This is a genomic window from Sporosarcina thermotolerans, from assembly GCF_042658975.1.
GTDB classification, from domain to species: domain Bacteria; phylum Bacillota; class Bacilli; order Bacillales_A; family Planococcaceae; genus Sporosarcina; species Sporosarcina thermotolerans.
In genome coordinates this window covers 230687-288357 of sequence record NZ_JBHSRM010000002.1, presented here as the reverse complement: position 1 = coordinate 288357, position 57671 = coordinate 230687, and the positions used below count along the sequence as shown (strand labels likewise).

58 protein-coding genes, 1 tRNA gene and 1 pseudogene (1 of these 60 cut by a window edge) are annotated in these 57671 nt (G+C 42.9%); 39 read left to right on the top strand and 21 right to left on the bottom strand.

The window, feature by feature from the left end; all coding sequences use genetic code 11:
* Positions 1 to 51 precede the first annotated feature (51 nt).
* Positions 52 to 933 (bottom strand): SDR family oxidoreductase, encoded by an 882-nt coding sequence (locus tag ACFPZG_RS02395; RefSeq protein ID WP_283733142.1) that lies wholly within the window; start codon positions 931 to 933, stop codon positions 52 to 54.
* Between the two features lie 125 nt (positions 934 to 1058).
* Here ACFPZG_RS02395 and pcp point away from each other — a divergent pair, with 125 nt between their 5' ends.
* A complete protein-coding gene (gene pcp, locus ACFPZG_RS02390; protein ID WP_317941351.1) occupies positions 1059 to 1661 on the top strand; it encodes a pyroglutamyl-peptidase I in 603 nt (200 codons plus the stop codon).
* Between the two features lie 440 nt (positions 1662 to 2101).
* Here pcp and ACFPZG_RS02385 read toward each other — a convergent pair whose 3' ends face one another.
* A complete protein-coding gene (locus ACFPZG_RS02385; protein WP_317941350.1) occupies positions 2102 to 3415 on the bottom strand; it encodes a short-chain fatty acid transporter in 1314 nt (437 codons plus the stop codon).
* 141 nt (positions 3416 to 3556) lie between these two features.
* Here ACFPZG_RS02385 and ACFPZG_RS02380 point away from each other — a divergent pair, with 141 nt between their 5' ends.
* The 3 genes from ACFPZG_RS02380 (at position 3557) to ACFPZG_RS02370 (ending at position 7180) form a co-directional block, all read left to right on the top strand.
* Positions 3557 to 5707 carry a beta-propeller domain-containing protein gene (locus ACFPZG_RS02380; protein ID WP_283733141.1) on the top strand — a complete coding sequence of 717 codons (2151 nt, stop codon included), beginning with the start codon at positions 3557 to 3559 and terminating at the stop codon, positions 5705 to 5707.
* Between the two features lie 219 nt (positions 5708 to 5926).
* The gene (locus ACFPZG_RS02375) at positions 5927 to 6715 is read left to right on the top strand and encodes a threonine/serine exporter family protein (protein ID WP_381426397.1); all 789 of its coding nucleotides are present in this window, start codon (positions 5927 to 5929) and stop codon (positions 6713 to 6715) included.
* Between the two features lie 15 nt (positions 6716 to 6730).
* Positions 6731 to 7180 carry a threonine/serine exporter family protein gene (locus tag ACFPZG_RS02370; protein ID WP_283733140.1) on the top strand — a complete coding sequence of 150 codons (450 nt, stop codon included), beginning with the start codon at positions 6731 to 6733 and terminating at the stop codon, positions 7178 to 7180.
* Positions 7181 to 7230: 50 nt separating this feature from the next.
* On the opposite strand, the gene ACFPZG_RS02365 is transcribed toward ACFPZG_RS02370, so the two are convergent.
* Complete coding sequence (locus ACFPZG_RS02365; RefSeq protein ID WP_283733139.1) at positions 7231 to 8880, bottom strand: sensor domain-containing protein; 1650 nt, start codon at positions 8878 to 8880, stop codon at positions 7231 to 7233.
* A gap of 271 nt (positions 8881 to 9151) precedes the next feature.
* On the opposite strand from ACFPZG_RS02365, the gene ACFPZG_RS02360 reads away from it, so the two are divergent.
* Complete coding sequence (locus ACFPZG_RS02360; protein ID WP_317941349.1) at positions 9152 to 10894, top strand: ABC transporter ATP-binding protein; 1743 nt, start codon at positions 9152 to 9154, stop codon at positions 10892 to 10894.
* Positions 10875 to 12704, top strand: coding sequence for an ABC transporter ATP-binding protein (locus tag ACFPZG_RS02355; RefSeq protein WP_317941348.1), 1830 nt, complete (start codon positions 10875 to 10877; stop codon positions 12702 to 12704). Before ACFPZG_RS02360 ends, ACFPZG_RS02355 begins: the two co-directional genes overlap by 20 nt.
* Positions 12705 to 12919: 215 nt before the next feature.
* On the opposite strand, the gene ACFPZG_RS02350 is transcribed toward ACFPZG_RS02355, so the two are convergent.
* Together ACFPZG_RS02350 and ACFPZG_RS02345 are read right to left on the bottom strand one after the other, a co-directional pair.
* Complete coding sequence (locus tag ACFPZG_RS02350) at positions 12920 to 13402, bottom strand: YusW family protein (protein WP_283733138.1); 483 nt, start codon at positions 13400 to 13402, stop codon at positions 12920 to 12922.
* A gap of 564 nt (positions 13403 to 13966) precedes the next feature.
* On the bottom strand, positions 13967 to 14986 hold the full coding sequence (locus ACFPZG_RS02345; RefSeq protein ID WP_455431220.1) for a DUF2804 domain-containing protein: 1020 nt from the start codon (positions 14984 to 14986) through the stop codon (positions 13967 to 13969).
* 127 nt (positions 14987 to 15113) lie between these two features.
* Between ACFPZG_RS02345 and ACFPZG_RS02340 the strand changes: the two genes are divergently transcribed.
* Both ACFPZG_RS02340 and ACFPZG_RS02335 read left to right on the top strand, forming a co-directional pair.
* Positions 15114 to 15185: transfer RNA gene (locus tag ACFPZG_RS02340), tRNA-Ala, on the top strand.
* 194 nt (positions 15186 to 15379) lie between these two features.
* Positions 15380 to 16369, top strand: coding sequence for a tyrosine-type recombinase/integrase (locus ACFPZG_RS02335; protein ID WP_317941365.1), 990 nt, complete (start codon positions 15380 to 15382; stop codon positions 16367 to 16369).
* A 111-nt stretch (positions 16370 to 16480) separates the two neighbouring features.
* Here ACFPZG_RS02335 and ACFPZG_RS02330 read toward each other — a convergent pair whose 3' ends face one another.
* Both ACFPZG_RS02330 and ACFPZG_RS02325 read right to left on the bottom strand, forming a co-directional pair.
* On the bottom strand, positions 16481 to 16780 hold the full coding sequence (locus ACFPZG_RS02330) for a hypothetical protein (protein WP_283733137.1): 300 nt from the start codon (positions 16778 to 16780) through the stop codon (positions 16481 to 16483).
* Between the two features lie 94 nt (positions 16781 to 16874).
* Positions 16875 to 17084 carry a hypothetical protein gene (locus tag ACFPZG_RS02325; protein ID WP_283733136.1) on the bottom strand — a complete coding sequence of 70 codons (210 nt, stop codon included), beginning with the start codon at positions 17082 to 17084 and terminating at the stop codon, positions 16875 to 16877.
* A 187-nt stretch (positions 17085 to 17271) separates the two neighbouring features.
* Between ACFPZG_RS02325 and ACFPZG_RS02320 the strand changes: the two genes are divergently transcribed.
* The 4 genes from ACFPZG_RS02320 to ACFPZG_RS02305 all read left to right on the top strand — a co-directional run bounded on the left by ACFPZG_RS02320 (position 17272) and on the right by ACFPZG_RS02305 (position 18519).
* Positions 17272 to 17517, top strand: coding sequence for a hypothetical protein (locus tag ACFPZG_RS02320; RefSeq protein WP_317941347.1), 246 nt, complete (start codon positions 17272 to 17274; stop codon positions 17515 to 17517).
* Positions 17507 to 17719, top strand: coding sequence for a hypothetical protein (locus ACFPZG_RS02315; protein WP_283733134.1), 213 nt, complete (start codon positions 17507 to 17509; stop codon positions 17717 to 17719). The genes ACFPZG_RS02320 and ACFPZG_RS02315 overlap by 11 nt, the downstream gene beginning before the upstream one ends.
* A 62-nt stretch (positions 17720 to 17781) precedes the next feature.
* Entirely contained in the window at positions 17782 to 18129 is a 348-nt protein-coding gene (locus tag ACFPZG_RS02310; protein ID WP_283733133.1) for a DUF1878 domain-containing protein, read from the top strand.
* A 66-nt stretch (positions 18130 to 18195) separates the two neighbouring features.
* Positions 18196 to 18519, top strand: coding sequence for a hypothetical protein (locus ACFPZG_RS02305; RefSeq protein WP_283733132.1), 324 nt, complete (start codon positions 18196 to 18198; stop codon positions 18517 to 18519).
* A 35-nt stretch (positions 18520 to 18554) separates the two neighbouring features.
* On the opposite strand, the gene ACFPZG_RS02300 is transcribed toward ACFPZG_RS02305, so the two are convergent.
* The gene (locus tag ACFPZG_RS02300; protein WP_283733131.1) at positions 18555 to 19106 is read right to left on the bottom strand and encodes a DUF6241 domain-containing protein; all 552 of its coding nucleotides are present in this window, start codon (positions 19104 to 19106) and stop codon (positions 18555 to 18557) included.
* A 405-nt stretch (positions 19107 to 19511) separates the two neighbouring features.
* Here ACFPZG_RS02300 and ACFPZG_RS02295 point away from each other — a divergent pair, with 405 nt between their 5' ends.
* Both ACFPZG_RS02295 and ACFPZG_RS02290 read left to right on the top strand, forming a co-directional pair.
* The gene (locus ACFPZG_RS02295) at positions 19512 to 20294 is read left to right on the top strand and encodes an alpha/beta fold hydrolase (RefSeq protein ID WP_317941364.1); all 783 of its coding nucleotides are present in this window, start codon (positions 19512 to 19514) and stop codon (positions 20292 to 20294) included.
* A 177-nt stretch (positions 20295 to 20471) separates the two neighbouring features.
* A complete protein-coding gene (locus tag ACFPZG_RS02290) occupies positions 20472 to 20960 on the top strand; it encodes an amidase domain-containing protein (protein ID WP_283733130.1) in 489 nt (162 codons plus the stop codon).
* 109 nt (positions 20961 to 21069) lie between these two features.
* On the opposite strand, the gene ACFPZG_RS02285 is transcribed toward ACFPZG_RS02290, so the two are convergent.
* Positions 21070 to 21915, bottom strand: coding sequence for a DegV family protein (locus ACFPZG_RS02285; protein ID WP_317941346.1), 846 nt, complete (start codon positions 21913 to 21915; stop codon positions 21070 to 21072).
* Positions 21916 to 22093: 178 nt separating this feature from the next.
* On the opposite strand from ACFPZG_RS02285, the gene ACFPZG_RS02280 reads away from it, so the two are divergent.
* Positions 22094 to 22693: a nitroreductase family protein gene (locus ACFPZG_RS02280; protein ID WP_283733129.1), complete on the top strand. Its 600-nt coding sequence runs from the start codon at positions 22094 to 22096 to the stop codon at positions 22691 to 22693.
* A 39-nt stretch (positions 22694 to 22732) separates the two neighbouring features.
* Here ACFPZG_RS02280 and ACFPZG_RS02275 read toward each other — a convergent pair whose 3' ends face one another.
* Positions 22733 to 24130 carry a dipeptidase gene (locus ACFPZG_RS02275; protein ID WP_317941345.1) on the bottom strand — a complete coding sequence of 466 codons (1398 nt, stop codon included), beginning with the start codon at positions 24128 to 24130 and terminating at the stop codon, positions 22733 to 22735.
* A gap of 165 nt (positions 24131 to 24295) precedes the next feature.
* On the opposite strand from ACFPZG_RS02275, the gene ACFPZG_RS02270 reads away from it, so the two are divergent.
* The 7 genes from ACFPZG_RS02270 to ACFPZG_RS02240 all read left to right on the top strand — a co-directional run bounded on the left by ACFPZG_RS02270 (position 24296) and on the right by ACFPZG_RS02240 (position 33495).
* The gene (locus tag ACFPZG_RS02270) at positions 24296 to 25543 is read left to right on the top strand and encodes a hemolysin family protein (protein WP_317941344.1); all 1248 of its coding nucleotides are present in this window, start codon (positions 24296 to 24298) and stop codon (positions 25541 to 25543) included.
* 225 nt (positions 25544 to 25768) lie between these two features.
* Positions 25769 to 26167 (top strand): IS200/IS605 family transposase, encoded by a 399-nt coding sequence (gene tnpA / locus ACFPZG_RS02265; protein WP_283733128.1) that lies wholly within the window; start codon positions 25769 to 25771, stop codon positions 26165 to 26167.
* A 10-nt stretch (positions 26168 to 26177) separates the two neighbouring features.
* Positions 26178 to 27329, top strand: a complete 1152-nt coding sequence (tnpB, locus tag ACFPZG_RS02260; protein WP_283732479.1) for an IS200/IS605 family element RNA-guided endonuclease TnpB — start codon at positions 26178 to 26180, stop codon at positions 27327 to 27329.
* Between the two features lie 128 nt (positions 27330 to 27457).
* Positions 27458 to 29794: a helix-turn-helix domain-containing protein gene (locus ACFPZG_RS02255; protein ID WP_283733127.1), complete on the top strand. Its 2337-nt coding sequence runs from the start codon at positions 27458 to 27460 to the stop codon at positions 29792 to 29794.
* A gap of 277 nt (positions 29795 to 30071) precedes the next feature.
* Positions 30072 to 31508, top strand: coding sequence for an MFS transporter (locus ACFPZG_RS02250; RefSeq protein WP_283733126.1), 1437 nt, complete (start codon positions 30072 to 30074; stop codon positions 31506 to 31508).
* Between the two features lie 85 nt (positions 31509 to 31593).
* Positions 31594 to 32781: an amidohydrolase gene (locus tag ACFPZG_RS02245; RefSeq protein ID WP_283733125.1), complete on the top strand. Its 1188-nt coding sequence runs from the start codon at positions 31594 to 31596 to the stop codon at positions 32779 to 32781.
* 168 nt (positions 32782 to 32949) lie between these two features.
* Entirely contained in the window at positions 32950 to 33495 is a 546-nt protein-coding gene (locus tag ACFPZG_RS02240) for an RNA polymerase sigma factor (RefSeq protein WP_283733124.1), read from the top strand.
* Positions 33496 to 33542: 47 nt separating this feature from the next.
* Here the strand turns inward: ACFPZG_RS02240 and ACFPZG_RS02235 are convergent, their stop codons facing one another.
* The 3 genes from ACFPZG_RS02235 to ACFPZG_RS02225 all read right to left on the bottom strand — a co-directional run bounded on the left by ACFPZG_RS02235 (position 33543) and on the right by ACFPZG_RS02225 (position 35195).
* Entirely contained in the window at positions 33543 to 33845 is a 303-nt protein-coding gene (locus tag ACFPZG_RS02235) for a hypothetical protein (protein WP_317940415.1), read from the bottom strand.
* An 81-nt stretch (positions 33846 to 33926) separates the two neighbouring features.
* A complete protein-coding gene (locus tag ACFPZG_RS02230) occupies positions 33927 to 34115 on the bottom strand; it encodes an SE1832 family protein (protein WP_283733122.1) in 189 nt (62 codons plus the stop codon).
* Between the two features lie 24 nt (positions 34116 to 34139).
* Positions 34140 to 35195, bottom strand: coding sequence for a PseG/SpsG family protein (locus ACFPZG_RS02225; RefSeq protein ID WP_317940414.1), 1056 nt, complete (start codon positions 35193 to 35195; stop codon positions 34140 to 34142).
* A gap of 135 nt (positions 35196 to 35330) precedes the next feature.
* On the opposite strand from ACFPZG_RS02225, the gene ACFPZG_RS02220 reads away from it, so the two are divergent.
* The 8 genes from ACFPZG_RS02220 to ACFPZG_RS02185 all read left to right on the top strand — a co-directional run bounded on the left by ACFPZG_RS02220 (position 35331) and on the right by ACFPZG_RS02185 (position 44634).
* Complete coding sequence (locus ACFPZG_RS02220; RefSeq protein WP_317940413.1) at positions 35331 to 37265, top strand: cation:proton antiporter; 1935 nt, start codon at positions 35331 to 35333, stop codon at positions 37263 to 37265.
* A gap of 73 nt (positions 37266 to 37338) precedes the next feature.
* Positions 37339 to 37902, top strand: coding sequence for an NADPH-dependent FMN reductase (locus ACFPZG_RS02215; RefSeq protein WP_283733119.1), 564 nt, complete (start codon positions 37339 to 37341; stop codon positions 37900 to 37902).
* A 241-nt stretch (positions 37903 to 38143) separates the two neighbouring features.
* On the top strand, positions 38144 to 40309 hold the full coding sequence (locus ACFPZG_RS02210) for a DNA topoisomerase III (protein ID WP_317940412.1): 2166 nt from the start codon (positions 38144 to 38146) through the stop codon (positions 40307 to 40309).
* Between the two features lie 188 nt (positions 40310 to 40497).
* Entirely contained in the window at positions 40498 to 40980 is a 483-nt protein-coding gene (gene ybaK / locus ACFPZG_RS02205; RefSeq protein ID WP_283733118.1) for a Cys-tRNA(Pro) deacylase, read from the top strand.
* Positions 40981 to 41032: 52 nt separating this feature from the next.
* Entirely contained in the window at positions 41033 to 41770 is a 738-nt protein-coding gene (locus ACFPZG_RS02200; RefSeq protein WP_317940411.1) for a YczE/YyaS/YitT family protein, read from the top strand.
* A gap of 101 nt (positions 41771 to 41871) precedes the next feature.
* The gene (locus ACFPZG_RS02195) at positions 41872 to 42954 is read left to right on the top strand and encodes a hypothetical protein (RefSeq protein ID WP_283733116.1); all 1083 of its coding nucleotides are present in this window, start codon (positions 41872 to 41874) and stop codon (positions 42952 to 42954) included.
* Between the two features lie 71 nt (positions 42955 to 43025).
* Complete coding sequence (locus ACFPZG_RS02190) at positions 43026 to 44216, top strand: glycine C-acetyltransferase (RefSeq protein ID WP_283733115.1); 1191 nt, start codon at positions 43026 to 43028, stop codon at positions 44214 to 44216.
* A gap of 133 nt (positions 44217 to 44349) precedes the next feature.
* Complete coding sequence (locus ACFPZG_RS02185) at positions 44350 to 44634, top strand: DUF6958 family protein (protein ID WP_283733114.1); 285 nt, start codon at positions 44350 to 44352, stop codon at positions 44632 to 44634.
* 62 nt (positions 44635 to 44696) lie between these two features.
* Here ACFPZG_RS02185 and ACFPZG_RS02180 read toward each other — a convergent pair whose 3' ends face one another.
* Positions 44697 to 45353, bottom strand: coding sequence for a hypothetical protein (locus tag ACFPZG_RS02180; protein ID WP_283733113.1), 657 nt, complete (start codon positions 45351 to 45353; stop codon positions 44697 to 44699).
* A gap of 192 nt (positions 45354 to 45545) precedes the next feature.
* On the opposite strand from ACFPZG_RS02180, the gene ACFPZG_RS02175 reads away from it, so the two are divergent.
* Positions 45546 to 46490, top strand: coding sequence for an L-threonine 3-dehydrogenase (locus ACFPZG_RS02175; protein ID WP_283733112.1), 945 nt, complete (start codon positions 45546 to 45548; stop codon positions 46488 to 46490).
* 268 nt (positions 46491 to 46758) lie between these two features.
* Here the strand turns inward: ACFPZG_RS02175 and ACFPZG_RS02170 are convergent, their stop codons facing one another.
* The 4 genes from ACFPZG_RS02170 to thiD form a co-directional block, all read right to left on the bottom strand.
* On the bottom strand, positions 46759 to 48111 hold the full coding sequence (locus ACFPZG_RS02170; RefSeq protein ID WP_283733111.1) for a YjiH family protein: 1353 nt from the start codon (positions 48109 to 48111) through the stop codon (positions 46759 to 46761).
* A 167-nt stretch (positions 48112 to 48278) separates the two neighbouring features.
* A complete protein-coding gene (gene bshB2, locus ACFPZG_RS02165; RefSeq protein WP_381426396.1) occupies positions 48279 to 48959 on the bottom strand; it encodes a bacillithiol biosynthesis deacetylase BshB2 in 681 nt (226 codons plus the stop codon).
* A 34-nt stretch (positions 48960 to 48993) separates the two neighbouring features.
* A complete protein-coding gene (locus ACFPZG_RS02160; RefSeq protein WP_317940409.1) occupies positions 48994 to 49344 on the bottom strand; it encodes a YojF family protein in 351 nt (116 codons plus the stop codon).
* Between the two features lie 306 nt (positions 49345 to 49650).
* Positions 49651 to 50484 (bottom strand): bifunctional hydroxymethylpyrimidine kinase/phosphomethylpyrimidine kinase, encoded by an 834-nt coding sequence (gene thiD / locus ACFPZG_RS02155; protein ID WP_317940408.1) that lies wholly within the window; start codon positions 50482 to 50484, stop codon positions 49651 to 49653.
* A gap of 208 nt (positions 50485 to 50692) precedes the next feature.
* Here thiD and ACFPZG_RS02150 point away from each other — a divergent pair, with 208 nt between their 5' ends.
* The 6 genes from ACFPZG_RS02150 to ACFPZG_RS02125 all read left to right on the top strand — a co-directional run bounded on the left by ACFPZG_RS02150 (position 50693) and on the right by ACFPZG_RS02125 (position 54365).
* On the top strand, positions 50693 to 51469 hold the full coding sequence (locus tag ACFPZG_RS02150; RefSeq protein ID WP_283733110.1) for a DUF4230 domain-containing protein: 777 nt from the start codon (positions 50693 to 50695) through the stop codon (positions 51467 to 51469).
* A 5-nt stretch (positions 51470 to 51474) separates the two neighbouring features.
* On the top strand, positions 51475 to 52161 hold the full coding sequence (locus tag ACFPZG_RS02145) for a uracil-DNA glycosylase (protein ID WP_283733109.1): 687 nt from the start codon (positions 51475 to 51477) through the stop codon (positions 52159 to 52161).
* Positions 52162 to 52205: 44 nt separating this feature from the next.
* A complete protein-coding gene (locus ACFPZG_RS02140) occupies positions 52206 to 52382 on the top strand; it encodes a uracil-DNA glycosylase (RefSeq protein WP_283733108.1) in 177 nt (58 codons plus the stop codon).
* Positions 52379 to 52648: a YwdI family protein gene (locus ACFPZG_RS02135; RefSeq protein ID WP_283733107.1), complete on the top strand. Its 270-nt coding sequence runs from the start codon at positions 52379 to 52381 to the stop codon at positions 52646 to 52648. The genes ACFPZG_RS02140 and ACFPZG_RS02135 overlap by 4 nt, the downstream gene beginning before the upstream one ends.
* A gap of 68 nt (positions 52649 to 52716) precedes the next feature.
* Positions 52717 to 53097, top strand: a complete 381-nt coding sequence (locus ACFPZG_RS02130) for a DUF423 domain-containing protein (protein ID WP_317940407.1) — start codon at positions 52717 to 52719, stop codon at positions 53095 to 53097.
* Between the two features lie 206 nt (positions 53098 to 53303).
* Complete coding sequence (locus tag ACFPZG_RS02125; RefSeq protein WP_283733106.1) at positions 53304 to 54365, top strand: beta-carotene 15,15'-monooxygenase; 1062 nt, start codon at positions 53304 to 53306, stop codon at positions 54363 to 54365.
* Between the two features lie 25 nt (positions 54366 to 54390).
* Here the strand turns inward: ACFPZG_RS02125 and ACFPZG_RS02120 are convergent, their stop codons facing one another.
* The gene (locus ACFPZG_RS02120; protein WP_283733105.1) at positions 54391 to 54774 is read right to left on the bottom strand and encodes a spore coat protein GerQ; all 384 of its coding nucleotides are present in this window, start codon (positions 54772 to 54774) and stop codon (positions 54391 to 54393) included.
* Positions 54775 to 54803: 29 nt separating this feature from the next.
* A pseudogene (locus tag ACFPZG_RS02115) lies at positions 54804 to 55113 on the bottom strand (cell wall hydrolase).
* 153 nt (positions 55114 to 55266) lie between these two features.
* Here ACFPZG_RS02115 and ACFPZG_RS02110 point away from each other — a divergent pair.
* Positions 55267 to 56121 carry an aminopeptidase gene (locus ACFPZG_RS02110; RefSeq protein WP_283733104.1) on the top strand — a complete coding sequence of 285 codons (855 nt, stop codon included), beginning with the start codon at positions 55267 to 55269 and terminating at the stop codon, positions 56119 to 56121.
* A gap of 330 nt (positions 56122 to 56451) precedes the next feature.
* Here the strand turns inward: ACFPZG_RS02110 and hemQ are convergent, their stop codons facing one another.
* Complete coding sequence (gene hemQ / locus ACFPZG_RS02105) at positions 56452 to 57201, bottom strand: hydrogen peroxide-dependent heme synthase (protein ID WP_283733103.1); 750 nt, start codon at positions 57199 to 57201, stop codon at positions 56452 to 56454.
* Positions 57202 to 57386: 185 nt separating this feature from the next.
* Here hemQ and ACFPZG_RS02100 point away from each other — a divergent pair, with 185 nt between their 5' ends.
* Positions 57387 to 57671, top strand: partial view of a lipoate--protein ligase family protein gene (locus ACFPZG_RS02100; RefSeq protein WP_283733102.1) — the 5' portion only. The gene runs 549 nt beyond the window's last position; the window shows 285 of its 834 coding nt (coding positions 1-285); the start codon lies at positions 57387 to 57389; the stop codon falls past the right edge of the window.

Here is a 57671-nt window from a genome sequence, read left to right as displayed (position 1 = left end):
CCTCGTGCTCAAGAAATACAACTCGCGCCCAAACACCCGGACCCCTACAAATTAAGACCCCACATAATCTCCACCGTCAACATGAATCGTCTGCCCGGTCATGTAACTTGAATCGTTCGAAGCCAAAAATACATAAGCAGGCGCATTTTCCGCGGGTTGGCCACGGCGTTTTACCGGTGTATCCGCCCCGTGCTGCTCCACCTTTTTCGCGTCAAATGTCGCGGGAATAAGTGGTGTCCAAATTGGGCCAGGCGCGACCGCATTTACACGAATGCCTTTATCGGCCAAATTCAAGGCGAGTGACCTGGTGAATGTAGTAATAGCGCCTTTCGTTGCTGAATAATCGATTAATCCTGGGGAACCGTTATAGGCCGTAACGGAAGAAGTATTGATAATGCAATCGCCTTCCTTCATATTCGCCAACGCAGCCTTTGACAAAAAGAACAAACCGAAGAAGTTCGTTTCAAATGTCTCACGAAGCTGATCGCCCAAAATTTGGGAGATGTCATCCTGAGGAAACTGCTTTCCTGCATTGTTCACAAGGATGTTCAAACTGCCGAACTCCCGCACTACTTCGTCGATCAGCTGCTCGCAATTCTCCTCTTCACTTATATCTATACGGATTTTCTTCGCTTTCCCACCATATTTCTCGATAAGTTCAACAGTTTTATTCGCATCAACATCTTCAGCCTCATCTAAATAGGCAATCGCCACATTCGCGCCTTCTTTTGCGAAGGCGACTGCAACGGCGCGTCCAATTCCGCTATCGCCACCTGTAATCAAGGCGTTTTTCCCGTTTAATTTTCCAGACCCCTTATAATTTTCATCATCATATAATGGTGGTGGATCCATTTCTGCTTCAATCCCCGGCTGATGGTCTTGGGTTTGAGGCGTCACTTGCTCATCTTTTTTCTCGTATTTATCTTTCGTCATTTCATACTCCTCCTTGGAAAAGTCAATGTATTGGAGTATTCCCTGACAGGTGCAATATAAACTTTCAGACAACTACCTAAAATAGTTCGGATTCCGTTATAATGTTGTAAAGGGGGATGTTGAAAATGAAGAAATTATTGCTAACTGGTTTTGAACCATTCTTGAACTTTCCGATTAACCCAACCCAAAAGATTGCTGATGAATTGCATGGCATGGAAATTGGGGGATACAAAATTCATAGCGAAATCCTGCCGGTCGATTTCAGTGTTTCCGGCGACCTCGTTATTTCGCATATTGAAAAACTACAACCGGATGCGGTTTTATCGCTTGGCCTATCGGGAGGTAGATTTAAAGTAACACCTGAGCGGATCGCCATCAATGTCAATGACGGTGCGAAGGATAATAGTGGACATGCACCCGTTGATGAACCGATTGTTGAAGGAGGGGCAGATGGGTATTTCACGAATCTACCTATCCGAAAAATGGTCGAGGCTATGAAAGGGAAAGGGTTGCCTGCGGAAATCTCGAATACAGCAGGGGCTTATTTATGCAACCATGTCATGTATCGGGAATTGCATTATGTGAATGAACAGCGTCCGGATATGCTTGCGGGTTTCATTCATATCCCTGCTTCCCATGAACTCGCGGTTGAACATGGCAGAGTGCCAAGCTGGTCACATGAAAATTTAAAAAAAGCAATTGTAACTTGTATCGAAGTGATAGGTTGAAAATGCCGGGAGAAGCGAATCTCCCGGCATAAATAATTTTCGTGGAGTAAAGGAGAACTCTTGTCCCGTTAACGGGAACTCCCGTAGAATAAAGGAGAACTCTTGCTGCATAAACGAGAACTTCCGTGGAGTAAAGGAGAACTCTTGTCCCGTTAACGGGAACTCCCATGGAGTAAAGGAGAACTTAATGTTACGTTGACCTGACAAAGGTTCAATCTTCCGCATCCAAGGTCCATTCTTCCTCGTCCAAGGTCCGTTCTTTCTCTCAAAGGTCCATTCTTCCGCGTCCAAGGTCCGCTCTTTCTCTCAAAGGTCCATTCTTCCGCGTCCAAGGTCCATTCTTTCTCCCAAAGGTCCATTCTTCGCGGCACACTGCATTCACCATAAAACAAAAAAACATCCGAAGCCGTCAAAGACACTTCGGATGTTTTCCTATTCCATTAAAAGAAGAATAGACCGATACTGATCACAATACCGCTCAATAGTAATACGAACACACAGTAACCCATGATATCCTTCGCGCGCAATCCCGCAATCGCGAGTGCAGGCAATGCCCAGAATGGTTGGATCATATTCGTCCAAGCGTCACCCCATGCAATCGCCATCGCGGTTTTCGAGTAGCTGACGCCAAGAGTTTGGGCTGCCTCAAGCATGATTGGTGCTTGAACTGCCCACTGGCCGCCGCCTGACGGTACGAAGAAGTTAACAAGACCAGCGGCATAGAATGTGAAGAGCGGGAATGTCGCCGCTGTTGAAACACTTACGAACCATTGGGACATTACACTCGCCAGTCCTGAATCTACCATCATGCCCATGATACCAGCATAAAACGGAAACTGGATGATAATTCCGCCAGCCGTCTTCACTGCATTCGCAACTGCAGCAAGAAAACGTTTCGGTGTCCCGTGGAAAATGATGCCAAGAATAAAGAAAATCAAGTTGACGATATTCAAATTCAAGTCGAATCCTTTGGTGACAAAGTGGTTTACGAGATAGACGACACCTAAGGCACCAACAAGCATCGAAAGGGTTACACTGTTTTCGAGGCGTGCAGCAGGCGTTTTATCCTGAACCTCTTCCACTTCGATTTCATCATCCAATAGTTTTGGATCGACGGTAACCGTATCCTCCGGCTTTGGCATCATGAAACGGTTTAACAACGGTAAAGTAAGAAAAATGACTGCAATAATAAATAAATTATACGTTGAAAAAATCGTTTCCGTAGTAGGGACGACACCCATCATGTTAGCGAAAGGATGATTCTCTGTTGCAATAGACAATGGGATCGATCCACCGAGTCCGCCATGCCAAATGATGAAACCAGAGTAAGCGCTTGCGATTAACAGCCTGTAATCGACAGTTTTCACTTTCTTTGCGATTTCCTTAGCGAATAACGCTCCGATGACGAGACCGAACCCCCAGTTGATCCAACAAGCGATGAGTGAAATGACAGTTACAAGCAGAATCGCTTGTCCTGGCGATTTCGCCAATCCTGCCATTGAACTTAATATTTTCTTGAAAAACGGACTGCTTGCCAATACATGCCCCGCAACTAATACGATCACCATCTGCATCGTAAATGCAAGAAGCCCCCAGAATCCATTACCCCAGTGGACGGTCATATCGAGCGGACTTGAATCAGTCAGGCCCATGCCAAGTAAAAAGACGACGAGCGTTAGAATGGCCACGAATATGTAAGGATCCGGTAAATACCTTTCCATGATCGTGTTCGACCATCTTGTTAGCGTTTTCATTTCTCTAAATCCCCCTTTGTTTTTAATACACACCAATACTATCATATTCAAGTTGATTAATAGAAATGTTATTTCTAAAGTGAAACTAAATTACGATTAAACAGTCTACTTTGTAAAGAGGTATTTAGGAGGGCGTAGAACGTGAGAAAACCGCTTGTTTGGATTAGCACAGCTTCGATTATCATCGTGTTAGTTATATGTTTCGCTTTTATGATTAAGAAGGTAACTGTTTCCGCTGCAGGTACGGCACTATCCGATAATGGGTGGAATGCCTATTTCTCAGAACCACTTGTTAAGGATTCTATAACGGCGGGATATATTTATGTGACCGATCAGCATGGCAAGAAAGTACAGGCTGAGATGGAGCTTTCGAAAGACGGGCAAATTGTTCGAGTTAGTGGGTTAAAACCAGGGCAGTACACATTGCATTTAGATGACAAGGCGGTAAACGGTAAGTTTTTCAAATCACTTAAGTTAGATAAACTTGAATTCACTGTTTACGATTCCATCGATTCGATCAGCTCTGCGAAAGATTTGAAAGCGTATTTCGAGACAATCAGGGATATGCAAATGCAAACTCGGGAAGGTTCCTTAAGGGAAAGGTTTGCGTTGAGTGATTCCCCTGCGGATTCCACGAAAGCAGAAAGTGGAAGCGCTGACTATTCATCAACCAACATTCAAGTGGAGGGTGTCGATGAATCGGATTTTGTCAAAACAAACGGAGACTATTTATATACCATCTTAGGTGGGACGTCTGTGCAAATCGTTGATATCAGGGATTCAAGCAAAATGAAAGTCGCTTCCGTTCTTAAAATAGAGGAAAATCACTATGACTCACAGTTATTCCTGCATGGGGACTTGTTAATTGTTCTTGGGGATAAATTCGAGCCCTATTCGGAGAAAAGAGTGGCAGCCGATATGATCATGCCTGCAAACAGTATGAGCACAGTGAAAATATATTCGATAAAGGATCCGGAAAACCCGGAGTTCATTCGTGAAGTCGGAATTGAAGGATATTTGAACAGCGCACGGAAAACCGGAGATATGCTCTACTTAGTGACCAATATGCATCCGTATTTCTGGGCAATGGATACAATTGAGGGAGAGACATTACGACCGGTCATTCTTGACTCAAATGAGGAAAAAGAAAAGAGTTATTTGGACTTCAAAGACATCTCAATTTTACCCGGTGCAATGGAGGCTTCGTACACGGTCATAACGGCAATTGATCTGTCCACACCGGAGACAGGGAAGCTCGAAACGAAGGGGTTTCTTGGTAGCAGCAACCAATTGTATATGACGAAGGATCATTTGTATTTGACTGCGATGAAATATGAGATGGAGAAGAGTCCCCGCGGTATTGAAATGATGATCTGGAATCCAGGTAAAGCAAGTACAGAGTTCTTTAAGTTTAAATTAGATGGAACAAAAATCGATTTCTATAGCTCCGCGGAATTGAAAGGAACCATTCTGAACCAATTCTCGATGGATGAATACAATGGCAATTTCCGGGTCGTCATGACGGAAGGGAATATGTGGGATGAAAAGAATCCATCGAAAAATCACTTGTTCATTCTGAATGACGGCATGCAACAGGTCGGCTCAGTGGAAGGCCTTGCAGAAGGCGAACGGATTTACTCGGCTCGATTCATGGGGGATAAAGCCTATATGGTCACTTTCAGAGAGACAGATCCGTTGTTTGTCCTTGATGTAGCGGATCCGGCAAAGCCGAAAGTGTTAGGAGAACTGAAAATTCCGGGCTTCTCAAACTATTTACACCCGTTAGATGAAAATCATTTAATTGGATTTGGATATGAAACGGTTTCGAAGAAAAATCCCGGCGGAGGCGAGCCGTTAATCATCACAAAAGGTATGAAAATATCGGTTTTCGATGTCACTGATTTCCATAATCCAAAAGAAAAATACACAGAAATTATCGGAGGACAGGGAACCTATTCTCCGATCCAATACGATCACAAAGCGCTGTTCCAGCATAGGAATCGTAATCTGTTCGGCTTTCCTGCAAGTATTTACGAAGAAACGGATAAGGAATTCGAATTGGACTATAAAGGATCCGGCGCATTGGTATATGAAATCACTTCAGATAAGGGAATTGTGTTGAAAGGTGATTTGGTAAAAGAGAAAGCCGCTGGGCAGCAGTATGAAGAGTGGGAAAACCAAGTTCAACGGTTAATTTACAGTGGAGAAAAGCTGTATACAATAGCTTCACGTGAAATCAACAGCTATGATTTGAATAGCTTTATGGAAATTGATTCATTGAAGTTGAAATGAAGTGAAACGGGGCAGCGGGATGCCCCGTTTTTTTGATGTTCACTGTTAGGGGAGGTTTATACGTGAGTTTCGGGATTTATGCTTGAATTGCCGGGTTTATACGTGAGTTCTGGGATTTATGTATGAATTGCCAAGTTTATGCGTAAGTTCTGGGATTTATGCGTGATTCAACGGATATGCATCGGAAAGTACGATTGTCGGAGAATCGCGTTGTCTTTTATTGATGTATCCACTAAAATTGATAAAAAGGGTATCGGGGGTGGGGACTTGTCGAATAAAGAGGTCGCAATTGATTGTTGTCTGCTTGCAGGACGTCTGATGATGGAGGCCGGGGCGGAGACATACCGTGTTGAAGATACAATGGAGCGCATGGCTCGGACGCAAGGTCTTGATGAAGTTGAAAGTTTTGTGACGCCTACCGGCATTATTTTGTCACCTGGAAGTCCCCATCATACAAGGCTCATCAGCATTAAAAACCGCTCCACTGACCTCGAAAAGGTGGCACTTGTCAATGATGTTTCAAGAAAATTATCCGCTAAGCAGTACACAGTAGATGAAGCATATAAACGTTTGCGTGAAATCGAACGGACGAACGTAATGTTTCCATTATGGCTTCAAATTCTTGCAGCAGGTATTGCGAGTGCAAGTTTCCTCATTCTTTATGAAGGAATATGGATGGATGTACCTGCCGCTTTCCTTGCCGGGGGAGCCGGGTATGTATCCGTGACAATCATCCAGGAACTTACAAAAGTAAAGTTCTTCGCCGAGTTCATTGCCGCCTTAAGTGTGGCGCTTGTCGCATTCATAGCTATACAGGCGAATATGGGAGAGCAGATTGATAAGATAATCATCGGCGGGGTTATGCCGCTTGTTCCAGGACTGTTGATCACAAATGCGGTTCGCGATTTGATGGCGGGACACTTTATGTCAGGCGTGGCGAAAGGGGCGGAGGCATTTCTAACCGCCTTTGCAATCGGGGCAGGTGTCGCACTTGTATTGTCTTTTTAGGAAGGGTGGATGTAAATGGGTTGGTTAGTACAGGCCATCCTCAGTTTCCTTGCGGCTGCAGGATTTGGCATCATTTTTAACGCCCCGCGAAAAATGCTCGCATACTGTGGATTTGTAGGTATGGCAGGATGGATGGTCTATAGCGTATTCAATGTATTGTGGGGCGACCTTATTAAAGCTTCATTTTTAGGGGCATTCGTTGTTGCGCTCGTTGCTCATATATTTGCAAAACGATTCCGGACTCCGATGATCATCTTCAGCGTAGCTGGTATCATCCCGCTTGTTCCAGGAGGCACGGCATACAATGCGATGCGCCACTTCGTCGAAAACGACCACCTGACAGCAATCTCCTTCGCAACACGCGCCCTAATGGTATCAGGCGCAATCGCAATGGGACTCGTTTTTGCAGAAGTAATCATTCAACTATTTTTTAGATCCCGAATGAAGAAAAAGGGAGTTCAGTAATTAATAAATATAAAAAAGACGGAGCACTCGTCCTAGGAGTACTCCGTCTTTTAAAATACTTCGTCTCTCTTCATCGGTGCCCCGATATAATATCCTTGAACAGCATCCACACCCATTTCCTTCAATAGATCGAACTGTTCCTTCGTTTCGACCCCTTCTGCGATGACATAGAAGCCCATCGATTTACCGAAAAGGATCATCCCTTCGACAAGTTGCTTTGTCTTCGACATGGTCAACAACGAATTCACAAAAACCTTATCGATCTTCACTTTTGAAATCGGCAAATGCTGCATATACCTAAATGATGCATATCCAGTCCCAAAGTCATCCAAGATGAATTGAATGCCCGTATCCTTTAAAACTTTCATCTGGTGGATAATGGATTGTTCCTGCTCAGCTTGGAATGCAAACTTTTCCGTTATCTCCAACTGGATCTTTTCAGGCGGGCATTTTGTTTCTTTCAGAATGCCCATCAATTTCTCTTTCATTTGGGATGAACCGCCGAACTCCCTGACAGAAGTGTTTACTGAGATACTGATATCTTGATCATTCTTCATTAACTCCATCGCGAGATTTGCGGCTTCCTCAATAACAAAAGCCCCGATTGCATGTATCAATCCATTTTCCTCTGCAATCGGAATAAGCTCATCTGGATTTATAGACCCTAATTCCTCATCTTCCCATCTTACAAGAGCTTCATAGACCTGCACTTTATCCGTCGCAATGTCCAATTGTGGCTGGTAGAAAACCTGTAAATTATTATGATCCAAAGCTGTTAGCATTTTTTTATCAATGATGAAACGACGATTTAAACCTTTATGGGAATCGGCAGATAAAGAAGAAATTTTGCTACTCCCTTGGTCAGCGTGATTACTTATAGCGGCCAAAGATGCTTTAATCAGCTGCGTATAGGACTGCTGGTCTTCAGGATAGCGAACAATGCTACCGCTTACTGAAAGAGGTAAGGAATGATTGTCTAGATAAATCGGCTGCTCCTTTAAAAACTCGAGGAATCCTTGGACAAACCAATCTCCGAAGCCTGTCAACACGACAAATTGACTGACTCCCATTCGTGCAATCGGATCCCCTTGGAAATACCTTTTTAGCCGGTTAGTGAATTCCCGTATCAAAACGGACTCTGATTCATTCGATTGTAAATCTTTCAATGTGTAGTAATGATCTATTGTTATATAGACGAATGAAAAATGTCTGTTTTCATTGATATACTCATTTGCCACGGCCTCTAATTTATGTCGGCTCATCAATCCTGTTTCAAAATCAATAAAAGCAATTTGCTGCAATTTTTCTTGCAGCTCCACATCCTCAGTAATATCAAGCTCAAGAAACGTTGCGGATTCAAGTATCCCAGCGTCATTCATCATTGGGATAGCAACCATTTTTACATAGTAGGGCTCTCCATTTCTTGAAAGCTTTTCAACTTTTCCAAACCATGATTTTCCACATGAGATCTTGTCCCAAATCACGTCAGCCCGTGCCTGGCCTTCTTTGTCCTCGGAAAACATTTGCCAGAAGGACTTACCTAAAATACGTTTTGGCGTCCAGTCGCTTGCTACTAGGAAGTTGTTATTTGTATATGTAATCAAGCCTTCACTGTCAGTACGGGTCACCATTAGGAATTGTATCAGACTGTCCATGATTTGCGGCAATTCATTAAGAGTAGTAGTGTTTGCCGAACTCATCTTTTTGTCCCCTTTCTAAGTGCATATATCATCCATTATATAGGATGAGAGATTAATATGTATTGTAATTTGATTCAAATGCAAATAAAGTATTTTATTGCCAAAAAAGACATTGTGAGGGTGGTGGAATTTCACTGTTTTCGTTCGATAATGTCCACTTTGGTTTTCTGAATTACACAATATGCACTCTATACAGAAATCTCAGTCTGTGGCATAATGGTGACAAGAGAAAAATAATTCGTATTACGAAGTAGTTTTTGGGGGTTAGGAAATGAAGACAGTTTTTTCATACGCAAAGCCGTATAAGTGGCCTATGCTCATCGCCTTGCTCCTCATGTTTTTGGAGCTTACGGTGGAGCTAATCCAGCCGTTATTGATCGCCAAGATCATTGACGATGGAATTTTGGCGGAAGACGTTAGCGTCGTTTGGACGTGGGGAAGTGCCATGATGGGATTGGCTTTTGTCGCATTCTTTTCAGGTGTGATCAATTCCTATTTTGCGGCACATGCAGCACAAAGTTTCGCTTTTGACCTGCGCCAGGCATTATTCCGCCAAGTGCAGTCATTTTCCATGGCAACGTTTTTAAGATTCCCAACATCGGGATTGATAACTAGATTAACGAGCGACGTATCGATGGCGCAAAACGTCCTATTCATGGGCTTGCGTGTCATGTTGCGAGCGCCATTATTAGTTATTGGTAGTTTGGTGATGGCGTTTGTTGTCAATGTGAAATTGGCAATGTATCTTGTCATTGGTGCGCCATTTCTTTTCATTTTCCTATTCATCATGGCGCGAAAAGGGGTCGGCTATTTTTCTGGCGTTCAACGTAGGCTTGACCGAGTCAACCGCGTTATCCAGGAGAATTTACAGGCAGTCCGTTTGATAAAAGCTTATTTACGCGGAATGTATGAAGCAAGTCGATTCATGAAAGTCGCAAATGCATTAAAGATGGATACTGTTAAAGCGATGCGAATGATGGAGCTCATTTTACCGGTTCTCTTGTTTGTAATGAACGTCAGTTTGATGGCCGTCCTATGGTTCGGTTCCACTGAAATCCGTACTGGGGAAGCACAAGTCGGTGAACTTGTTGCCGTCGTCAACTACGCAATGCGGATGACAGGGGCATTCTCAATGTTCGCATGGATCCTTGTTGCGTTCTCACGGGCTAAAGCATCATCCGAACGGTTGGAGGAAGTACTGCTTGCGAACGATGATTTGGAACAGCATGATACGGAAAGCTCCAGTTTCACTCAATATAAAGGGGAGTTGCGTTTCGAAAACGTTTCGTTTAATTATCAAGGAAAGTCTGAACCGATATTGGATAATGTCTCCTTCCATGTCGAGGCTGGTGAGAAACTTGCCATTATGGGGGCGACCGGATCAGGTAAATCCACCCTTCTAAATCTGATCCCGCGAATTTTCGAAGCGACCGATGGGAAGATTTTTGTCGGAGGAGTTGAAGTGAATGATTGGCCGTTGAAGGACCTGCGCGATACGATCGGGCTTGTTCCGCAGCAATCAATTCTGTTCACAGGTTCAATCCTTGAGAACCTTTCATGGGGAGATTCTGATGCTGCGCCGGATGAGCTTGAGGAAGCTGCGAAAAAGGCACAAATTCACGAATCAATTGATTTATTCCCTCAAAAGTACAGAACGCGTGTTGGACAAAAAGGGGTCAATCTATCAGGTGGACAAAAGCAACGACTTTCCATTGCACGTGCACTTGTTCGGAAGCCTTCAATCCTGATTCTTGACGACAGCACGAGTGCGCTCGATGTTAAAACGGAAAATGCTTTATGGGAGGCATTGGAAGAAGAAGCCGCAACAATGCTTGTTGTTACTCAAAAAGTTCAGACAGCAAGAGGTGCGGATCGGATTCTCCTACTCGATGAGGGGAAAGTTGTTGGATACGGCACCCATAAAGAATTGATGGGGCAATCCGAATTGTATCGGAAAATTGCTGAATCCCAGTCGGAAGAGGAGGTGATCATCAATGGTGCGGATAATTCGTAAACCTTTCGGCTATGAACCGATTATAAAGAAGGAAGATATAAAAGGTCCTAACAGGAAAAAGGTAGAACGGGCGGGTGATTGGAAGTCAGTTTTACTAAGAATTTGGAAGCTTGTTGATGAACAACGGGGTCTGCTCATTACGGTGCTTACTCTAGTTCTATTTAGCTCAGGTCTTGCACTAATGGGGCCATTCCTGATTGGTACAATTATAGATAAATACATCATCCCCATGGAGTTTGACGGTCTGGCAGGCGTCATCGGGCTGTTGATTGCAATTTATGCAGGACTATCATTGACACTTTATTTTCAAAGTTTTTGGATGGTTGGTATTGCGCAGCAAACGGTACTTAGATTGCGCACGAATTTATTCTCCCATCTTCAAAAGCTGCCGGTAACGTTTTTCGATAGACGGCAGCATGGAGAATTGATGAGTCGTCTGACGAATGATATTGAAAACGTCAGCCAGACGTTGAACTCTTCATTCATCCAAGTGTTCTCGAGTATTTTGACATTGACGGGAACATTGGCTGTAATGCTTTACTTAAGCCCGTTTTTAACGCTGTTGACGATGGTAATTGTTCCGATCATGTTCATCGCCATTCGGTGGATCACTCGCCGAACAGGCTTGCTCTTTAAAGAACAGCAGCAAGCGGTTGGTGAGTTGAACGGAATGATTGAAGAGACGATTTCCGGACAGCGGATTGTCAAAGCATTTTCCCAAGAAGAACGGGTAATGGAAGAATTCGCTCAAAAAAGCGACCGCCTTCGTCGGACAGGATTTTGGGCAATGACATATTCAGGGTTCATCCCTAAAGTGATGAACTTTCTGAATAACGCCGCCTTCGCAATTGTTGCAGGTGTCGGCGGTCTATTGGCGCTTAATAGTGATGGTCTCGTCACAATTGGTACAATTGTTATCTTTTCTGAGTATGCGCGTCAATTTACAAGACCACTTAATGATCTATCCAACCAGTTCAACACGGTGCTTTCGGCAATCGCCGGGGCAGAGCGGGTATTCGGGATAATGGATGAGCCAATTGAGAAAGATGACGCAAAGGAACATGCAGATAAAGTATTGAAAGGGGACGTCGAGTTCCGGAACGTATCCTTCGGTTATGCTGTCGAAACGGACGGCTATACGATCGACGATGTTTCCTTCCAAGTAAAGCCAGGTGAAACTGCAGCATTCGTAGGCGCAACCGGGGCAGGGAAGACAACGATTATGCAACTGCTTGCCCGATTCTACGAAACGAATAAAGGGGATATCTTAATCGACGGTATTCCAATCAAAGACTTGCCACGTCAAACACTGCGCAGTCAAATGGCATTTGTCTTACAAGATCCATTCTTATTTGAAGCAACCGTCATGGAAAACATCCGCTACGGAAGGCTCGATGCCACGGATGAGGAAGTAATAGAAGCTGCGAAACAGGCTAATGCACATAGTTTCATTTCCAGACTTGAAGATGGTTATAATACAGTTTTGACTGCCGACGGGGGAGAAATTTCACAAGGTCAAAAACAATTGCTCTCCATCGCAAGAGCACTTGTCGCAGACCCGGTATTGCTGCTTTTAGATGAAGCAACAAGCAGCATCGACACCGTCACGGAACTGCAAATCCAGGAGGCGCTCGAGCGATTGATGGAAGGACGAACAAGCTTCGTCATCGCCCACAGACTGAACACAGTCCGAAAAGCTGACACCGTCTACGTCATGGGCCAAGGAAAACTTATCGAATCCGGAAACCAAGACGAATTGATCGAAAAACAAGGCGTTTACTATACGATGTTGATGGACTCGAAGATATAAGAAAAAGGCTGCGTCTCTACGCAGCCTTTTTTTCGTCTGGCTTCGGGCGCTAACTGCTCGGGTCATAAGATAAAGCTGATTCGTGGCAAAAGGCGCCACTACGCATCTTTGTCTTATGCCTGGGGCCGGCTGGATGCCGGTCATGCAGTCGTTGCCGCACGACGCGGCGTTCTTAGACTGCGAACCTCTGTTGGGCGAGCGCCCTCCGCTTTTGGTTATTTCCTATCGTCAATATCCAACTTCGTTCCATCACTGAAATCGACTTCCAAATCGAACTTCGTATACGTATCCAACCCAAACCACTTCATAATCTTATCAATCGCATCCTTCTTCGAAGTATCTTTCGTCAGCATAATATTCATGAAAAGACCATCAAGCGTATTGAATGCTTCTGTGCCTTCCAATTTCAAGTCGGCCAACTTATTCTCGTATGAGGCACTATGTGATTTGGCAACTGCATACTGCGCATCTACAACGTCCTGCCCATCAACCTCTATCTCCAAATCGAACTTATTAAACCCATATCCTGAACCAGAGTTCAACGTTCCGCCTTCAACGTCTTCTTTGACGACAAGTGTATTATTCTTTTGTAGAGGCTCGTCCGGCCCCTTGCCCACATCCTTATTCGAATTTCCGCAAGCTCCCAAAATAAGCACAGCGAATAAAAAGAACATCGCAGCCCTCAAAGTGTTCCTCATGATAGCAAACCTCCAGTTATAGTATCTCTTCATTAATTTCCTTCCAAACGTGAAATTAAACACTGGGGTAGGGGAGTGCGTCGAAAGATGGTGGTTCTTCGTCCAAAGAAGGCTTTGCCGTGTTCAAAGACGGCGATGCTGCGACCGAAGTGCAGGGCAGGGGGTGCATATCCAAAGTAAGTCGGAGTTGCTGTCAAAAGGTAATGTGTTAAATCATCAGAGTCGGTGATAAACCTCCCAGAGTCGGTGATAACAGGCTGAGAGTCGGTGATAAAGTCGCCCGAGTCGGTGATAAACCCCGCCGAGTCGGTGATAACCAATAGTGGGGATTTTTCATGCATCGTTTGCAAGAGAAATTGTACTCTGAATGTGATAAATCATGCGAGTCGGTGATAAACTCCGCCTGAGCGGTGATAAAGGTGCTCTAACCGGTGATAAACACCATCTAAGCGGTGATAAACCACAATCGAACGGTGATAACTCCGGTCTAAGCGGTGATAACCACATTTCCTCTACAAAAAAACAACCAGCGCCCGGCCGGTTGTTGTATCCCCCATATTAAAATCACCATTTAGCGCGATGCTCCTCCGCGCAGCCGAGCATTTGTCGGATGCGGAGAAATGTACCGTCGTGCAGCTTGACTCGGCCGTTGAAATAGCCGACGAGCTGATGGACATTTCTTTGTATTAGCTGAGCATTCGTCTTGGCTGTTCGTTCGAAGAAAGGAGAAAAAGTCATATCGACTTGATCGGAAAACTTAGTGCGAATATGCCAAGGATGCATATAATTTTCCGGACTATACGTGAAAATGACATCCTCATGAACCTTAGTCATAACGCCATCCACAAATATTGCATTCTCCGTCATACCTGTTCCGTCTGTCCATTTGCCTCCAAAGTTCAGTCCGATCCGACGACCGCCTGAGCGTTGGGACGCCATTGCCCAATTCCACTCCGCATCACGCGGCCAAACCCCGCGTCCGTAATCAAGGACGGCAAAACTATAATCCGGATTGAAATTGTAGCGTTTATCACCAATCTTTACAAAACCGGTTGTAGGTAATGAATAATGCTTCGCCGTAAAATGAAACAAATCCCTTTTCCATGGGATGACAACGTTGAGGGAGTCGTCATGCTCCGGGTGTAAGATATGCAAGTCGGCATGGAGCACTTCATTATCAAAATCTGGGATTGTAACGGAAAGATGGGTCTCTCCTTGCATATGCACAAGCTGAACAGAAATTCGGTCATTCACGAATTTTACACTTTCAAGCACTTCCTCCGGCATCTTCACTTTTCGGCCAACCGGAAGCACAATCTGTTTCTCATAGAAGCGCTGCGTTTCGTAGTCAAGAATATAAACAAAGCAAACTGCCGCGTAATCAAGATGGCTGATTGCTGCAGAAAATAGAAGGTCCTCGCCGAACACACACCAATAATTCCATTTCTTTTTCCGCATGAAATGACCCTTTAAATTGCTTATAATGAGCGGATGGCGGGCAAAGCCGATCGCCTCGGGATTCAGCATCCCCTTGCGATCGCAAAGATTCACCTGGTCCGTTATCTCCCGTTCGGCATGCTGCAAGAAGATCCCCCCAAACTATTGTCTTTTTTGCTTACCATGTTATAATTTATATTGTATCAGATTTACGGGGCATTAGCTCAGCTGGGAGAGTGTCACGCTGGCAGTTATTGACTCGTAAAAATAATACGGGGTCGTAGCTCAATGGGAGAGCGTCGCGCTGGCAGTGCGAAGGCTGTGGGTTCAATCCCCATCGACTCCATACCTTGGTTAATCAAATATCGAAAGTGTTCAACTCAATTTTTGAGTGGAACGCAACGAAACTTCCACATCTGTTAAATTACAGAACGATGGGAGTTTTTTATTTTGAAGTATTTCGATGAAAGACCAACAACTGCAAAACGACAACCACACAGGAGGACAGCAGAAAAAGCAGTAAAAAAGGAATCAGTCTAAATTGTATTTGAAAAGTTCCTTGAAGCTAAACAGAAACAGAATTTAAGAGCATCTACTTTAAACGAGCATGTGGGATTGTTCAAAAGCATTACCAAATTCCATGAAAGCAGAAGTGACAGGACATTATATCTTTCAGACATTACAACTCAATTTATTGCTGATTATGTATATTGGATGAAAAATGAAGCTGTTCGATATGAAGGACATAAATATTTTCCAGAACATGCTCAAACGGTTGGATTATCAGATGCTACAATTGAGGGTCGCTTGAAATACCTCAAAACATTTGTGAATTGGTGCTTGAAGGAAGAAATGTTGAAAGACAATCCATTTAACAAATTTGAAGGGTTCAGAAAAGATGAAGTTGAAATTGAGATTTTAACTCGTGAAGAATTGAATAATCTGCTGAAAGTGGTTAAAGGACATTCCAATAAATCATTCAAGAATTTTCGTGATTATGTTCTTTTACATCTGTTAGTGGATTCCATGTTGCGTATAACCGAATGCTTGTTGATTAGCCCGCATGATATTGACCATACGAACCGAACTATTATAATTCGCTCCACCAATGCTAAGAGTCGTAAAGCTCGCATTGTACCGTTGTCTAACAAAACGTATCGTCTGTTGTTGCAACTTCAAGAAGAAAATGCGCTGTTTGAAGGGGAAGTGGACGATTTGCTCTTTCTTTCTCTGTCAGGTCGAATGTTAAATAACAACAATGTTTTGAGAGACTTTAAGAAATACGCTCTTGAAGCAGGAATCACGAAACGCTTTTACATTCATTTACTGAGACACTCGGCAGCTACGCATTATCTTTCATCATCTGGAGATGTTGAATCGTTGCGCTTGATATTGGGACACTCCGACTTGAGGATTGTATTAAATTATGTCCATATGGCAGACAATACCGTAATTGAAAAACATGCTAATGCAGGTTTCTTTGGAAGTGACAACTTAATAAGTCGGAAGCGAGATAACAAAAGGAATTAACATTGCAATAGACGACCACTACCATTCGGTGGTGGTTTCTTTGTTTATATTCATGAAAACAAAAAAACGCCCAGCGATAGCGCCAGACGGTTTTAATGATGAGTATAATAATTATTTACCACCAAAGAATTTTGAAAATAAAGATTGCTTCTTTGGTGATAATTCAATATTTTTTAAAATTTCGGAAGGTCTAAGCCATGTGGTTCTTGCTAAATCACCATCTCGTGTAATGTATGGTTGCATTGTGGCAGTTTTTAACATGAGTACTTTGGGTTGCAGTTCGCCTTCGTATGTTTGAAACCCTGTTACTCGGTAGCATACGGAATAATCAACTTCTTGTGTATAGTATTCAATCCGATTTACAATATCTCCGATTTTAATGATTCCATTATCTAATTGTATTTGTGCCATTATAATCACCCCCCAATTTATATATTCGCTATGTGAGACTTATTTCCTTGTTTATCAAAATAAAACACACCAGGACATGCCCAGTGCGTTTTTGTTAATGTTTGAACCCAATACCAATTTCTTCAGCAGTTTCAAGAATCTCTGTTATAAACCTCGTTTCAATAGCAGTTTCTATCTCTTCATAAGTGATAATTTCTTTAGCAATCAATAAATCGACCAAAACCTCAAGAGTGGTTCGTACTGAATCTTCACTTAAGCTTTGTTGTTTGTTCTTAAGAATTGCGATTTTTTCTTCTGTTGTCATAATTAATTCCCCATTTCATTTTTGTTTTTGTTATCTGGAGCTATTGTAGTGAGGATTTTTAAATTGGAAAGGTGAATTCTAAAGTAATACTATTCCCGTTATTCAATTAATATTTAACGAGGTTCCCAGCAACTATTTGGCCGGATATGATTAGAATTATCAGACAAGTACAGGAGATGATTGAGCTATGCGGTGCGTATGGGATATGAAAGGAAGTAGACCGTTGTTGGTAACCACTCAAGCTGTTATTGATGAAATTTCTCGAGAGACGTTTGCTGTAGGTGAATACATATTTGATGAAAACTATGTTGAGATTACACTCAGTAGTTATGAAATTCTATTAAATGCCCTGAGAATTTATTATGGGTCTAACATGATGGATGAAAAAAGTTTGAATGAAATTAATAAGGAGTTACGGAAGTATGAATTGTGAATCAAAAGTAAAAGTCATCTATAAAAAGTCGCTTTTTGTTGAGCTCGTGAAGCTCGGTCACAACTTCCTGTATTCCACTAAAAACAAAAATAACCCGAATTACCAATGTTTTATGTTTGAAGCGACAAAAGAGCTTGATAGAGATTTAGCAACAATTACTGGTCATGAATATGACGGGACTCAAAGAACTGAGTCAAAATAATTGTAGCTATTTGAAGGAAAATATAGGAAGATGTCGAATTGAATATATGGGAGGTGAGAAGAATGACCATTGATGAGAGATTGGATTTTATCGAATACAGACAACAATTGCTATTTGAAAATACTCCATATTCCAGATTGCTTTTTGAATACAGAATCACTGAAGAACAACATGAAGCAATCATGGATATTTTTGATGAATACCGCACCAAAATAGGTGCAGGAGAAAATGTTCATCATGGCTCTTTTGAACAAAGAATTTATGATGCAGTTCCGCAACACGATGGAAATTATCATTTTGTAGAAGCACTGGCACAAGAAAACCACAGACGTGAGAGTTGGGAAGAAGTCTTTGCCACCCTTTATGGTAATATGCAAAAATATCAAAACTACATGAGCCAACAAGACTGATTTGCTTTAAGAAAACATCTTTTTTTGCTATATTACAGTCGAATTAATAGTAAAGGGGGAAATTTCATGGCATTGAATTGTGAAGTATGCGAGCGTGATTTGCCGAACTACTCGGCAAACATTATGGTTGGGGAGTGGGAATATCCCAATCCAGTTACAAACGTCTTTATAATTTGTAAAACATGCACGAGAAACTTGGACAGGCTTGCAGGAGTCGGAAAACTATTTCATAACATGTGGGAATTGTATTGGTTAAGAGACAATTTTTCCGAGTTTCATCAGCAAGTTTTAAGAGAAGAAGCAGAAGGCTCCCGAGTGTGGGGAAGAGCTGCCAAAGATAAACTGAATGAAATCGGCAAGACTTTGGGTAGCACGTTACCACCTCTGTAAAAACAAATGACACAAAATAAAAAGTAGCGCCAATTTCACTCTGGCTCTACTTTTTTTATTTCAACATTAAAATGTTTTTGGATAAACTCCAGTTCCTCCTCATAACTTAAAACTCCGTAAGCTCGTCCAATTGTGCCGGACTGCATTTCCCATATAATATTGTGTTCCTTATCAGCATTCGAGAAATCATTTTCAGCCCAACGATTGAGAATGTCTAAATAAATTGAAGCGTTATCGTATTTGCTTTCGTTTGTTTCAACAACTTCAATTAGACGTTGAACACGTTCCTGAGTTAAAGGGAGGAAGCCCCACTTTCCGTCGGCTTTCACTTTTTGATGGCTCATGGCGTGAATGATTTCTTGTACAGCAAGCTCGTGCATTGAAAGTGGCAACTCCACTTCAACAGGTATTTTTCTCTCTTCAGAAACTTCAATTACTGGCTTTACAATCCCATCGTCCTCAAGATTAGGAACTCCAGGTTTTTCCTCAATTATTAAGATTTCTTTATTCCATTGAATGAACATGAAATAGGCAACGACAGCCAGTAGAACAATAACTAACGGAATAAATATTTTCTTATTTTTCACTCAATTCACCCCTTTAATTAAATATACAGCACCAAATATTGGTTCTCATAAAGAAAAACCGCTCCGCAGGGGAACAGTTAATTAAATACACATAGAATTTTCCCATTCTGTCATTCTGAACTCATCTAATGTTCGTGGCAAATCAAACTGGCAGTGTGAAGGTCACCGGTTTGAACCCGTAATGCTCCATAACCAAGGAACCTTGTCAAACTAACGTTTGGCAAGGTTCTTTTTTTGTTTTGATTCGCCTTTTTGTTAATTTCCAGCGACGAATATGGCGGTGGTGTAGAAGAATCTGCTGTTTTTAGCAGTAGGGTTCTTTTTCATGGAACAGAAGACTATCACGTTTGTCTTCAAAGCTGAATATCTTATAGGCGAAGCCATTATAACAACGGAGGAATCGTTATCGGATATTTGGTTACTGTAGAGTCGGGTGTGAATTTGTATGTTGAAGATCTTAATCCGAAGGGCAACAAAACCATTGTATTTATACATGGATGGCCGTTGAGCCATAAACAGTTCGAATATCAGTTTAATGTTCTTCCGTCTTTGGGGTATCGTTGTATCGGCATAGACTGGAGAGGGTTTGGCAATTCGGATAAGCCATTCGACGGTTATACATTAGACAGATTGGCCGATGATATCTGTGCGGTTATCGGTATACTTCAATTGGAAAACTTTGCGCTTGTAGGTCACTCGACGGGTGGAGCTATTGCGATTCGATATATGACAAGGTATAACGGTTACGGAGTCACCCATCTTGTACTTGTTGATGCTGCTGCACCTTTAGGTTTTTCGGAGGAAACTGCGAATCGATATCTTATGCAAACGTTAAATGATCGCCCGAAGTTGATGCAGGAAGTAATCGATGGCTTTTTCTTTCAGTATATAACCAAAGAATTCTCTGATTGGTTCTTTCAAATGGGGATGCAAGCCGCGGGATGGTCGACGGCTGCAATCATTGTTTTATTGAGAGACGAGAATTTGTACGAGGACCTACAAAAAATAGTTGCCCCCACGTTAATTATTCACGGCATCCACGATAAAGTTATTCCATTTTCACAAGCTAAGGAGCAAAATGAATTAATCCCAAATTCGCAGTTAGTACCGTTTAACTACAGTGGTCATGGTGCTTTTTGGGAAGAGCGTGATAAGTTTAATCGGATATTGACACAAATCATTAATTAATACCGGTCACCAGTTCAAACTCGGTATACTCCATATTTAGAGCCTTGCCAAATAATTTATGGCAAGGCTTCTTTTTATTTTCAGTGAAAAAGGACTTCAGAATAAAACATTAGATGCCACAACTATTGTGCATTCCTCTTACACCTTCTTCATACCATGGCAGGGGGAGGTTATTGTATGTACAATCGTGAAGCAGCGGTCCGGTATGCGGATCAATGGTGGAATGGCAGGAATCCGGCATATCCTTCATTCGATGTTGATTGCACGAATTATATTTCGCAATGCCTACGGGCAGGCGGTGCACCGATGCATGGGTATCCAAGCCGTGAGCGGGGCTGGTGGCTGCAAGGTGGGACTTGGAGTTTCAGCTGGTCGGTTTCGCATTCATTACATTGGTATGTGGCAACGTCGAAGAAAGGGTTAACCGCGAAGAAGGTCAGTTCACCTTATGAGTTGGATTTGGGGGATCTCATTTTCTATGATTTCCAGGGGGACGGGAGATACGATCACTCAACTATTGTCACCGCGAAGGACATCAACGGTGCGCCACTTGTCAATGCTCACACGTATGACGCCTATCATCGGACGTGGGACTACAAGGATTCTTACGCCTGGCGGGAAAATGCGAAGTATGCATTCTTTAAAGTTAACGATAATTTTTCCTGAACAGATAAAAGATTGTGAATTTAATGACTGGAAGCAAGAAAATAAAAAAGCTTGAGGTGAAAAATTTTATCTCAAGCTTTTTTCTGTGCTACTGTATTGTTACTTGAGTTCAGTCATACCACAACACAGCAAGCGTTCCTTCGCCCGCATGGACCGCCAGTGTTGAGCTAATATCCCCGATCTCGACTTCAATACCGGGAGCTTCATCCCTAATCATTTTCTTCAGCTGCTCGGCTTGCCCTAACACATTGCCTTGCATCAAGTAAATTTTGCCCTTTTTAGTTGGGTGCCTCTCAAGCACTTTGTCGACCAAATACTGAAGCGCTTTCTTTTCAGAACGTACTTTTTCAATCGCTTCTAATTTGCCATCAGTTGTAATTTGAATAACTGGTTTCACTTTTAATAGGCTGCCAAGGAAAAATTGGACTCCATTCATACGCCCGCCTTTGTATAGTTGCTCCAATTGACCGATGAGAATGAAATTATTTAATGATCCTGCAATCTTATCAAGACTTTCCTTGATTTCATTAACAGAAGCACCGGAATCCTGCAACTTCATTCCTTTTTGGATTAACCCCGTAATGCCGTAAGAAACAGATAGGGAATCAATGAACGTTATTGGAAAATCAGCAATTTCTGCGCCTGCCATCGAAGAGGCAAGTGTTCCGCTTAATTCGGACGAAACGTGCACGGCTATTGCTTGTTCATAGTTTTCGGCAATCTGTTTAAACTTCTCAGCAAATTCCCCTGCTGAAGGTTGCGATGTTTTTGGAAACTCAGTCGCGTTCTTAATGTTTTCATATAATTGGCTGGGTGTAAGGTCAATCCCATCCACAAATTGCTTTTCCCCGAAATGTATATTTAAGGGTATCGAATAAAAATCGGGGTGTTGCTTCAATTCTTCTGTGATGTATGCCGTGCTGTCAGTAATCCATGCAATCGGTTTTTTTGTCATAGTCCGCCATCCTTTTTCAAAACTTTCATTCCTTTTATTATTATACTACGGAAAGTAATCTTGCGGAATACCTAATGAAGAAATGTCGGAATATCTCCAGTGAAGAGGGCCATCCTTCCTGTTGCAAGGAATTTGTGTATAATAGTTGGAAGTATGATCAAAAGGAGAATTTAAAATTATGAATGAACAAGCATTATCGGTTAGGGATGCAATCGTCAACCGTCGCTCGATCAAGAACTTCAACGGGCAGCCGGTCGATCTTGAAAATATAAATGAGATTTTAGATGATGCAAGATGGGCGCCGAACCATGGGTTGCGCAATCCGTGGCGTTTCATCGTAGCTGCCAATAAAGAGTATGTGAAATTCCAAGATGTTTTAAAGGAATACGGAGTTCCAAAATGGAAAGAGCTTTCCGAGGAGGACTTGGAAAAGCAAATGAAGAATTTCCGTGCCCCTGGAGCAGTCGTCTTCGTTGTTGTGAAGGAAGACGTACGTCAAAAGGAAAGGCTCGAGGACTATGCAGCAGCAAGTATGCTCATTCAAAATGCGATGCTCTTAGCGTGGGATAAAGGTATCGGATCTTGCTGGAAGACACCTCCATTCCTCGATAATCCGAAATTCCGTGAAGAACTTGGCGTCAAACAAGGCGAACGGATCATTAGCATGCTCCAATTCGGCTACTATGACGACTACCCAAAAAACCGCACCCGCACACCACTCGAGGACATCGTGACATACTACGGCAGAGAAGAAGCAAAAGAGGCTGGGGAAGAATAAAAAAAAGGGCAATCCCGGTATATCGGGATTACCCTTTTTTTACTTCCTCAATTCATCCTTCGTAAACTCAGCAAGCTCGTAATAATAATCACCAATTACACGTAATCCCTTATCAAAGTTCTCCAAATGGAAATGCTCATTAGGGGCATGGAAATTTTCGCTTGATAAGCCGAAGCCCATAAGAACGACTGGTAAATTCAAGATTTCATCGAATGCCGCCACGATTGGAATCGAACCACCCATACGTGTGAAAGCAGTCGGTACTTCATATACCTTTTCGTATGACTTGCCCGCAGCTTGGATAGCCGGGTGATCGAAAGGCGTGATGAACGGTTTTCCTTTATCGAACTCGGTAACAGTCACTGTTACTCCCGCCGGTTTATGCTTTTCGATATGCGCTCTCAATTTTTTCACGATATCTTCAGGATCTTGGTCAGGGACAAGTCGGCATGTAATCTTCGAGCCAGCTTCAGATGGCAATACAGTTTTAATGCCTTCGCCTGAGAACCCGCCAAATACACCATTTACTTCAAGAGTAGGGCGTGTCCAAGTCTGTTCCAAATAGGAGAAGCCTTTTTCACCGAAAAGCTCATTCACTCCGATTTCATCTTTCAAAGCTTCTTCATTGAAGTCAAGCGCACGGTAAGCTTCACGCTCTTCATCTGCTAAAGGACGTACATCATTGTAAAAACCTTCAACAGAAATAGTACCTTCCTGATCATGGAATGATGCAAGAATTTCCGAAATGGCATGGATCGGGTTTTGTACACCGCCACCGTAAATACCTGAATGCAAATCGCCTTTTGCACCTTTAACGTCAATCTGAACGCCAGCTAAACCACGTAATCCATAGCAAATTGCTGGTTTTCCGGGTCCGTACATTCCTGTATCAGAAATAACAATGATGTCTGCTGCAAGCTTCTCTTTCTTCTCCTCGATATATTTCTCAAGGTTCGGACTACCGATTTCTTCTTCGCCTTCAATAATGAATTTAACATTCACTGGCAAGCTTCCATTTTCATTCATAAGCGCTTCAACCGCTTTGATATGCATGAAAACTTGTCCTTTGTCGTCACTTGCCCCACGTGCATATAATTTATTATCACGAACTTCGGGGTCGAATGGACCGGTTTCCCATAAGTTCAACGGATCGACAGGCTGAACGTCATAATGGCCGTAGAAAAGAATAGTAGGTTTCCCTTCCGCATGAAGCCAATCTCCGTAAACGACTGGATGTCCTTCGGTTTCATCGATTGAAAGGTTTTCCAACCCCGCTTTTTGGAATGAATCCTTCAGCCACTCGGCCGCTTTTTGCATATCTCCCTTATGCTCAGACAATGCGCTAATGCTCGGGATACGGAGAAAATCCTTCAATTCATTCAAATGTTCGTCTCTTTTTGCCGTGAAATAGGCGTCCAATGATTTTAGATGGTTCAAGTGAATCCCTCTTTTCAAATTAATTCGTGAATAAAAATAGTATATCATGTCGGCGGGAATCAAGTTATTTAAAAGGACGGATATATTATGAGTATGGTATGATATTGAAAAGTTACTAAATTGAACGAATTGTAGAAGTACAGATAACACCGGGAGGAATCACTTTTGTTTATCGCACTTGGCTTCTTTTTATTCGTGTCGTTCTTCCTATCGGGGAGTGAGACGGCATTAACCGCGGTCAGTCGGATGAAGGTCCAACTTCGCGCTGAACAAGGCGACCGTAAGTCAATCAAATTAAGGGATCTTATTTCGAAGCCAGACCGCATGATTACGGCAATTCTTATCGGAAACAATGTGGCGAATATTATGATGCCGACGCTTGTGACGATGATCGCAATCGATAAAGGTTGGAAGGTTGGACTTTCGACGGGGATTTTAACGGTCGTCATCATTATTTTCGGTGAAGTACTGCCGAAAACGATTTCGGCGACATTTGCCGATCGAATTGCATACGTAGTAGCACCAACTATCTCTTTTATTGTCAAACTACTTACCCCATTAACAGCATTTCTTGCTTTATTCACAAACTTCTTTATCCGCATCATTTCAAAAGGCGCGGTGACCGAAGCGACGTTGACGAAGGAAGAGCTGCGTTCAATGGTGGACATCGCATCGACAGAAGGAACATTTTTGCAAGAGGAGTCACTTCGGTTGAAGGGTGTACTTGACTTCCCTGAAAAGGACGTTTCCGACGTTATGGTGTCACACAGGACAGATGTCATTGGACTTCCGATCGAATCGACTTATGAAGAAGTACGGGATACAATTCTCGAATACTTTTACACGCGTTATCCAGTGTACGAGGAAAGCATTGACCGGGTGGTAGGCATTTTTTATTCGAAAATGCTGATTGAATGGTCGATGCAGCCTGAAAAGAAACTATCCGAACTCATGGATGATCAACCTCTTTTCGTCGTGACAACATCAAGTGTCGAAAAAGTGTTTAAGCTTATGCTTGCAAAGAAGAAACATATGGCCGTCATTTTGGATGAATATGGCGGGACTCTTGGAATTGTCACGCATGAAGATATTATTGAAGAGATGATAGGTCAAGACATCGAGGATGAAACGGACTTCGATGAGGAAGTACTTGTCTATGAAAAAGATGATCATTTGTTAATCTGCCATGGACGGCTTGAAATTGTCGACGCTATCGAACTCTTGGATGTAGACTTGCCGAGCGACCTCGAAACAATTGGCGGGTTTGTCATGCAGGAGTTAGGCCATGTACCTGAACCGGGAGAGCGGTTTACATATGAAAATCTCTTTTTCGAAATCGAAGAAATGGATCGAAGCCGCATTGTGAAGATGAAGATAACGAAACGATTTGATAAGGAAGCTGAAGAAGAATAACTACACCGCTCCGCACTTTCACCCTTTTAGCTTGTTATAGCTTAGGGTGTTTTTTTTATCAATTTCCGACAGAAGACTCCCACTTCAAGGAATGTGAAGGGCAAAGCCCAATGAGTAAGTGGGAGATGAATGTCGGTTAGGCATAAGCCTGAAGATTAATTTGTTTGAATACTTAGTATTTTAATAGTGTAATTAGTGTTAAGCAATAGAAAGGCTGACACTACAATGAAATTAGATAGCAACAGCCATTCAGTGTTCTTACTGTATTATCATCTTGTTTTGGTCGTTAAATACAGAAAAAAAGTTTTCAATGATGAAATGTCTGACTACGCAAAGGACATGTTTGTAAAATTTGGTGAGAAATATAATATATCATTAGTTGAATGGAATCACGATTCCGACCATATTCATATTCTATTCAAGGCCCATCCAAACACAGAAATGTCCAAGTTCATCAATGCTTATAAGAGTGCAAGTTCTCGAATGATCAAAAAGGAATTTCCACACGTTAGAGAAAAACTGTGGAAGGAAATGTTTTGGACAAGAAGTTTTTGCTTGCTAACCGCTGGTGGTTCTCCTATCGAAGTAGTAAAACGGTATATTGAAAATCAAGGTTTGAAGTGAGGTGAGGTCAATGCTGGTCAATAAAGCGTATAAATTCCGTATCTATCCAAACAAAGAACAGGAAATACTGATTGCTAAAACCATCGGTTGCTCACGCTTTGTATTCAATCATTTCTTGGCGCGTTGGAATGACACCTACAAAGAAACAGGCAAAGGATTGACATACAATTCCTGTTCTGCCGCATTAACACGGCTGAAAAAGGAACTGACGTGGTTAAAGGAAGTTGACAGCATTGCCCTCCAATCTTCACTTAGGAATCTCGCAGATTCATATGGACGCTTTTTTAAACGGCAAAATAAAGCACCCCGATTCAAATCGAAAAAGAATAAAGTACAATCCTATACAACAAAACATACGAATGGAAATATTGCGGTTGAAGGAAATAAAATCAAACTTCCTAAACTTGGGTTTGTCCGTTTTGCCAAAAGTCGCGAAGTTGAAGGCCGCATTCTTAATGCAACGGTCAGACGAAATCCATCTGGGAAATATTTTGTATCCATTCTGGCTGAAGTGGAAATACAGCAGTTAGCAAAGACCGGCTCTTCCATCGGCATCGATGTCGGTCTGAAGGAATTTGCAATCCTGTCAGATGGGACGCTATACAAAAACCCCAAGTTTTTTCGAACGATGGAGAAAAGGCTCGCTGATGCACAGCGCATCCTCTCCAGAAGGCAACGATTAGCTTTAAAGAGAAACTGTAAACTTGATGAAGCAAAAAACTATCAAAAGCAAAAACGGAAAGTCGCCCTCCTGCATGAAAAAATCACAAACACACGAGTGGACTACTTGCATAAAATTTCTACCGAGATTGTCAAAAACCACGATGTCATCGGTGTTGAGGATCTGCAAGTATCAAACATGTTAAAGAACCGTAAATTGGCAAAAGCGATTAGTGAAGCATCCTGGTCCCAATTTAGAACAATGCTTGAATACAAAGCGAAATGGTATGGCAAGCAAGTTGTTGCTGTTTCTAAGACATTCGCAAGTTCCCAACTTTGTTCATCTTGTGGATACCAAAATAAAGACGTTAAGCATCTCGCACTGCGCGAATGGTGCTGCCCCTCTTGTGGTGCGCATCACGATAGGGATATTAACGCGAGTAAAAATATTAAAAACGAAGCCGGAAGGCTTCTAACCGTAGGTACTGCGGGGATAGCCTAATCAATAACTGATGGTTACGTCAGTGTTCTTAGGAATCTCCCACTTCAAACAAACTGCAAGTTTGTTAAGTGGCGAGAGGTTCAACTATATAATAGGTTTGTATTTACTTTGAATTAGGGGTGATTCGTTTGAACAATCCATTGTCAGATTTTCAAATATCATTTCAACATATTGATGCTACGGTGCCGCGGATCAATAAAGGGATTCAAATTATCTTTGTCCTTAGCGGCAAGATAAAAATAGAGACATCCGATCGTTTTTATCATATGGAAGAAAACGATTTACTTGTCATTAATCGCAATCAGCTTTACCAAGTTCAAGGTGATGAAGAGAATAGAATAATGGTATTGTCCATATCTGACGGTTTCATGGAGCACCATTATGAAAACTATCGCAATCATCGCTTTGAATGTTATTCAAGAGAAGTTGATCTTGGAAGAGAAGAAAAGATTCTTGCCATACGAAAGCTGTTGGCAAATGTGATGATTAGTTACTATAGACAAGATGAAAGCTATCAAATTGAGCTTACAAGCTATATCTGTCAATTGCTCCTTATATTAATCCGAAGTTTTAAAGCGGAAGGTAGTATCATTCAGAAAATAGATACGGGTGATCGGCGCCTATTGCAAATCATTGACTATATGGAAAGAAATTATGATCAGATGATTACATTGGAGGAAATTGCGTCGAAATACTTTCTGTCTACAAGTTATCTATCCCGCTATTTTAAACAGAATATGGGGATTGGGTTTAGTCGTTATTTAATGAATATCAGGCTTAAGCATGGCATGAAGGAACTGCTTTACACGGATGACTCCATCTCGCAAATTGCCATGAACAATGGTTTTCCAAACACAAAAGCATTTTCAACCCTTTTTAAAGAAGTACATGGAGTGACTCCGCATGTCTATCGAGACACCCATAATGTTCAAAAGGAGGATTCAGTTCAAACCTATAGCAAGGAAGACGTTTCACATCTGATTCAGTCATCAGAGATTATAGAGAGGTTGAGTAACATGAATGTAGATGATCAGAAATCTTACAACCTGACTGAACTTCGGTATGAAAAGTTGCCAATTGCCTTATCCGATCTTGCGAAGGTGAACTTACATTATCCTGATCATATTCTGATCGTTGGAGAAATATCTGAGCTGTTAAAAGAAGATGTTCGCTCGCAAATCATAGAAGTAAAAAAGGATTTGCAGTTACGGTTTATAGGAGTCCGTCACCCCTCTAGTAGCACGGGGATCCCGCCGGAAGTAGAGACGGACGAAGAGATTCCAACAACCTCCCCATATTTTAATATTGATAATGCTTTAGAATTTATGAGGAATCATGATTTATCTTTGTTTATTCGGATTGATTATATAGATATATCAAGAGATGGAGAACAATATTTTACCAAACTTGTTCAATTCATAAGACATTGCTTACAACGATATGGGGAGTCGTTTGTAAAACAATGGCATGTACTGTTTTATGAGCCTTATCCTACAGTAGTGGATGCAATTGAATTAAAGAGAACATATATAAAATTACATGAAATATTAAAAACGATGATTCCTTCCATTCAAGTAGGCGTGTATATGCCTTTTTCTTTCATTAAAGAAAAAACGAGCACCCATCATGAATGGCAGTTGGAACATGGCGAGTTAATCGACTTCATCGGTTATAACGCCAATCAGAATGAAGTAATTGATTTTGAAGAGACGGCAGAAAAGGAATTTGAGTTGGCAAAGGATTACATCAAGGAAAAAACCAATAAACTGAAGCTCTATTTAAAAAGGAATCATCTTGAAAAACCGCTTCATCTCGTTGCGTGGAACACATTATCAGGTAATACGCGGTATACGAATGGGACATTCTTTAGAGGAGCATTGGTTTTACAAAATATATTGGACATATCCAGAGACGTGACTACAATTGCTCTTTGGATTAATACGATAACACATGAGCAAAGTGGAAGGGATCTACGATATCGGATGGATGGCGTTGAATTATTCCACTATCTTAAGGGGAAACGTCCTGCTTATTTTGCTCTGATGTTTTTAAAACGTCTACAAGGCGAGATTGTTGCACAGGATCAGAACTACGTAATGACAAAAAATGACCGGGGATATCAATTAATCATCATGAATACAACCATTATCAATCCTTATTTATCCACGGAAGAGGCATTCCTTCAAAGGCTGCATAAGGAAGTACACGTAACAGTCTCTGGAATCCCCAAAGGAGATTATCAGATCCGTAAGCAAGTGTTTGATAAAAATAATGGTGCGCTCTATACGAAGTGGCGTAATCTGAACAGTAAGTATGGCATGGATGCGGAAATCATTGATTATATTATCCATTCCAGTCGTCCTTCTTTGGAGATTTTCGATGAATCAATTGAAGATGAATGGTCGTTTTATTCTAACTTGACAAGCAATGCGATTCACTTTTTTGATATTCGAAAAGCCTATTGATTCATCGAAATGAAGCCTTCCATCAGTGGAGGGCTTTTTTCAATTGTATATATCGGACCTGACAATGACAAAAATCTACCCCATATTTTTTCCGCTGTAAATGATAGGTTAATACTTTTGCTCTTTCACCTCGTGATCTGAACAATTATTGACTCTCTTCTTACAGCCTAACTTCTTATAATCGAAGTATAGAAACGAAACAATAACCTAAGGCCTTATTTAATCCAATATATCGTTTCTTTACAAAACGAATTAAAAAAATTTAGGAGGGGTAACAATGGAGACAAGTTACAAAGGTACAGATAAGTTAATCACTGGGATTGTATTCGGGGTTATCACATTTTGGCTTTTTGCACAGGCGATGGTCAACGTGGTACCGGCGATTCAATCTGATTTAGGAGTTTCGCATGGAACGTTAAATATTGCAATCAGTTTAACAGCATTATTCTCTGGGATGTTTATCGTAGCAGCTGGTGGACTCGCAGATAAAATTGGACGCAAAAAGATTACGTATATCGGGTTAGTGTTAAGTATTATTGGTTCTTTATGTCTTGTATTTGTACAAGGAGCTGTCCTACTCATTATCGGACGGATCATCCAAGGTATTTCTGCAGCATGTATTATGCCAGCAACGATCGCGTTAATGAAAGCATACTTTGATGGAAAAGATAGACAACGTGCACTTAGTTACTGGTCAATCGGATCATGGGGCGGTTCAGGTGTCTGTTCGTTTGCGGGCGGTGCCATTGCAACATATATGGGATGGAAATGGATTTTTATCTTCTCAATTATTTTTGCTCTTCTTGCTATGTGGCTTATTAAAGATACACCTGAAAGCAAGGCAGCAGGCAGCGGTAAATTTACATTCGATTACAGTGGTTTGGCTATCTTTATCGTAACGATGATAGCATTGAACGTTTTTATTACATTCGGTGCAGACTTAGGCTGGACAAGCGCAATTACTATCCTTCTTGCAGTCGTTACCATTGTCGGAGCAATTATCTTCTATAAAGTAGAGAAAAGAAAAGCGGTTGCGCTTATCGATTTCTCGTTGTTTAAAAATAAACCATATGCAGGCGCAACGTATTCAAACTTCTTATTAAATGCGATTGCCGGAACACTCGTTGTTGCTAATACGTATGTCCAAGTAGGTCGAGGATTCACGGCATTTCAAGCAGGAATGCTTTCGATCGGATATTTAATCGTTGTTCTCGCGATGATTCGTGTTGGTGAAAAAATCCTTCAAAAAGTTGGAGCGAAGTTACCAATGGTAGCAGGGGCAATAATCAGTACTATCGGTGTAGCGGTCATGGGTCTAACTTTCTTGCCTGATTTTGCGTATACAGTCGTCGTATTTATTGGGTTTGTCTTATTCGGTCTTGGACTTGGTATCTATGCAACGCCATCTACAGATACATCTGTTTCAAATGCCCCATCTGAGAAAGTAGGGGAAGCAGCAGGCGTTTACAAAATGGCAAGCTCCCTTGGTAGTGCAATCGGTGTTGCGATTTCGGCAACTGTTTATAGCTCAGTTGCAGCTGCTGGAAGTATTGAGACAGCAGCATCGGCAGGGATTATCGTAAATGTCATCTTCGGTGTACTCGCCATTCTTTCAATTGTGATTATGGTACCTAAAAATGCAGGTAAAACAACAGAAGTTACAGATGTTCCATTGCAACAACCAGTCCCAACACTAAATAAAGCTACAAATTAATAGAAATAGATCTGAAGCTTAGTAATAATTTGGTGCGGGATGGAGGACATTTTCATTCTGCACCATCAAAAAAGGAGACGGCATTATGAAAAGTGAATTAATGAGCATGCTTGAATCACGCAAAGAAGAAATCATAAACATACGCCGGTATTTACATGAACATCCTGAAATCTCATTTCAAGAGAAGAAAACAGCTCAGTTTATTGCGGACTTTTATAAGGGAAAAGATGTCGAGATTCATACGAATGTTGGAAATGGACATGGCATAATCGTAACAATTAAAGGTGGAAAGCCTGGAAAAACAATTGGTTTGCGCGCAGATTTCGATGCGCTTCCAATTGTTGAAGAGACAGATGTACGGTTCAAATCGAAGAATGAAGGCGTCATGCATGCATGTGGACATGATGGACATACAGCTTATTTATTAGTTTTAGCTGATTGCCTAATCCAATTAAAAGACTCTATTCCAGGTACTATTAAAATCATTCATCAACATGCTGAAGAAGTGCCGCCGGGCGGAGCAAAAAGCATCGTGGAATCTGGTTTGCTTGATGATTTAGATGCTGTATATGGTATACATTTGTTGCCTATGGGACCTGCGGGTACAGTAGGTTATCATGCAGGATATTCCTTCAATGGACGAGCATATATGAAATTAAAAGTTCAAGGAAGAGGTGGACATGGTTCCTCCCCACATCTTGCAAATGACGCCATTGTTGCTGCTGCCCATTTTGTGACAGCTGCTCAAACCATTATTAGCCGCAGATTAAGCCCATTCGATATTGGCGTAATTACAATCGGATCTTTTGATGGAAAAGGTACATTCAACGTGATCAAGGACAGTGTAGAACTGGAAGGCGATATTCGCTATATGACAGTAGAAACAAAAGAAACAATTGAGAGAGAAGTTAGACGGATTGTTAGAGGGATTGAAGAAGAATTTGACGTAAAATGTGAGCTTACGTATACGCCGGATTATCCGCCGTTATACAACGATCCTGAGCTTACAGCGAAGGTAGCGGAAAGTTTACGGAGCATGGATGATGAAGACATTAAAGAAGTAAAGGAATTCCCTGCGATGTCACCATCTGAGGACTTTGCTTATTATGCAGAAAAATTCCCGGCATGCTTTTTCTACATTGCATGTACACCAAAAGGGGTAGAGAATCCCTACTTTAACCATCATCCGAAATTTGATATTGATGAGGATGCGCTCCTCGTAGCCGCGAAAGCTGTTGGACAAGTTGTTTGCAGTTACTATGAAGTAGATTAAAGGTAACGTTATAATCCATGCCACATATTTTCAGTGTGGTATGGATTTTTATTTTACTACCCTATAGAACATTACAACTTTGTAAGTTGAGTGAAAGACAAACCGATAGTTTGTAATGGGAGATTCATTGATAATGAAGTCAACAGTTACAAAACGGAGGAATTATCTATGAAAATCGACTTGACTGAGCTATACGAGGAATATGGCCGTTATATATATCATTTATGTTTGAAATTAACACGTAATAAAGAGGAAGCAGAAGACCTTATGCAAGACGTGTGGGTCAAAGTTGTCCGCTATAGCGGGAAAATGGACAGTGTCGACCGTATGAAAGCGTGGTTGACTACAATCTGTATGAACACTTTCCGCGATCGTTACAGAAAAGACGTTAGAAGAAGTAAACATGTGATGAATCAACCTGAAACATTGGACGTTCCAATCTTGGATTTGGTTCCCAGTGATAACCCGACACCGGTTGAAATGATCGAACAAAATGATATCCAACTGATGGTCCAACAAAAAATTGGTCAATTGGATGGCATTTACCGAACAACGATTGAATACTTCTATGTATACCAATATTCATTAATTGAAATCGCGGATTTGATGAAAGTATCAATTGGCACAGTGAAATCCCGTTTATTCCGTGCTAAGAAATACTTGAAGGAATTAATGATAAACGATACAGCGGTGAGGGAATATGTCATCGCGTGATGAACTGAATACTGAATGAATCGCCTCTTTCATAAGAGGCGGTTTTTTTATTGGGTGAGGAGTTCCCATAGAACATCGTCGACTTCCCATAGAATCGCGATGAGTTCCCATAGAACCGCATCGACTTCCCATAAAATCACGAAGAGTTCCCATAGAACGTCGTCGACTTCCCATAGAATCGCGATGAGTTCCCATAGAACGTCGTCGACTTCCCGTAGAATCGCGATGAGTTCCCATAGAACGTCGTCGACTTCCCGTAGAATCGCGATGAGTTCCCATAGAACGTCGTCGACTTCCCGTAGAATCGCGATGAGTTCCCATAGAACGTTATCGACTTCCTGTAAAATCACGAAGAGTTCCCATACGCTGGCTTCGGATCACGAAAATGGCTGTCCACGAATAGAATCATCTATCCGTGGACAGCCATTTTGTCATTCAGAGAGCTCTACAAGTTGTTTATTCAACAAAGCCAATTTTTCTTCCATCACGGCTAACCGTTGCTCCGCTTTATGGACGGAGTCTGCATGTCCTGTCGATTCCAATTTCTCCACATCGCCTTGAAGGCTAATATAGTCCATTTTCAATTCGGCAATTGCCGATTCGATCTGACGTTTATTCATAAATATTACTCCAATCGTTTTCCTTTAGTTTAGCATATCGGACATTGTTTTTCCGCCTACTCCGCGTTTTGGATGTTCTACTAGATAGAAGATTGTCTCTAAAATCGTGTCCAATCCTCCTCCAAGATTGAGGGAGAGTTGGCGTTCGATGGCCCGTTTCCTTAAAGGCTCATGTAGCAGGGGTTCCATGATTGCATTGAGTAGATTCGATTGTTTCACTTTCCGTCCAAGGCCAAGATGGACGAAGCCGTGCTGTTCTTTTGGAAATGTCAGTCCCACCTCAAAATCACTCTGCGAAAGTATGATACATGGAATGCCGATCACCGCTATTTCATACGGCATATAGCCCGACGCGCATAAAACGACGTCTGCATTCGCATAAATTTCCGGTAGGTCATAAGGAGGTTGCTGGACAATTGTGTTTCGCCTGCCGAGCGCCATCATACGAAGAGTGCTTACATCATGCGGATACCTTTCCCCAACAAGGACGGTCACTTTCAATGGAATCTGTAGCTGAGAAACGTGGCGCAATGCCCTGAATGTCAGGTTTCCTTCATCCTCCTCTCCGAACGAGATGACAAGATGAGGGAGGGGTCCCGGAGGCTCTTTTTTAAGTCCATGTTTCTCGAATTTATGCATGGACGGGTCTGCGATGAAAAGCTGGCGATCTCTCACATAATGTTCCGGCACTTCTTCAATAGAATCGTCCAAAAGGGTTTGGATTACAAAATCCGCCTGTTTTCCACCATCCCCGAAATCATCAAAATGCAGGATGGATGGAACAACTTCCTGTATTTTCTCCACTTCTTCTGAAATCGTCGAACCGGAATCTCGGATAAGCAGATCAGGTTGGATGAATGTTAAAACTTGTAACAGGTTGGACTTTTTACCGACAATAATCGATTTGAATTCATCAGACGGTAGGGGAGAATTTTCACCTACTATGAATAGGACGTTCACTTCTTTTGCGATAGCTTGGGCAAGTATAGTAGCCCGTCTTGTGGGATAAGAGCCTTTCCCGTCGGCCCTTGCAATGTAGAATGCAACGGTTTTCTTCTTTGAATTTTCTATCGGAATCACCCTTTCTTACCTATCAATCAACTACTCTTCTTTTAACCCTATGATTCTAAAAAAGGAGTTATGTACAAATGTGTGGATTGGAAGTGGAATTGTGATAAACTAACACATATTCTTAAAAGGACAGGGGGAATTTCCGTGTTCGAATCATTATTATTTGACTTGATGCTTGTCATTTTGTTGGGAATCCTTTCGCAATGGGTTGCGTGGAAATATAGAATGCCTGCAATTGTAGTCATGTCTCTCGCGGGCCTGCTTGTTGGACCGATTTTCGGGTTAATTAATCCACAGGAAACGATGGGGGATCTGTTTGGCCCGATTATTACATTTGCTGTTGCGATTATCTTATTTGAAGGTAGCTTGAACTTGGATGTTCGGGAAATTAGGGGGTTCAGCAAACCGGTCGGTAGGATTGTGACCATTGGCGCTTTCATTGCATGGATAGCCGGATCACTTGCAGCACATTTTTTGGCCGGACTATCTTGGGAAGTCGCCTTTATCATAGGTGGTTTATTCATCGTCACGGGACCGACGGTTATCCTTCCGTTGCTTAGACAGGCGAAGTTGAAGCCGCGTCCCGCCGCGATATTGAAATGGGAAGGGATTGTCGTCGATCCTTTCGGCGCATTGCTTGCGGTCTTTGCGTTTGAATTTATTAAATTCATCAATAGCGAAGTTACACTAAAATCATTATTATTATTCTTTGCTGCATCCGCATTTGCAGTGTTCATCGGGTGGCTTGCCGCCCTAATCATTGGAAATTCGTTCGAGCGGGGAAGTATACCGGAGTATTTGAAGGCGCCGATTCTGTTTGTCGTTGTCCTGTTCACTTTCGTCTTCTCGGATGAAATCATGCATGAAACAGGATTGCTTGCTGTTACAGCAATGGGAATGAAGATGGCGAATATGCGCCTGACGACGTTGAATGATGTTCGCCATTTCAAGGAGAATATATCGGTGCTTCTCATTTCAGGAATTTTCGTCATGCTTACTGCTTCACTTGATCCGAAAATCCTGATTGAAATCTTCAATCCGGCAATTATTACGTATGTCGCTGCAATGCTTTTCGTAGTTCGTCCTTTATCGATTTGGATTTCTACAATAGGTACGGATCTCAATTTCCGTGAGAAATTGCTGATAGGGTGGATTGCACCAAGAGGGATTGTCGCCTTGACTGTGTCCAGTTACTTTGCAACAATTCTTCTCAACAATGGTTACAAAGACGCCGAGTTATTAACTGCATTGACGTTCGCGCTCGTCTTTTTCACGGTTGTTCTTCATGGTTTTTCGATTGGCTTCATTGCGAAAAAGTTGAATTTGACGACTACCGAAGAGTCGGGTGTTGCAATAATAGGAGGTTCACGTTTTTCTGCTGCACTTGCTGAATCAATTAGGGACACTAACAATGAAGTCCTTCTTGTCGATCAGGGCTGGGCGGCACTCGCGGAGGCAAGAAAGCGTGGACTGAATAGTTATGTTGGCGATATCCTTTCTGAACAGATTGAATACCATCTAGATTTGACGCCTTATCGATATATGCTTGCTATGACAAAGAGGGATACGTATAACGCACATATTTGCGCGGATTTTGCACCGGACTTAGGGCGCCAGCATTTATTCCAAACGGCCTTCCATGTAGAAAAAGACTTGGAGGCATTCAAAATAACTGGCGGACAAAAACTCTTTTCGCCTTCCATATCGATCTATGCCCTCGAGGAGAGGATGCATGCGGGGCACGTAATCCGAAAGACGATGATCACGAAGCAATACAGTTATACACAATATTTACGGGAACGCGATGATAAGTCGATTCTTCTATATATCTTGCGTGCGGATGGTTCAATTGAATTCTACACGCCGAAAGTTGAGTTGCAAGCGACAGCAGGGGATGCAATCATTGCGCTCACATCTCCTGCAAAGACAATTGAGCGAGTCAAGGAACGGCTGGGTATGGAATCTCTGGACGGATCAATCCCGTATGAACAATTGGAAGAAAAATTCATTGAAGAACCTTCCGTAGGGAAACGAAATATTCCAGGTGCAGCACCGGCTTCGACGAAAATAGTCAAGTAAGCTTGTTTCAAGTAAATGTCTCCATGTCTATGGTACGATGAACGATGGAGAACAGCTATAAGGAGGATGCCCTGTGAAAGTTTTGTTTGTGGACGGGACCATTATAGGTAGCAAAACCGGCGCGGTACTCGACGCGGTCGAAAAGTATATGAAAGAAACGGGTAATGAATACGAAATTGAACGGATGGACTTTGCAGATTATGAACATCAATTCGTGGACGGTCGTCCATTGGAACAATATAACGAAGATATGCAAAAGTTGGTTCAGAAATTCGAAAAAGCGGATGCTTACATCATTTCAACACCTATCTTTCAAGGATCCATTCCAGGCGTTTTGAAAAATGCCTTTGATATGCTTCATCCACATGCCATGCGGTACAAACCGGTTTCCATTGTTGCGAATGGCGGCACTCACCAACATCATCTTGTTGTTGAAAATCAATTGAAACCAATCTTAGATTACTTCCGTTCCCTTGTGACACCGAATTATGTGTACACACAATACGACCATTTCGATGAAGACAATCGTATTATCGATGAAGATGTGAATAATCGATTACGTGAAATGGTAAGGGTTTTCGGGAAGTACGGGGAAATGAGTAAGGATTTGTGCAAAGATACATTGGATAACGATTGAAATATATAAAACCTGTCGCCCTTTCGAGGTGTGCGACAGGTTTTTTCGTTCAGACTCCGGGCGCCAGGCGCTTGGGTCATAAGTCAAAGCCGCTCTGTGGCAAAAAGCGGCCACGCCGCATCTTCGCCTTATGCCCGTCGCCCCTAAGCCGGGCGCCCTGCGCTTTTGTTTTTAGGGCGCCTACAATGACGTATAGGGGCTTCTCACGTATAATCGTGTTAAGTAGAAAGGGGATTTATCAATGTCCAAATCAGTTGTATTAGCCGAAAAACCATCCGTGGCGCGGGATATTGCGCGGGTATTAGGCTGTAATAAAAAAGGAAATGGCTTCTTGGAAGGTCAAAAATATATCGTCACATGGGCGCTTGGTCATCTTGTGACACATGCAGATCCTGAAGGATACGGCAATGAATACAAGGAATGGAAGATGGAGTATTTGCCGATTATTCCTGAACCGTTTAAACTAACGCCAATCAAACAAACATCGAAGCAATTCAACGCGGTCAAAGCACAGTTGCGACGGAATGATGTTACGGAAGTTATCATCGCGACGGATGCTGGACGTGAAGGGGAGCTTGTTGCGCGCTGGATACTCGAAATGACGAAGAATCGCAAGCCAGTGAAGCGCCTTTGGATTTCATCCGTGACGGATAAGGCGATTAAAGACGGATTCAATAATTTGAAGGACGGTCGCCAATACGAAAATTTATATGAAGCAGCGGTTGCCCGTGCAGAAGCGGACTGGGTTGTAGGTATTAACGCGACGCGTGCACTTACAGTGAAATACAATGCACAATTATCGACGGGTCGTGTACAGACACCGACACTTGCGATGATTGCAGAACGGGAAAGGCATATCCGTGAATTCAAGCCGAGATTCTTTTATGGATTGCAGGCATTGACGGAAACTGCAAGATTCACATGGTCCGATAAAGCAGGTCAAACACAGTCGTTCAATAAAGAATTGATTGAGAAATTACTAACTCGTCTTGATGGAGTTCATTCCGGAAAGGTGAAAGATGTGAAAACGACGCCGAAGCAGCAACCGGCCCCTCCTTTATTCGATTTGACGGAATTGCAGAAAGAAGCACATAGACGCTGGAGCTGGTCCGCGAAAGAAACCTTGTCGACGTTGCAAAATCTATACGAAAGACATAAAGCGGTGACGTATCCACGAACCGATTCCAAGCATTTGACATCAGATATGGCAGATACGTTGAAGGAACGCATAAAAGCGGTCGACATCGGGCCGTACAGGAAATCTGTAAATGTACTGTTGCGCTCAGGAGCTGTGAAGCCGCAGAAGGGCGTCATAGACGATAAGCGGGTTTCGGATCACCATGCGATTATCCCGACAGAGGAAACTCCGATTTATCAAAACTTATCTGATAAGGAACAGCGTTTATATGACTTGATTGTAAAACGCTTCCTTGCAGTCTTTTTCGGTCCATTCCGCTATGAGCAAGTGACTGCTGAGCTTGAAGTAGGCGGGGAACTGTTCAAGGCAAAAGGGCGGACAGTTACGGATGAAGGGTGGAAGGCAGTTTATTCCACGGATGAAGAAGAGGAAGACACCGACCGTTTGCCTGCATTTACGAAAGGCGACGAAGTGAAAATCCGGGCAATCGTCATGACGGATGGGCAGACAAAACCGCCGGCCCGTTTCAATGAAGGAACATTATTAGCTGCGATGGAAAATCCTTCTCAATTCATGGCGGGGGAATCAAAAGATCTGATCAAAACACTTGGCGATACAGGTGGATTAGGTACTGTCGCGACACGTGCAGACATCATCGAAAAGCTGTTCAGCTCATTTGTCATCGAGAAGAAAGGGAATGACATCTACACGACTTCGAAGGGCAGACAGCTTTTAGAGCTTGTGCCGGATGATTTGAAATCACCTGCTTTGACAGCAGAATGGGAGCAGAGCCTGACGAAAATCGCCAATGGGAAAATGAAAAAGTCAGCTTTCATGAAAGATATGGTGGCATTCTCAAGGAAGACAGTTAGTGAAATCAAAACGGATGACAAGAAGTTCAAACATGATAATGTCACTGGGAAAATGTGTCCGGATTGCGGAAAGCCATTGCTTGAAGTGAATGGCAAACGTGGAAAAATGCTTGTCTGCCAAGATCGTGAGTGCGGCCACCGTCGTAATGTCTCTCAATTGACGAATGCACGCTGCCCAAATTGTAAGAAGAAGCTTGAGTTGCGCGGGGAAGGGGACGGCCGCATCTTCGTATGTAAGTGCGGACATCGAGAAAAGCTCTCTGCCTTCGAAAAGCGTCGTTCAAATTCTGGTGGTAAGAAAGCTGATAAGCGTGATGTGCAAAAGTATTTGAAGAAGCAGGATGAGCCGGTGAATACGGCGATGGCGGATGCTTTGAAGAAGATGTTTGAGAAGTGATTTTGTGATTTATGCGTGTTTGTGGGGGATTATGCGTGAATTCGCGGATTTATGAGTGATTGTGGCGAGTTATGCGTGAATGAGGGGATTTATGCGTGTTCGTGCTGGTTTATGCGTGATTCGAGGAATTTATGCGTATTTGGGATGAGGTATGGGATTCATGATTTATTTCCGAAGGATGTGGGGCAATGGCGAAGCAGAAGAAGACGAATGCGGTTCGGATTTTGGAGAGTGAGCGGGTCGCCCACGATTTGATGGAATATGATATTCATGATGGCCAGTTGGATGGCGTGTCGGTGGCGGAGAAGACGGGGCAATCGGTGGATTTAGTATTCAAGACGCTTGTCGCGATAGCTAACCCGCGGGAATTATTCGTTTTCATCATTCCGGTGGCGGATGAACTTGATTTGAAGAAGGCGGCGAAATCTGTCGGTGTGAAAAAGTTAGATATGTTGCCGTTGAAGGATTTGACGAAGGAGACGGGATACGTCCGTGGTGGTTGTTCGGCAGTTGGTATGAAGAAAAAATATCCGACTGTGATCGACGCATCGGCTGAAGGACTTGATGTTATGATTGTGAGTGCCGGCAGGCCTGGCTTGCAGATGAAGTTGGCACCGACGGACCTTGCGAGGGTAGTTGACGCATCGTTTGGGGATATCGTTAAAGAATAGATTTTTTGAAAATACCATTCGAAATTTGAATGGCTGGGAAAGAAGAATGTAGATGAGAAAAATAATTGTTTGGAGATGGGCTTCCTTCGTAGTCGGAATGATGATTTTATCGTTAGGCATTACGATGACTATTAAAGGGCAACGTCTTGGCGTTGGCCCTTGGGATGTCCTGCATATTGGATTATACCGGAATTTCGAATTGTCGATCGGTACATGGGGAATCATTTTGAGTATTATCATCGTCGTAGCGACGGCGGCTGTCCTAAGACAGTGGCCGAAATTTGGCACATGGCTGAATTTGCTGCTCATTGGTCTATTTATCGATTTATTCAATTGGTTAATTCCAGACATTAGCTCGATGACGGGCCAAGTGATCATTTTCACACTTGGAATTGTAGTTATGGCTTACGGGGTCGGTATTTATGTTGCGCCTAATTTAGGGGCTGGACCTCGTGATAGCCTGATGCTCATTTTTTCCGAAAAGCTTGGATTCAGCATCAAAAAAGTGCGGACATCAATTGAAGTGATTGTTGCAATTGCAGGCTGGTTATTAGGTGGTCCTGTAGGAATTGGAACGGTGATCATCGCGCTTTTGATTGGCCAAATCGTTCATTATTCGCTGCCTCAATGCCGAAAGCTATTAGCGAAGTTGGCGGGAGCGGATGAAGCTCAAATTATGGGATTGGTCCAATCAACCGTCCATCCAACTAAAGAAATCGGTGAAAATGTGCCAAAGCATGTCGATATGAATGAAACCGTCGAACACACAGCCGTTGGAAGCAAGAATTAATTGTAAAAAAAATGTTTTGAAAGCACGCGCAGACAAGCCGTGCTTTTTTTTATTCTTTGGGCATATGGTAGACGTATGTAACAAGTAACCGAAAAGAAAGGATGGTTATCATATACGGTACAATCACGGAATACATGGGGACAGCCTATACGGGGCGCGGAATTGCACATAAATATGAGACATTGATCGCAACTTCGGAAAAGACGGTGTTTTTAAAGGCGCCTCCGACAAATGCCATTTCGAATTTATTGAAACAAGCTGCGGGACATTTTCTTAAACGGGGATATGATGTAGATCGTTTCAATAATCCGGTGGAGCCGGACAATACGGAAGCCATTTTTGTCAGGGATCTCAGTTTATTCATCATACAGGCATCCCATCCGGTTTCATTGGAACCGACCGAGTTAGGTGGCCGACATCATGTCATCAGCTTCTATGATGCATTCGATACAAAGAAACTTGAGGCGCAAAAGGCTGAAATGACTGCCATCGCCCAAGAATCGGATGAAGTGCTTTCGAAAATGCTTCAATCTATGAAAAATGCATTGCTGATCCACGATGATTGGGAGAAAGTGAACATCAACAGAATGATGTGGAAAGAACATGAGAACTTGATAGAGTCGTTGAAAAAGGAGCTTTTCGGTACGATGAAACTTCATAAGAAATCGACCGTTTCCCACCGGATAGCAGGCTCGCTATCTATTGGGGGATCTCGCGATTATCTGCCATCCATCACTAATAAGATGAAGCGCCGGATTCTCATGAAGGGATTGTCGGGAACAGGGAAATCGACGATGCTCAAGGCGCTTGGCAAAGAGGCGGAACGAAGAGGGATTGACGTTCTCTATGGATGGTGTGGATTGGATCCAAGAAGTGTGGACCTCGTGTTATTGCCGGAATTGTCGGTTTGCCTATTCGATGCAACCCAGCCCCATGACTACGATCCTGAAGGGCCGACGGACGAAATTTTGGATCTTGTGTCCTTGTGCGTTGAAGATGAGGCGGCTGAAGAAAAAATCCGTGAGATCAGCGGAAGATATAAAGAGAAAATAATGGATGGAACGGGTTATATGCATGCCTTCGCACAATCTGAGGGAAGGCTACGGCAAGTGATGGATAAAGCGATTTTGAGGAATAAATTCGATGAAAAGGCCCAACTATTATCTGAGTGGATTGACGAGTAAATAGTTCGTTCTGCGAGTTGCGCCCCTATATGCTAAAATGGGGGCATAACCCGTTTGAAAGGAAGATCAATTTGTCAAAAGTCCTCGATTCATTTTTAAAAGAAAATTTACAGGAATTACGCGACCAAGGTCTCTACAATGAAATCGACCCAGTAGAAGGTCCAAATGGCCCGATTATCAAGATCAAAGGGAAAGAATTGATCAATCTATCCTCGAATAACTATTTAGGTTTGGCGACTGACGAAGATTTGAAAAAGCTCGCAATTGCAGCTACTGAAAAATACGGCGTAGGTGCAGGTGCAGTACGTACCATCAACGGAACGCTTGATATCCACGTTGAGCTTGAGAAAAAGCTTGCAGAATTTAAAGGGACAGAAGCAGCAATCTCTTATCAATCAGGATTCAACTGTAATATGGCTGCGATTTCAGCTGTTATGAATAAACAAGACGCCATTCTTTCAGATGAATTAAACCACGCTTCAATCATCGACGGCTGCCGTCTATCCGGCGCGAAAATCATTCGCGTTAACCACCAAGATATGGACGACCTTCGCGCTAAGGCGAAAGAAGCGACAGAATCCGGCCAGTATGGCAAGGTCATGTACATTACTGATGGTGTCTTCTCAATGGACGGCGATATTGCGAAGCTTCCGGAAATCGTGGAAATCGCTAAGGAATTCGACTTGATAACGTATGTTGACGATGCGCATGGATCAGGTGTCCTTGGTAAAGGAAAAGGAACAGTGAAACATTTCGGACTTGAAAAGGAGATCGATTTCCAAATCGGCACATTGTCGAAGGCGATAGGTGTTGTCGGCGGTTATGTCGCTGGAACGCAGGAATTGATCGACTGGCTGAAAGTGCGCTCCCGTCCATTCCTGTTCTCAACTGCAATGCCGGCAGGCGATGTTGCAGCAATCATGGGTGCGTTGGATAAAATTATGGAGTCGACTGAGCTGTGTGATAAGTTATGGGAGAACGGCAATTACTTGAAGGACGGCTTGAAGAAGCTTGGATTCAACATTGGCGTGTCCGAAACGCCGATTACGCCATGCATTATCGGTGATGAGAAGCTAACACAGCAATTCTCTATGCGATTGATTGAGGAAGGCGTTTACGCGAAATCGATTGTATTCCCGACTGTTGCAAAGGGCGCCGGCCGCGTCCGCAATATGCCGACTGCTGCACACACGAAGGAAATGCTCGATGAAGCACTTGTAATTTATGAAAAGGTAGGCAAGGAATTGGGCGTAATTTCATAATAGACTAGGATGACTGTCGTATCGGCGAAAGATTGCCGATGCGGCAGTTTTTTTGTTTTCGTCAATAAAGTGATTAAAATCGGTTGAAAAGGGTAATAGATGAGTAGAAATATAGTCCGGAAAGGTGAAGCATATGCGATATAACGAGAGCGTCCAGCTATTGCAATTGAACGGTAAAGAGGGCGTGACGATTGTGAAGTTCCGATATGACAGAGTGAAAAAGGTGATACTTACCATCATTCGTGAAGCGGGGATTCTTTCGTATGAGGAGCTTGCAAGAAGGTCAGCGGGAAGATTATCGCTACTTGATGGCAATAACCACTGGTATATGGAAGAAATTGTGAAGGATCTTGAGGCAAGGGGACAGCTTGAATGTTCTTTGGATGAAGGTAAACTATTTGTAAAATCAGTTAGTTAATTGATAAAAAGAAATCCCATCTCGTAAAAGATGGGATTTTTTTTGCGTGAGGGGAAATATCCTCACCCTTCCTTCGTAGAAAAGACACCTTCAGCCATTCGATTCAGCAAATGATGAATGACATATCGCTGCATACCAAGCGCACTCTTAGTTGCAAGCCGTGTCTCAGTCAAAAATTGATCCTGCTTTTTTTGCTTCATGGCAATAACTGCCTTCATGGAATGTACCAACCAAGGAGTTCGGAGTTTCTGGGAATACTCGGTGGCTTTCCCCATATTATTACTCATCGTATATCCGATTCCAGCATAATAATCACGGTATGCAACATTCTCCATCGTTTTCGAGAAGTCAATCAAACCTCTCCAATTCTTTTGAAAGACTAACAAATTGGCTTTATATATTTCTTGTACTTCCGCATTCGCATATGATTTTAGTATTTTATTCAGCTGAGTAATTATTTCCTCGTCTGTCCCATGTGCAAGTGCATGGGCATATCCGAAAATCGGTTTATTCCTATGATTGGTGAGATACTGGTCAATCAGTTTCAAACTTTTCGATTTGTAAATGATATAGAAAGGATAACCCATCGTTAAAACGAAAGTAAAAATCATGACCAACGTGAATACAAGCCACATCTGCAAGCCTGAAGCAAACAAAGCCACAGTCAAAAGGGCGCCTGCAACTATGACAAGAATAAAATTCATATATTTACTGAACATTGCACACCTCAACATTTTTTACTTAAGTATAACAGAAAAGTCAGAGGAAAAGATTAAGATAAGAGAACCATTATTGTGTTTTCGAGATGAACATAATATAATCTTTTTATATTGATAGTAAAGTGTTTCGAAGTTACATCGAAAAAGAGTGTCCTTCCCAAAAGTACAAATGATCGCAAGGAGGAGTATGGGTTGAAAAAAATTATGGTGACTGGAGCGCTTGGACAAATCGGTTCGGAATTGATTGCCAAGTTACAGAAAGAATACGGTGAAGAAAACGTTTTATCCACGGATATCCGCCAGCCGGAACAATCGGTTACGGGACCGTTTGAAATTTTGGACGTAACGGATGGAAAGAAAATGCATGAAATCGCAAAGGATTTTGGTGCAGACACAATCATGCATATGGCTGCGCTTTTATCTGCAACAGCAGAAAAACAACCTTTGTTTGCTTGGAATCTCAATATGGGCGGACTCGTGAATGCACTTGAAGTGGCACGTGAACTAAATATGCAGTTTTTCACGCCAAGCTCAATCGGCGCATTCGGTCCTTCCACCCCCAAAGCAAACACACCTCAGGACACATTGCAGCGCCCGACAACAATGTACGGTGTCAATAAAGTCTCAGGCGAATTGCTTTGCGATTATTACTACACGCGATTCGGAGTTGACACACGCGGTGTCCGCTTCCCAGGATTAATCTCCTACGTTGCGCAGCCAGGCGGAGGAACGACCGATTACGCAGTGGACATTTATTACAAGGCGATTGAAGTAGGGAAGTACACATCCTTCATCGCGGAAGGCACTTATATGGATATGATGTATATGCCAGATGCCTTGCAGGCCATCGTCGACTTGATGGAAGCAGATCCAGCGAAATTGGTGCACCGCAATGCGTTCAACGTAACCGCGATGAGCTTCGAACCAAGTGAAATCGCTGCATCTATCCAAAAACATATTCCAGACTTCAAAATTTCCTATGAAGTCGACCCGGTCCGCCAAGCAATCGCCGACAGCTGGCCCGATAGCATCGACCCATCAGCAGCCACGGCAGAATGGGGCTTTAAAGCGAAATATGATTTAGACGCAATGACCGAAGACATGCTTAAACAATTGAAAATAAAATTGAATAAGTAATAGTAAAAGACCGCTAATCCAGATAAAGGATCAGCGGTCTTATTAGATAGTATGTTTTAGTATTATGGAATCTCTGTTGATTGAAGTGTAGGGCGGCGACTCCAGCGAAAGCGTAGCGTTACGAGCAGGGATTAGTTAACGGCTGCCTTAATTTCTGCAAAAGCCGCAGAAATACGGCAAATCGAACTCTTCGTGGTTCGATTGGCTGAAGCCGTGCCCGCGGAAAGCGTCCGCCCGAAACGGAAATCAACATTTAATATTTTATTTATTAAAACAACAAATGTGCAACGCCTGCAACGATTGGCAGGGCGATGAGTGTACGTAGTAGGAAAATGATAATTAAATCCAAGAAGTTGATCGGAATCTTCGTGCCTAAAATCAAACCACCAACCTCAGACATGTAAATCAACTGGACAACAGAAACCGTCGCAATTGTGAACAATGTAATCTGGGACGTGATGACGCCTTCTGCTAAAATGACAGGCAAGAACATATCCGCGAATCCAACAACCATCATTTGTGCAGCCTCAGCCGCTTCAGGAATTCCAAGAATGGATAAAATCGGTTCAAACGGCTTTCCTAAAAAGGTGAATACACCTGTATATTCAGCAAGCACAAGAGCAACCGTACCGAACGCCATTACAACTGGCGCGACACCGATCCACATGTCCAAAACATTGCGCATTCCATCTGTGAAAATCCTTCCGATGGAACGGTTTTTCGAAGCCGTGTCCAATGCATTTTCAAGGCCGTGATTGAAAACATTATACCCTTCAGGAAGTTTTTCTTCGTCCCCGGTATACTTCCGACCATCAATATACTCTGATTTCTTTCCTCTTAACGGATAAATACGCGGCATGATCAATGCCAAAATTACACCCGTCAAAAGAACTGTACCGTAAAACGGAAGGAAATAATTCGACATACCGACTGTATCGATGATTACAAGTGAAAACGTAATGGAAACGACAGAGAAAGTTGTCGCGATAATCGACGCTTCCCTTTGCGTATAATGGCCATCTTCATACTGTTTGCTCGTCAGTAAAACACCAATTGTTCCATCTCCGATCCATGATGCAAGCGCGTCAATCGAAGAACGACCAGGCAATTTGAATAATGGGCGCATGATCTTTACCATCATCGTGCCGAAAAACTCCAAAAGACCGAAGTTCAATAGTAGTGGCAATAAAAGACCAGCGAATAAGAAAATCGTGAATAAGAATGAAACAAGGCCATCCGGCGCAAGAAGCAAGCCCCCTGTATTTTCATTCCAAATGATTTCTGGACCGATTTTGAATGTGACCATAATAGCGAAAATGGCACCAATGATACGTGTAATCGTCCAAAATGGCGTTACTTTAAACAAGCTTTCCATTAACGTTGGTTTAGAGCTGTTACGCGGGATGAATGAATAAATCAATGACCCGACTGCTGCGATTATAATAATAATCATTGCTGTCATCGGCATCGCTGGTTCCAACCAACCCGATAAAGTAGCAGCAAATTTTGCGATTGGCACTTTCCATTCTTCACCGAACTTCAATGGGATCATGAATAGGACAATTCCAAGAATGGAAGGGATTAAAAAGTAGAGAAAGGTGGATATACTATGCTTTTTCAAATCTGCGTCTCTCCTTATGAATAAATTCTCGTAGTTAATGTATATTTATACATAGTAAAGGGTTAAGCCTCATTTGTAAATATAGTATAGTAAAGTTTCACTTTTCAGTTTTCCGAGATGGCTAAAAAAAAGCCCCGATGAACTCGGAGCTTGGGGAAATTCTATTTTTATTCAAAATCCTTATCCCACTTATAAGTGAAAAATCGTTCGGTATGCAGCCATTTTAATGCATCGGGATCTTTTTCAGCCAAACGCTTTTCCATATCACGCATCATCCAAACGGTTTGTGACGCATGTGAATTAAGCGTGTTGAGTTTCTTCTGAGCCGCCGCCTCGACATTATGGATAATGTCCGGTTCTCCTAAAACTTCGGCTGTATTTTTCGAAAATGCAATCGTATACAGTTTTGGACGCTCGGATTCCGACATCCTTCTGACAGCGCGGACGACTGCACGTCCTGTTGCGTCATGGTCCGGATGGACGGATAGTCCAGGGTAGAATGAAATGATAACGGATGGATTAGTATCCTCGATCAAATCGGTTACAAGCTGGATCATTTTTTCATCATCCTCAAATTCAATCGTCTTATCACGTAATCCCATCATTCGGAGATCAGTTAACCCCATCGAAGCCGCAGCATTTTGCAATTCTTTTTTACGGATTTGCGGCAATGTCTCGCGGTTCGCAATTGGTGGGTTGCCAAGATTTCGTCCCATTTCACCAAGGGTAAGACAAGCATAGGTGACGGGAACTCCCATTTCAATATAGGTAGAAATCGTGCCCGACACGCCGAAAGCTTCGTCATCCGGGTGTGGGAAAATGACAAGTACATGGCGTTCTTCTTTAATCATCGAAAAGCCTCCTGTTCGTTACGGCAATAGCTTAATATGTAAAAGGTGTTTCGCTTATTTCGAGCGCAACCGCAAGCTTTCCATCGGGATCGAGTCCGCACATGAGAAGCCGATCATGCTCATCGACTGTATAGTGTGTAATGCCTTGCGCATAAATCCATCCCGAAGGAAGCTTCAACCCAACGCGATGCGGCGATTCGCCCGCCACTTTGCCAAGCTCGTATTTGACAACAACATTTCGAATAAAAGCCCCTGCGTTGAAGAATCCTTCTTTTAAATGGGCAGCATATGCGCCATTCGTCGTCTCCAAATGGATATAGACGTCTTTATTCGCAAATGTATCAAGTAGTTCCTGTAAATGATCCGGTTTCACGATTTCCATTAATTCATCCTCCTTCATACAAAAAATACGGATAGTTTCAGTATATAGAAAAGCTTTAGTGAATGCATTTTAGGTGCTTGTTACAAAAGCGGAAGGCGGCGTTTAGCCTCGACAGGCACTGAAGGGCTTGAAAAAAAGGCGTTCTTTGCCTTTTCTTTCAAGACCGAAGTGACCCGAGAGGTTGCCGCCTGTAGCTGGATGTAACAAAAGCGGAAGGCGGCGTTTAGCCTCGACAGGCACTGAAGGGCTTGTAGCTAAATGAATCAAAAAGGTTAGAAGAGTACTACCGCTTCTAACCTTTACACATTATATCTCCGTAGCCGTAATCTCCTGTGTACCTACTCGTTTAGCAGCGCCGTGCATAACCGGACCGACGTATTCGTTCAACTTCCAACCGTTTGCAATCGCAGCGGTAACGAATTTCTTCGCTTCGATGACGGCTTCTCGCACATTTAGACCGTTCGCAAGATTCGCTGTGATCGCAGCTGCGAAAGTGCAGCCAGCGCCGTGGTTATAGTGAGTTTCTGTCTTTTCGGCTTCAAGCAATGTAAACGTCTTGCCGTCATAGAAAAGGTCCGCAGCTTTATCATGCTGAAGCTGCTTTCCGCCTTTGATCACGACATTGCGTGCGCCTAATGAATGAATCTTTTCAGCGACGGACTTCATTTGCTCAATTGTAGACGGTGTTTTCATGCCCGCAAGTTGGCCTGCTTCGAACAAGTTTGGTGTAACGATTTCCGCTTTCGGTAGCAAAAACTCTACCATCGCGTCAACTGTTCCTGGATTCAGAACTTCATCCTCACCTTTACATACCATTACCGGGTCGATCACGACATGGTCAAGACCGGATTCAGCAATAGCTTCCCCAGCAGTTTCGATGACTTCCTCCGTACTAAGCATTCCAGTTTTTATCGCGTCAATTCCTGTCGAAAGTGCTGTTTTGAGTTGCGCCTTCAAAACGTCGATCGGAAGTGAGTAAACTCCATGGCTCCAATTATTATCGGGGTCCATCGTCACGACGACTGTCAAGGCCGTCATGCCATATGTGCCATGCTCTTGGAATGTTTTAAGGTCGGCTTGGATTCCCGCGCCGCCTGATGTATCGGTACCTGCAATTGTAAGTGTCTTCTTCATAGTCATGGTTTAAATCTCCTCCTGTTCACTAACTCCATCCTTAATAGTAATCAAAATAAAGAATAAATACAATTGTCGGAGATTGAAGATTAAAGTCGTATTAAGAATTTATTCAAGTCTATCTATTGTTTGCTTGGGAACTTTTCGATAGGCTATACGTACAACTTAATAGCGAATCTCATAGATAAAATGTCGAAAGAAGGGGAGTGAGGGTATGGAAGATAAGAAGAAACTGCAAGAGATTGAAAGGTTATTAAAGGAACTCAAAGCATCCGAAGCCGAAAGTGCGGTGACAGTGGAAGAGGCGCTCGGCAGGAAAACCAAACCGAGACCCAAATCCACCGTCAGTTTGTGGCGAGTAACCAAAATGCTTTTGTTTGGCTGGAAACGGTCAATAATCTTAATCGCGGTCATTCTGCTCCTTGCCTTCATCTCTGTACCTTTTATCGCTTTCCAATTCTTGAAGCAAGGTAGCACCTTCACGGAACAGAAAGGCGTTTTCCTTGAACAGATAATGGATCTGAATGAAATGGCGACTGCGGAAGCCTTTACGAAAGTCATCGTCGAGCGTCAAGACAACCAGTTGTTTGGACAAAGCATCGGGATGAATTTGCCAGGAACAAAACGACAGCTGCTTGTTGTCATTCCGGGGTCCGTTAAAGCTGGCGTCGACATGTCCAAATTAGCCGAAAAAGATGTAATTATAGATGAAAAGAATAAGACTGCGAAACTATTTTTGCCTCCAGCGATCTTTTTAGGCGGCGCTGAAATCTACTTTGATGAAGTTGAAGTTTATTCGTACGAAGGGGTTTTTCGCACGAAGGCGAATATCGATGAAGCTTATGAACTTGCTGCTGAGGCGAAGACGCTCATCCTCGAGGAAGCAACCGGCCAAGGAGTTTTGAAAACTGCGGAATTTAATGCTGAAAAGACGTTGAAGGAAATGTTTTCATTCGCAGGATACGACGTAACAATCGAATTCAAGGAGTGAACAACATGACAGAGGAAAGATTCGGCAACGATTGGGATGAAGTCCTCACGGAGGAATTTCAGAAACCGTATTACTTGCAGCTTCGCGATTTCCTAAGAGAAGAATACACCAACCACGCCGTGTATCCTCCGATAAAAGATATGTGGACGGCATTCAAGTTGACGCCGTTCGAAGACGTGAAAGTCGTGATTTTAGGGCAGGATCCATACCACGGTCCTGGACAAGCTCACGGACTCAGCTTCTCGGTCAAGCCAACTGTCAAAATTCCGCCAAGCCTTCGGAATATGTTCAAAGAATTGCAGAGTGATATTGGTTGTGCCATTCCGGAAACGGGAACCCTTACCGGCTGGGCGGAACAGGGCTTGCTCATGCTCAACACCATTCTGACAGTGAGGGAAGGGGAGGCGCATTCCCATCGGAAAAGTGGCTGGCATCTTTTTACGGACGAAGTGATTCGGAAACTTTCCAATCGTGAAGAGCCAGTCGTTTTCATCCTATGGGGGCGACCCGCGCAAGAGAAAAAGAAGCTGATCGACGAAACACGAAATGCAATTATCGAATCCGTCCACCCAAGTCCGCTTAGTGCAAACCGTGGATTTTTTGGCAGCAGGCCATACTCCAAGGCGAATCAGTTCTTGAAACAGTGGAATGAAAAGCCGATGGACTGGTGCAATACGATTAGGAAGTTTTAACTCGTCGATCCAAGTGGTAAAGTAAAGTGAAAGAGGTTGGTCGAATGGCGGGGAACTGTTTTCAATGCCAATATTTCTTTGTCACATGGGACCCGCAAAACCCGCGTGGCTGCAAAGCGTACGGATTCAAAACGCGGGAAATCCCATCCATCGTCGTCAAGCGATCATCCGGAATGGAATGCTTGAAATATGAACCGAAGAAAGGGGTTGCAAAACAATGATTACAAACGAACGAATCATTGAGGAAATGGAACGCCAGCTCAGCTTTGCAAAGTCGGCAAAGGACGACCAAACTGTCCGTGAAGCATTAACGGCGGTAAGGGCTCTATGTCAAGTCGTGCTTGGCGAGACTAATACTGAGCGTCAAGAAGAACCAATCATCACACCAAGAACAATGGCCATCTCCCATAAGCCGTTACTTTCTTCATTGGAAGGCAAGCCGTTAGATGAGGAAGACGCAAACGGCGGCTCAATCTTTGATTTTTAATTAAAAGCCAAAACAGCTATGATAAGAGATGGAGCAATTATCTTTACGATAGAAAGTAGGAAAACAATATGCCGTTCTTCATTATCGCAGGAGCTGTTAACGCAGCACTTGCCGTTGCATTCGGTGCATTCGGCGCGCATGCCTTAAAAGAAAAGCTATCCGAACATTATCTAGCCGTCTGGGAAACAGCCGTCCAATACCAAATGTTTCACGCAATCGGCCTCCTTGTAGTTGGCATCCTCATGAGCCCGTCACTCATGGGCTCATCCACCCAACTGACATGGGCAGGCTACTTGCTATTAGCCGGCATCATCATCTTTTCCGGCAGCCTATACGTCCTCAGCCTATCTGGCATCGGCATTTTAGGCGCCATCACTCCAATCGGCGGCGTCGCATTCATTGTTGGATGGATCATGTTAATCATCGCAGCTATCAAATTTGGAAAATGATATAGGAAATGAAGCGGTTTGAAGAACTAAAATTCTTCAGACCGTTTTTTTAATCGCGTCGGGGGAATATGGGGTGGGAATGGGGTGGGGCGCGTTCAAAGAAGCGCAGTCCGCGTCCAATCCCCCCTCAATCTTCAATGAATTGTCAAAACCTTCACACATACACTCGCTCATTTTTGATATCCTATAAAAAAGGGGGAATTTCCATGGTGTTGAACCGTTTTCGTTCAAAACAAGTCCTATTTGCTGGACTATTGCTATTTGTTCTTGTCAGCAATTATTTTGTCTATCGGCTACCTGCAATCCCTATGCCAGAAAACGCCCGTGCAGTCGTCATCGGCTCGTTAGTGGACCTCGCCATCGTTGCGCCGCTACTGATGCTATCGCTCACAAGGAAGAAAGGTTTCAGCTTGAAGCGATTTATCACATTCATGGTGATGGGGCTTATAGCTGCGAGATTCATCATTCCGATCAACTATTTTGAGCCATTCAAATTCGTCCCATACGCAGCAATCGGTGTCGAAGGACTAATCGTACTTGCTGAACTCGGGCTGATTTTCCTGTTAATTAAACATCTACCAAGAATTATCAAGGAAATAAAGGAGCATCAAGTTAGTAGCCTATTCGCGTTCCCCGCACTTGTAAAAGAGAAAGTTTCATCCCACCCGCTCATTTCCATAGTGGCGGCAGAATCACTTATGTTCTATTACGCATTTGCCTCTTGGAAACGGAAACCGCCCGTCGGGGAAATTATGTTTTCATTGCACCAGAAGACAAGTCTGTTAGCGTTTTACATTATGCTTATTCACGCAATTGTTATCGAGACGATTGGTATCCATTGGTGGTTACATGGGAAATCCGCGATACTCTCCATCGTATTGCTTATCTTGAATATTTACACAGTCATTTACTTCATTGCAGATATTCAAGCCGTACGCTTGAACCCATTGAAGATGAATGAAAATCATATGCAAGTATCCCTCGGACTCGGGAAACGCATGGAAATTCCTTATGATGCGATTGGAAAAATCGATTGGGGTCTCGATGCGGAACACTATAATTTGAAATCAAAGGGATTGATCGAATTCATGGCCCGTGATTTTGAAGAAGTGAAGCCGCATTGCATCATCCATTTCAGCCGGCCTTTGAAGGCGACATTATTCCTTGGAATGGAAAAGGAATTTACTGCGACTACGTTACGGGTGGATGAACCGGAAAGATTCCGGCATATACTTGAAAATAAAAGAAGTCTTCCATTGCCGAAATAGGCAACGGAAGACCTTTTTTCATTGGTCAAGGCTGTTGATTAAAGTAGTTCAGTTCTTCATTAAACTCCGCATAGTCAAAATAAATCATTGGCATCAAGTAGCGTTTGCCACTAGCTGTGCTTAAAATGACGTGATCACGACCGGCTGCTTCAACTACTCCGGGAATTGCTAAAGTGTTTTTTCCCGCTTCGATTGCATGCTCGAACGAGAAGTGGAAAACGCCGGGCTTGCCTCTATTCAGTCGAAGAATGTTCTCTATATACGATTGCTCGACAAAAGGCGGCCTACCACCAGTACTTGGGACTGTTGTAGGCGGTACCATACCAGGCATTTGATTCTGAAACTGAAACTGTGGTTGAAACTGTGGAGATTGCTGCTGAAAACCGGGATTCCAATAGTATTGGACCATTTTTTCATCCTTTCAATTTTGAAATTGGATTAAACTTGTGGACAATCCTGTGCACTAGGGGAAAAGAAGCAATGCGCTTTGTACCTTCCGGTGTTCCATTGATTGTACCATTGGACAGGGCAATCGCCAGATGGTTCGAAAAACCAGAGTGAACGGGTTGCTGAAACACCATTTGTTAGAGGTTCCGGACATCTTTAAAATCCAAACAGTCAGCACGCACTCGGTTGACTCCGACATTTCCAACCATCAGCATACCAAGCTGCCTTTCACCTTTGCATCTGCGCGCATCAACCTTGCAAGCAAGTCAACTTCCTTATCTGTGTACTTTATAACTGCCACAGCATAACCCCCTCGGTAAACCATATGCTTTACTACTTTCATTCATGACCAAAAAACTTCCCAACCCTTTCTGAAACGAGGGTTCTGAATCCAGTGAATTGTGTAGTCATCTATCTTGGGATACATGTATACTAAGGGGAAGGGGGGATTCGCATGCGAATTGAAAATAATATACCAAGTTTCATTGATTTTTGGGGAGCGGGCGAAGATAAAACATTTGCTGAGTTGGAAGCGTATTTAAATGAACATGAAAGGGTCTATGCAAACTATTTTCCGATTCATTGCCCAAGAACAGAGGAACGCCTGCAAGCGGCACTCAAGAAATATAATGAAAAATTTTACGATATCCGTTCCATTTCAGAAAGTCTGCCGGCAATTCTTCAAGAGATGACTGCGGTTTATCAAAAGAAATATAATCTTGATGTTGAGATGAGTTATAAAATGCTTGTCGGCACATTCGGCTCAAACGCATTCGTGACAAGGGACAACAGAAGGGAAATCTATTTTGCCGTCGAAAAATTATCACCAGAACATGACCACCTAAAAGTGATTGCCGCGCACGAAATTGGACATGTCACTCATTTTTCAATGGCAACCCGTCAAGGTATGGATTGGTCCACAGTCGATTGGATGCACGGCTTGACGACGCTTTTCACAGAAGGCGCTGCAACGTATTTATCCAAGCAGACAGTCCCGGGTCTATCGGAACCAATTTATTTTACATATGATGACGACGGGGAACCATGGGTGAAATGCTACGAGGAAAATAAAGCCGAAGTGAAGCGACGATTTTTAGACGATGCCTTAATAGGAGAATGGGATATGGCGAAGGAAAAAGAATGGTTCCGACTTTCCGGAGGCTCCTATTTCGGCCATAACCGTATTGGCTATTTGTTAGGCACGGACTACGTTGAACATCTCGTAAATCGTCTCGGTGAAGACTCAGCTTTGACGTTTTGGAATGGAAATGACTTGAAAGAGGATATTATAAGCTATTTAAGGGGATGAAAATTCATTCACTATCGTGGTTTATGCGTGTTTACGAGCGTTTATGGACATTTCTGTGGAATTATGCGTTTTTGTAAACATTTATGGACTTTTAGGTGAATTTATGCGTGATTGAGACGATTTATGGACTTTTCGTATCCTATATTAGTGATCTCCGTTGATTGAAGCGAAAGGCGGCGACTCCTGCCGGAAAAGCATGAGCTGAAGACCCCGCAACGAAGCGAAGCGTAGTGAGGAGGCTGAAGCCATGCCGGCGGAAAGCGTCCGCCTGTAGCGGAAATCAACATTATAAAAAGGAGCCCCAGTATTGGCGGCTCCTTGCACGTTTAATCAAACAGTAAAAAATGAAGCTTTTTTATCTCCATCCAACATCGTCCCGATAAAGAACGATCCGAATACGCCATAACGCGCACTCACTTCATCAAAACGCATCTCATAAACCAATTTCTTGAACTGAAGCACATCATCTGAAAACAGCGTAACGCCCCATTCGAAATCATCGAAACCGACAGAACCGGAAATGATCTGCTTCACTTTGCCCGCATAGCCGCGTCCAATCATCCCGTGACTACGCATCATAGCCTTACGCTCATCCATGCTGAGCATATACCAGTTATCCTCGCCATCACGCTTCTTGTCCATCGGGTAGAAGCAAATGTACTGGCTACGTGGCAATTCCGGATACAAACGTCCGCGTACATACGGATTTTGGTATGGATCCTCATTGGATTCACCCGCAAGATAATTTGACAATTCCACAACGGAAACATACGAATACGCAGGAATCGTATAGTCTGCAATCGTCAATTTATTGAATTCCGCTTCAAGCTCTTGCAATTCGTCAATCGTTGGGCGCAACGTCATCAACATGAAGTCCGCTTTTTGCCCCACAACCGTGTAAAATGCATGGCTACCGGTTTTATTATCATCGGCTTGCTGTAATTTATCCAAATAAGCGATGAATTCATCAACCGCTTGCTGACGCTCCTCTTTTGAAATCAACTTCCAAGACGCCCAATCCATCGTGCGGAAATCATGTAATACATACCAGCCATCGAGTGTAATCGCTGCTTCGTTCATATGAATTCAAACTCCTTTATACGTTGATTTACTTCTCCCCATAGTCTAACACAACGAAGTCAAAAACATGATTCTGAGTCGCCAACTTCACATAATCGACAAGAAGTGTATAACTGTTCCTCAGGCATGATCTGGTGTATGCTTATAGCGGAAAAAAACTGATCTAACAACCGGGAGATAATGAAATGTCTAATTTGCAATTACCAAAATGGCGCTTCATCGACGAATCGATGATTGCAATAAATCGCTCCGCCCTTGAGTCCTTCGCAATGGATGATACACTTTGCCATCTCGTCGGCCAGAAAATGACCGTGCCGACCGTCCGCACATGGGTGCATGATCACACAATCGTCTTAGGCATCCAGGATCACCGTTTGCCGCATATCGATGACGCGTTGCCGCCGCTTCACGAAGCGGGCTATAAAACAATTGTCCGGAATTCAGGTGGACTTGCTGTTGTGCTCGATGAA

What these genes read in the sequence shown, in the direction of transcription:
- ACFPZG_RS02395 (WP_283733142.1), bottom strand. Translation starts at nt 933, where the DNA reads ATGACGAAAGATAAATACGAGAAAAAAGATGAGCAAGTGACGCCTCAA.
- pcp (WP_317941351.1), top strand. Translation starts at nt 1,059, where the DNA reads ATGAAGAAATTATTGCTAACTGGTTTTGAACCATTCTTGAACTTTCCG.
- ACFPZG_RS02385 (WP_317941350.1), bottom strand. Translation starts at nt 3,415, where the DNA reads ATGAAAACGCTAACAAGATGGTCGAACACGATCATGGAAAGGTATTTA.
- ACFPZG_RS02370 (WP_283733140.1), top strand. Translation starts at nt 6,731, where the DNA reads ATGGGTTGGTTAGTACAGGCCATCCTCAGTTTCCTTGCGGCTGCAGGA.
- ACFPZG_RS02365 (WP_283733139.1), bottom strand. Translation starts at nt 8,880, where the DNA reads ATGAGTTCGGCAAACACTACTACTCTTAATGAATTGCCGCAAATCATG.
- ACFPZG_RS02360 (WP_317941349.1), top strand. Translation starts at nt 9,152, where the DNA reads ATGAAGACAGTTTTTTCATACGCAAAGCCGTATAAGTGGCCTATGCTC.
- ACFPZG_RS02355 (WP_317941348.1), top strand. Translation starts at nt 10,875, where the DNA reads ATGGTGCGGATAATTCGTAAACCTTTCGGCTATGAACCGATTATAAAG.
- ACFPZG_RS02350 (WP_283733138.1), bottom strand. Translation starts at nt 13,402, where the DNA reads ATGAGGAACACTTTGAGGGCTGCGATGTTCTTTTTATTCGCTGTGCTT.
- ACFPZG_RS02330 (WP_283733137.1), bottom strand. Translation starts at nt 16,780, where the DNA reads ATGGCACAAATACAATTAGATAATGGAATCATTAAAATCGGAGATATT.
- ACFPZG_RS02325 (WP_283733136.1), bottom strand. Translation starts at nt 17,084, where the DNA reads ATGACAACAGAAGAAAAAATCGCAATTCTTAAGAACAAACAACAAAGC.
- ACFPZG_RS02320 (WP_317941347.1), top strand. Translation starts at nt 17,272, where the DNA reads ATGCGGTGCGTATGGGATATGAAAGGAAGTAGACCGTTGTTGGTAACC.
- ACFPZG_RS02315 (WP_283733134.1), top strand. Translation starts at nt 17,507, where the DNA reads ATGAATTGTGAATCAAAAGTAAAAGTCATCTATAAAAAGTCGCTTTTT.
- ACFPZG_RS02310 (WP_283733133.1), top strand. Translation starts at nt 17,782, where the DNA reads ATGACCATTGATGAGAGATTGGATTTTATCGAATACAGACAACAATTG.
- ACFPZG_RS02305 (WP_283733132.1), top strand. Translation starts at nt 18,196, where the DNA reads ATGGCATTGAATTGTGAAGTATGCGAGCGTGATTTGCCGAACTACTCG.
- ACFPZG_RS02290 (WP_283733130.1), top strand. Translation starts at nt 20,472, where the DNA reads ATGTACAATCGTGAAGCAGCGGTCCGGTATGCGGATCAATGGTGGAAT.
- ACFPZG_RS02285 (WP_317941346.1), bottom strand. Translation starts at nt 21,915, where the DNA reads ATGACAAAAAAACCGATTGCATGGATTACTGACAGCACGGCATACATC.
- ACFPZG_RS02280 (WP_283733129.1), top strand. Translation starts at nt 22,094, where the DNA reads ATGAATGAACAAGCATTATCGGTTAGGGATGCAATCGTCAACCGTCGC.
- tnpA (WP_283733128.1), top strand. Translation starts at nt 25,769, where the DNA reads ATGAAATTAGATAGCAACAGCCATTCAGTGTTCTTACTGTATTATCAT.
- tnpB (WP_283732479.1), top strand. Translation starts at nt 26,178, where the DNA reads ATGCTGGTCAATAAAGCGTATAAATTCCGTATCTATCCAAACAAAGAA.
- ACFPZG_RS02250 (WP_283733126.1), top strand. Translation starts at nt 30,072, where the DNA reads ATGGAGACAAGTTACAAAGGTACAGATAAGTTAATCACTGGGATTGTA.
- ACFPZG_RS02245 (WP_283733125.1), top strand. Translation starts at nt 31,594, where the DNA reads ATGAAAAGTGAATTAATGAGCATGCTTGAATCACGCAAAGAAGAAATC.
- ACFPZG_RS02240 (WP_283733124.1), top strand. Translation starts at nt 32,950, where the DNA reads ATGAAAATCGACTTGACTGAGCTATACGAGGAATATGGCCGTTATATA.
- ACFPZG_RS02230 (WP_283733122.1), bottom strand. Translation starts at nt 34,115, where the DNA reads ATGAATAAACGTCAGATCGAATCGGCAATTGCCGAATTGAAAATGGAC.
- ACFPZG_RS02210 (WP_317940412.1), top strand. Translation starts at nt 38,144, where the DNA reads ATGTCCAAATCAGTTGTATTAGCCGAAAAACCATCCGTGGCGCGGGAT.
- ybaK (WP_283733118.1), top strand. Translation starts at nt 40,498, where the DNA reads ATGGCGAAGCAGAAGAAGACGAATGCGGTTCGGATTTTGGAGAGTGAG.
- ACFPZG_RS02200 (WP_317940411.1), top strand. Translation starts at nt 41,033, where the DNA reads ATGAGAAAAATAATTGTTTGGAGATGGGCTTCCTTCGTAGTCGGAATG.
- ACFPZG_RS02195 (WP_283733116.1), top strand. Translation starts at nt 41,872, where the DNA reads ATGGTTATCATATACGGTACAATCACGGAATACATGGGGACAGCCTAT.
- ACFPZG_RS02185 (WP_283733114.1), top strand. Translation starts at nt 44,350, where the DNA reads ATGCGATATAACGAGAGCGTCCAGCTATTGCAATTGAACGGTAAAGAG.
- ACFPZG_RS02180 (WP_283733113.1), bottom strand. Translation starts at nt 45,353, where the DNA reads ATGTTCAGTAAATATATGAATTTTATTCTTGTCATAGTTGCAGGCGCC.
- ACFPZG_RS02160 (WP_317940409.1), bottom strand. Translation starts at nt 49,344, where the DNA reads ATGGAAATCGTGAAACCGGATCATTTACAGGAACTACTTGATACATTT.
- thiD (WP_317940408.1), bottom strand. Translation starts at nt 50,484, where the DNA reads ATGACTATGAAGAAGACACTTACAATTGCAGGTACCGATACATCAGGC.
- ACFPZG_RS02150 (WP_283733110.1), top strand. Translation starts at nt 50,693, where the DNA reads ATGGAAGATAAGAAGAAACTGCAAGAGATTGAAAGGTTATTAAAGGAA.
- ACFPZG_RS02145 (WP_283733109.1), top strand. Translation starts at nt 51,475, where the DNA reads ATGACAGAGGAAAGATTCGGCAACGATTGGGATGAAGTCCTCACGGAG.
- ACFPZG_RS02140 (WP_283733108.1), top strand. Translation starts at nt 52,206, where the DNA reads ATGGCGGGGAACTGTTTTCAATGCCAATATTTCTTTGTCACATGGGAC.
- ACFPZG_RS02135 (WP_283733107.1), top strand. Translation starts at nt 52,379, where the DNA reads ATGATTACAAACGAACGAATCATTGAGGAAATGGAACGCCAGCTCAGC.
- ACFPZG_RS02130 (WP_317940407.1), top strand. Translation starts at nt 52,717, where the DNA reads ATGCCGTTCTTCATTATCGCAGGAGCTGTTAACGCAGCACTTGCCGTT.
- ACFPZG_RS02125 (WP_283733106.1), top strand. Translation starts at nt 53,304, where the DNA reads ATGGTGTTGAACCGTTTTCGTTCAAAACAAGTCCTATTTGCTGGACTA.
- ACFPZG_RS02120 (WP_283733105.1), bottom strand. Translation starts at nt 54,774, where the DNA reads ATGGTCCAATACTATTGGAATCCCGGTTTTCAGCAGCAATCTCCACAG.
- ACFPZG_RS02110 (WP_283733104.1), top strand. Translation starts at nt 55,267, where the DNA reads ATGCGAATTGAAAATAATATACCAAGTTTCATTGATTTTTGGGGAGCG.
- hemQ (WP_283733103.1), bottom strand. Translation starts at nt 57,201, where the DNA reads ATGAACGAAGCAGCGATTACACTCGATGGCTGGTATGTATTACATGAT.